This window comes from Phenylobacterium sp. (assembly GCF_036501465.1).
In the GTDB taxonomy this organism is placed as follows: Bacteria; Pseudomonadota; Alphaproteobacteria; order Caulobacterales; family Caulobacteraceae; genus Phenylobacterium.
In genome coordinates this window covers 1-49,081 of the sequence record NZ_DASYAF010000076.1, presented here as the reverse complement: position 1 = coordinate 49,081, position 49,081 = coordinate 1, and the positions used below count along the sequence as shown (strand labels likewise).

Annotated in this window: 53 protein-coding genes, 1 tRNA gene and 3 pseudogenes; 41 read left to right on the top strand and 16 right to left on the bottom strand. The window is 69.6% G+C overall.

The window, feature by feature from the left end:
• The 4 genes and pseudogenes from VGL85_RS08565 to VGL85_RS08550 form a co-directional block, all read right to left on the bottom strand.
• Nucleotides 1-441 (bottom strand): annotated as a pseudogene (locus VGL85_RS08565) (RNA degradosome polyphosphate kinase); the annotation flags it as partial.
• A gap of 63 nt (nt 442-504) precedes the next feature.
• Nucleotides 505-1,119 (bottom strand): AAA family ATPase, encoded by a 615-nt coding sequence (locus tag VGL85_RS08560; protein WP_331588065.1) that lies wholly within the window; start codon nt 1,117-1,119, stop codon nt 505-507.
• An 81-nt stretch (nt 1,120-1,200) separates the two neighbouring features.
• Nucleotides 1,201-1,978: pseudogene (locus VGL85_RS08555) on the bottom strand (arginyltransferase); the annotation flags it as partial.
• A 127-nt stretch (nt 1,979-2,105) separates the two neighbouring features.
• A complete protein-coding gene (locus tag VGL85_RS08550; RefSeq protein WP_331588061.1) occupies nt 2,106-2,993 on the bottom strand; it encodes a flagellar motor protein MotB in 888 nt (295 codons plus the stop codon).
• Nucleotides 2,994-3,084: 91 nt separating this feature from the next.
• On the opposite strand from VGL85_RS08550, the gene VGL85_RS08545 reads away from it, so the two are divergent.
• The 4 genes from VGL85_RS08545 to VGL85_RS08530 all read left to right on the top strand — a co-directional run bounded on the left by VGL85_RS08545 (nt 3,085) and on the right by VGL85_RS08530 (nt 8,527).
• On the top strand, nt 3,085-3,942 hold the full coding sequence (locus VGL85_RS08545; RefSeq protein ID WP_331588059.1) for an NAD(P)-dependent oxidoreductase: 858 nt from the start codon (nt 3,085-3,087) through the stop codon (nt 3,940-3,942).
• Nucleotides 3,943-4,446 carry a GNAT family N-acetyltransferase gene (locus VGL85_RS08540; RefSeq protein WP_331588057.1) on the top strand — a complete coding sequence of 168 codons (504 nt, stop codon included), beginning with the start codon at nt 3,943-3,945 and terminating at the stop codon, nt 4,444-4,446. It begins immediately after the preceding gene.
• 92 nt (nt 4,447-4,538) lie between these two features.
• Nucleotides 4,539-7,661 carry an efflux RND transporter permease subunit gene (locus tag VGL85_RS08535; RefSeq protein ID WP_331588054.1) on the top strand — a complete coding sequence of 1,041 codons (3,123 nt, stop codon included), beginning with the start codon at nt 4,539-4,541 and terminating at the stop codon, nt 7,659-7,661.
• On the top strand, nt 7,658-8,527 hold the full coding sequence (locus VGL85_RS08530; protein WP_331588051.1) for an alpha/beta hydrolase: 870 nt from the start codon (nt 7,658-7,660) through the stop codon (nt 8,525-8,527). Before VGL85_RS08535 ends, VGL85_RS08530 begins: the two co-directional genes overlap by 4 nt.
• On the opposite strand, the gene VGL85_RS08525 is transcribed toward VGL85_RS08530, so the two are convergent.
• Both VGL85_RS08525 and hemB read right to left on the bottom strand, forming a co-directional pair.
• Nucleotides 8,511-8,744: an NUDIX domain-containing protein gene (locus tag VGL85_RS08525; protein WP_331588048.1), complete on the bottom strand. Its 234-nt coding sequence runs from the start codon at nt 8,742-8,744 to the stop codon at nt 8,511-8,513. The two genes, VGL85_RS08530 and VGL85_RS08525, sit on opposite strands and share 17 nt — an antisense overlap.
• Entirely contained in the window at nt 8,741-9,757 is a 1,017-nt protein-coding gene (gene hemB / locus VGL85_RS08520) for a porphobilinogen synthase (protein WP_331588046.1), read from the bottom strand. Before hemB ends, VGL85_RS08525 begins: the two co-directional genes overlap by 4 nt.
• A 185-nt stretch (nt 9,758-9,942) precedes the next feature.
• Between hemB and VGL85_RS08515 the strand changes: the two genes are divergently transcribed.
• From VGL85_RS08515 to hemA, 5 genes and pseudogenes are all read left to right on the top strand, one after another.
• Nucleotides 9,943-11,082 carry an isobutyryl-CoA dehydrogenase gene (locus VGL85_RS08515; RefSeq protein ID WP_331588044.1) on the top strand — a complete coding sequence of 380 codons (1,140 nt, stop codon included), beginning with the start codon at nt 9,943-9,945 and terminating at the stop codon, nt 11,080-11,082.
• Entirely contained in the window at nt 11,079-12,131 is a 1,053-nt protein-coding gene (locus VGL85_RS08510; protein ID WP_331588042.1) for an enoyl-CoA hydratase/isomerase family protein, read from the top strand. Before VGL85_RS08515 ends, VGL85_RS08510 begins: the two co-directional genes overlap by 4 nt.
• 44 nt (nt 12,132-12,175) lie before the next feature.
• Nucleotides 12,176-12,937 (top strand): methyltransferase, encoded by a 762-nt coding sequence (locus VGL85_RS08505; RefSeq protein ID WP_331588040.1) that lies wholly within the window; start codon nt 12,176-12,178, stop codon nt 12,935-12,937.
• A 22-nt stretch (nt 12,938-12,959) separates the two neighbouring features.
• Nucleotides 12,960-13,853 (top strand): annotated as a pseudogene (gene mmsB / locus VGL85_RS08500) (3-hydroxyisobutyrate dehydrogenase); the annotation flags it as partial.
• A 212-nt stretch (nt 13,854-14,065) separates the two neighbouring features.
• On the top strand, nt 14,066-15,292 hold the full coding sequence (hemA, locus tag VGL85_RS08495; RefSeq protein WP_331588038.1) for a 5-aminolevulinate synthase: 1,227 nt from the start codon (nt 14,066-14,068) through the stop codon (nt 15,290-15,292).
• A gap of 136 nt (nt 15,293-15,428) precedes the next feature.
• Here the strand turns inward: hemA and VGL85_RS08490 are convergent, their stop codons facing one another.
• Nucleotides 15,429-16,262 carry a hypothetical protein gene (locus VGL85_RS08490; RefSeq protein WP_331588036.1) on the bottom strand — a complete coding sequence of 278 codons (834 nt, stop codon included), beginning with the start codon at nt 16,260-16,262 and terminating at the stop codon, nt 15,429-15,431.
• A gap of 62 nt (nt 16,263-16,324) precedes the next feature.
• Nucleotides 16,325-16,711, bottom strand: a complete 387-nt coding sequence (locus tag VGL85_RS08485; RefSeq protein WP_331588034.1) for a MucR family transcriptional regulator — start codon at nt 16,709-16,711, stop codon at nt 16,325-16,327.
• A 281-nt stretch (nt 16,712-16,992) separates the two neighbouring features.
• Here VGL85_RS08485 and glyA point away from each other — a divergent pair, with 281 nt between their 5' ends.
• From glyA to VGL85_RS08430, 11 genes are all read left to right on the top strand, one after another.
• Nucleotides 16,993-18,276, top strand: a complete 1,284-nt coding sequence (glyA, locus tag VGL85_RS08480; RefSeq protein ID WP_331588032.1) for a serine hydroxymethyltransferase — start codon at nt 16,993-16,995, stop codon at nt 18,274-18,276.
• Between the two features lie 28 nt (nt 18,277-18,304).
• Nucleotides 18,305-18,775 (top strand): transcriptional regulator NrdR, encoded by a 471-nt coding sequence (gene nrdR / locus VGL85_RS08475; RefSeq protein ID WP_331588030.1) that lies wholly within the window; start codon nt 18,305-18,307, stop codon nt 18,773-18,775.
• A 7-nt stretch (nt 18,776-18,782) separates the two neighbouring features.
• Nucleotides 18,783-19,427 (top strand): RibD family protein, encoded by a 645-nt coding sequence (locus VGL85_RS08470; protein WP_331588028.1) that lies wholly within the window; start codon nt 18,783-18,785, stop codon nt 19,425-19,427.
• Nucleotides 19,427-20,017, top strand: a complete 591-nt coding sequence (locus VGL85_RS08465; protein WP_331588026.1) for a riboflavin synthase — start codon at nt 19,427-19,429, stop codon at nt 20,015-20,017. Before VGL85_RS08470 ends, VGL85_RS08465 begins: the two co-directional genes overlap by 1 nt.
• Before the next feature lie 32 nt (nt 20,018-20,049).
• Nucleotides 20,050-20,514 (top strand): 6,7-dimethyl-8-ribityllumazine synthase, encoded by a 465-nt coding sequence (gene ribH / locus VGL85_RS08460; protein ID WP_331588024.1) that lies wholly within the window; start codon nt 20,050-20,052, stop codon nt 20,512-20,514.
• Nucleotides 20,511-20,981: a transcription antitermination factor NusB gene (gene nusB / locus VGL85_RS08455; RefSeq protein WP_414695205.1), complete on the top strand. Its 471-nt coding sequence runs from the start codon at nt 20,511-20,513 to the stop codon at nt 20,979-20,981. The genes ribH and nusB overlap by 4 nt, the downstream gene beginning before the upstream one ends.
• Nucleotides 20,968-21,906: a thiamine-phosphate kinase gene (gene thiL, locus VGL85_RS08450; RefSeq protein ID WP_331588020.1), complete on the top strand. Its 939-nt coding sequence runs from the start codon at nt 20,968-20,970 to the stop codon at nt 21,904-21,906. Before nusB ends, thiL begins: the two co-directional genes overlap by 14 nt.
• Before the next feature lie 99 nt (nt 21,907-22,005).
• Nucleotides 22,006-23,061, top strand: a complete 1,056-nt coding sequence (locus VGL85_RS08445) for a type III polyketide synthase (RefSeq protein ID WP_331588018.1) — start codon at nt 22,006-22,008, stop codon at nt 23,059-23,061.
• Nucleotides 23,058-23,564 (top strand): isoprenylcysteine carboxyl methyltransferase family protein, encoded by a 507-nt coding sequence (locus VGL85_RS08440; RefSeq protein WP_331588016.1) that lies wholly within the window; start codon nt 23,058-23,060, stop codon nt 23,562-23,564. The genes VGL85_RS08445 and VGL85_RS08440 overlap by 4 nt, the downstream gene beginning before the upstream one ends.
• Before the next feature lie 10 nt (nt 23,565-23,574).
• The gene (locus tag VGL85_RS08435; protein ID WP_331588014.1) at nt 23,575-24,027 is read left to right on the top strand and encodes a hypothetical protein; all 453 of its coding nucleotides are present in this window, start codon (nt 23,575-23,577) and stop codon (nt 24,025-24,027) included.
• Nucleotides 24,028-24,419: 392 nt separating this feature from the next.
• Nucleotides 24,420-26,546 (top strand): sodium-translocating pyrophosphatase, encoded by a 2,127-nt coding sequence (locus VGL85_RS08430; protein ID WP_331588012.1) that lies wholly within the window; start codon nt 24,420-24,422, stop codon nt 26,544-26,546.
• A 144-nt stretch (nt 26,547-26,690) separates the two neighbouring features.
• Here the strand turns inward: VGL85_RS08430 and VGL85_RS08425 are convergent, their stop codons facing one another.
• Nucleotides 26,691-27,200, bottom strand: a complete 510-nt coding sequence (locus VGL85_RS08425) for an outer membrane protein assembly factor BamE (protein ID WP_331588010.1) — start codon at nt 27,198-27,200, stop codon at nt 26,691-26,693.
• 121 nt (nt 27,201-27,321) lie between these two features.
• On the opposite strand from VGL85_RS08425, the gene VGL85_RS08420 reads away from it, so the two are divergent.
• The 6 genes from VGL85_RS08420 (at nt 27,322) to VGL85_RS08395 (ending at nt 31,345) form a co-directional block, all read left to right on the top strand.
• A complete protein-coding gene (locus tag VGL85_RS08420; protein ID WP_331588008.1) occupies nt 27,322-27,864 on the top strand; it encodes a ubiquinol-cytochrome C chaperone family protein in 543 nt (180 codons plus the stop codon).
• A complete protein-coding gene (locus VGL85_RS08415) occupies nt 27,864-28,379 on the top strand; it encodes a DUF177 domain-containing protein (RefSeq protein ID WP_331588006.1) in 516 nt (171 codons plus the stop codon). Before VGL85_RS08420 ends, VGL85_RS08415 begins: the two co-directional genes overlap by 1 nt.
• A 90-nt stretch (nt 28,380-28,469) precedes the next feature.
• Nucleotides 28,470-29,558, top strand: coding sequence for a phosphate acyltransferase PlsX (gene plsX / locus VGL85_RS08410; protein WP_331588004.1), 1,089 nt, complete (start codon nt 28,470-28,472; stop codon nt 29,556-29,558).
• Nucleotides 29,555-30,532: a beta-ketoacyl-ACP synthase III gene (locus VGL85_RS08405; protein WP_331588002.1), complete on the top strand. Its 978-nt coding sequence runs from the start codon at nt 29,555-29,557 to the stop codon at nt 30,530-30,532. The genes plsX and VGL85_RS08405 overlap by 4 nt, the downstream gene beginning before the upstream one ends.
• Nucleotides 30,533-30,627: 95 nt before the next feature.
• Nucleotides 30,628-30,930 (top strand): integration host factor subunit alpha, encoded by a 303-nt coding sequence (locus VGL85_RS08400; protein ID WP_293365954.1) that lies wholly within the window; start codon nt 30,628-30,630, stop codon nt 30,928-30,930.
• Between the two features lie 13 nt (nt 30,931-30,943).
• Nucleotides 30,944-31,345, top strand: coding sequence for a MerR family transcriptional regulator (locus VGL85_RS08395; RefSeq protein ID WP_331587996.1), 402 nt, complete (start codon nt 30,944-30,946; stop codon nt 31,343-31,345).
• A gap of 9 nt (nt 31,346-31,354) precedes the next feature.
• Here the strand turns inward: VGL85_RS08395 and VGL85_RS08390 are convergent, their stop codons facing one another.
• The 3 genes from VGL85_RS08390 to VGL85_RS08380 all read right to left on the bottom strand — a co-directional run bounded on the left by VGL85_RS08390 (nt 31,355) and on the right by VGL85_RS08380 (nt 32,384).
• Nucleotides 31,355-31,819 carry a DUF992 domain-containing protein gene (locus tag VGL85_RS08390; protein ID WP_331587993.1) on the bottom strand — a complete coding sequence of 155 codons (465 nt, stop codon included), beginning with the start codon at nt 31,817-31,819 and terminating at the stop codon, nt 31,355-31,357.
• 214 nt (nt 31,820-32,033) lie between these two features.
• A tRNA-Pro gene (locus tag VGL85_RS08385) sits at nt 32,034-32,110 on the bottom strand.
• 76 nt (nt 32,111-32,186) lie between these two features.
• Complete coding sequence (locus VGL85_RS08380; RefSeq protein WP_331587990.1) at nt 32,187-32,384, bottom strand: DUF2842 domain-containing protein; 198 nt, start codon at nt 32,382-32,384, stop codon at nt 32,187-32,189.
• Between the two features lie 89 nt (nt 32,385-32,473).
• Here VGL85_RS08380 and VGL85_RS08375 point away from each other — a divergent pair, with 89 nt between their 5' ends.
• The 10 genes from VGL85_RS08375 to msrB all read left to right on the top strand — a co-directional run bounded on the left by VGL85_RS08375 (nt 32,474) and on the right by msrB (nt 39,864).
• Nucleotides 32,474-33,505: a COX15/CtaA family protein gene (locus tag VGL85_RS08375; protein WP_331587988.1), complete on the top strand. Its 1,032-nt coding sequence runs from the start codon at nt 32,474-32,476 to the stop codon at nt 33,503-33,505.
• Between the two features lie 56 nt (nt 33,506-33,561).
• On the top strand, nt 33,562-34,542 hold the full coding sequence (locus VGL85_RS08370) for a GlxA family transcriptional regulator (RefSeq protein ID WP_331587986.1): 981 nt from the start codon (nt 33,562-33,564) through the stop codon (nt 34,540-34,542).
• 117 nt (nt 34,543-34,659) lie between these two features.
• Nucleotides 34,660-35,295 carry a cytochrome P460 family protein gene (locus VGL85_RS08365; RefSeq protein ID WP_331587984.1) on the top strand — a complete coding sequence of 212 codons (636 nt, stop codon included), beginning with the start codon at nt 34,660-34,662 and terminating at the stop codon, nt 35,293-35,295.
• A gap of 138 nt (nt 35,296-35,433) precedes the next feature.
• Nucleotides 35,434-36,057 carry a cytochrome P460 family protein gene (locus tag VGL85_RS08360; protein ID WP_331587982.1) on the top strand — a complete coding sequence of 208 codons (624 nt, stop codon included), beginning with the start codon at nt 35,434-35,436 and terminating at the stop codon, nt 36,055-36,057.
• Nucleotides 36,058-36,224: 167 nt separating this feature from the next.
• The gene (gene rplM / locus VGL85_RS08355; RefSeq protein WP_331587980.1) at nt 36,225-36,698 is read left to right on the top strand and encodes a 50S ribosomal protein L13; all 474 of its coding nucleotides are present in this window, start codon (nt 36,225-36,227) and stop codon (nt 36,696-36,698) included.
• 2 nt (nt 36,699-36,700) lie between these two features.
• Nucleotides 36,701-37,213 (top strand): 30S ribosomal protein S9, encoded by a 513-nt coding sequence (gene rpsI, locus VGL85_RS08350; RefSeq protein ID WP_331587978.1) that lies wholly within the window; start codon nt 36,701-36,703, stop codon nt 37,211-37,213.
• 92 nt (nt 37,214-37,305) lie between these two features.
• The gene (gene argC, locus VGL85_RS08345) at nt 37,306-38,286 is read left to right on the top strand and encodes an N-acetyl-gamma-glutamyl-phosphate reductase (protein WP_331587976.1); all 981 of its coding nucleotides are present in this window, start codon (nt 37,306-37,308) and stop codon (nt 38,284-38,286) included.
• 36 nt (nt 38,287-38,322) lie between these two features.
• Nucleotides 38,323-38,835, top strand: a complete 513-nt coding sequence (locus VGL85_RS08340) for a hypothetical protein (protein ID WP_331587974.1) — start codon at nt 38,323-38,325, stop codon at nt 38,833-38,835.
• 1 nt (nt 38,836) lies between these two features.
• On the top strand, nt 38,837-39,280 hold the full coding sequence (locus VGL85_RS08335; protein ID WP_331587972.1) for a GNAT family N-acetyltransferase: 444 nt from the start codon (nt 38,837-38,839) through the stop codon (nt 39,278-39,280).
• Nucleotides 39,281-39,354: 74 nt separating this feature from the next.
• The gene (gene msrB, locus VGL85_RS08330; RefSeq protein ID WP_331587970.1) at nt 39,355-39,864 is read left to right on the top strand and encodes a peptide-methionine (R)-S-oxide reductase MsrB; all 510 of its coding nucleotides are present in this window, start codon (nt 39,355-39,357) and stop codon (nt 39,862-39,864) included.
• Between the two features lie 10 nt (nt 39,865-39,874).
• On the opposite strand, the gene VGL85_RS08325 is transcribed toward msrB, so the two are convergent.
• The 4 genes from VGL85_RS08325 to phaC form a co-directional block, all read right to left on the bottom strand.
• Nucleotides 39,875-40,699: a GIN domain-containing protein gene (locus VGL85_RS08325; RefSeq protein WP_331587968.1), complete on the bottom strand. Its 825-nt coding sequence runs from the start codon at nt 40,697-40,699 to the stop codon at nt 39,875-39,877.
• Between the two features lies 1 nt (nt 40,700).
• A complete protein-coding gene (locus VGL85_RS08320; protein ID WP_331587966.1) occupies nt 40,701-41,279 on the bottom strand; it encodes a DUF1700 domain-containing protein in 579 nt (192 codons plus the stop codon).
• Entirely contained in the window at nt 41,276-41,602 is a 327-nt protein-coding gene (locus VGL85_RS08315; RefSeq protein ID WP_331587964.1) for a PadR family transcriptional regulator, read from the bottom strand. The genes VGL85_RS08320 and VGL85_RS08315 overlap by 4 nt, the downstream gene beginning before the upstream one ends.
• Nucleotides 41,603-41,706: 104 nt before the next feature.
• Nucleotides 41,707-43,752: a class I poly(R)-hydroxyalkanoic acid synthase gene (gene phaC / locus VGL85_RS08310; RefSeq protein ID WP_331587962.1), complete on the bottom strand. Its 2,046-nt coding sequence runs from the start codon at nt 43,750-43,752 to the stop codon at nt 41,707-41,709.
• A 132-nt stretch (nt 43,753-43,884) separates the two neighbouring features.
• On the opposite strand from phaC, the gene VGL85_RS08305 reads away from it, so the two are divergent.
• The 5 genes from VGL85_RS08305 to VGL85_RS08285 all read left to right on the top strand — a co-directional run bounded on the left by VGL85_RS08305 (nt 43,885) and on the right by VGL85_RS08285 (nt 48,831).
• Nucleotides 43,885-44,277, top strand: a complete 393-nt coding sequence (locus VGL85_RS08305; protein WP_331587960.1) for a hypothetical protein — start codon at nt 43,885-43,887, stop codon at nt 44,275-44,277.
• Nucleotides 44,278-44,406: 129 nt separating this feature from the next.
• Nucleotides 44,407-45,627, top strand: a complete 1,221-nt coding sequence (locus VGL85_RS08300; protein ID WP_331587958.1) for an LL-diaminopimelate aminotransferase — start codon at nt 44,407-44,409, stop codon at nt 45,625-45,627.
• A gap of 1 nt (nt 45,628) precedes the next feature.
• Nucleotides 45,629-46,921, top strand: coding sequence for a homoserine dehydrogenase (locus tag VGL85_RS08295; RefSeq protein WP_331587956.1), 1,293 nt, complete (start codon nt 45,629-45,631; stop codon nt 46,919-46,921).
• A 27-nt stretch (nt 46,922-46,948) separates the two neighbouring features.
• Nucleotides 46,949-47,905: a class II fructose-bisphosphatase gene (gene glpX, locus VGL85_RS08290; RefSeq protein WP_331587954.1), complete on the top strand. Its 957-nt coding sequence runs from the start codon at nt 46,949-46,951 to the stop codon at nt 47,903-47,905.
• 47 nt (nt 47,906-47,952) lie between these two features.
• Nucleotides 47,953-48,831: an SGNH/GDSL hydrolase family protein gene (locus VGL85_RS08285; RefSeq protein ID WP_331587952.1), complete on the top strand. Its 879-nt coding sequence runs from the start codon at nt 47,953-47,955 to the stop codon at nt 48,829-48,831.
• Nucleotides 48,832-49,081 lie beyond the last annotated feature (250 nt).

Here is a 49,081-nt window from a genome sequence, read left to right as displayed (position 1 = left end):
GTTGGTGACATCGGCGGCGGCCACCACCTGCAGGCCTTCGTCGGACAGTTCGGCGCGCAGTTCGCCCCATCGCCTCTGCTGGTCGGCCATCAGGTCGGCCGCCTCGGCGTTGACCCGTTCGAGCTGTTCGGTGGGCGTCAGGCCCTCCTGGCTCGGCGTGCGCACGCCCTCACGCTCCTGGGCGCGCAGGCCGGCGACCCGGACCATGTAGAATTCGTCGAGGTTGTTGGCGCTGATCGCCAGGAACCGCAGGCGCTCCAGGAGCGGGTGGCGCGGGTTCACGCTCTCGGCCAGGACGCGCCGGTTGAACGCCAGCCACGACAGTTCACGGTTGAAGAAGCGCGCGGGCGAGTCGGCAAGCTCCTCGTCCCAGGCGAGCTTGCCCGGTTGCGGTTCGACCTGATTGGCGGCTTCGGCGGGGATGGTCTCCGCGTAGCTCATCCGTCTGGCTCCCGGCGGAATATCGGAACGGGGTTTGTCGCCCCCGCGTGTGACGGCTTCAAGTCATCCGTCAAAAAGATCAAGATTTTCGATATCTTCTTCAAGGATTTCGCGGGCCAGAACCCGGGAAACCGGCCGCATCAGCTCATGATCGGTCTCATCCAGGCGGCGCACGATCTCTTCGGCGCCCGGAATCGACCGTTCCATGCGTCGCAGCAGATACGGATAGACGTCGTCGTGCGGACGAATATTCCGCTCACGGAAGAATTTGCGCAGCACGCCGCTCAGCACCTGGTCGTCCGGCGCCTCGATCTCGGCCACGTTCAGCGCCTTGAGGCGCGAGCGCAGGTCGGGCAGGGCCGCATCCCACAGGGCCGGCGGCTTGCGGGCGGTGACCAGCAGGCTCGCGCCCGCGCGCGCCGCCTGGTTGAGCAGGTGGAACAGGGCCTCGTCGTCCATGCCCTGGTCGACGTCCTCCAGCAGCGCCGGGCGGCCGGCGGCGGCGGCGATGTCCGGCGCCAGGCGATCCAGGACCACGGCGTGGGCGCGCCCCGCCCAGTCGCGCGCCAGATGGGTCTTGCCGCAGCCTTCCGGGCCGCAGAGCGCCAGGCCGCCGCCAGGCCACGCCGGCCAGGCGTCGAGCGCCGCCAGCGCCGGGGCGTTGGATGGCCCCGTCACGAAGGCCTCCCGCGTGTGGGTCGCGGGCCTGCGAAGGCTGAGCCGAAGCTGGCTGACCATGCGCCAGATGTCGTCCGGGTTAGGGCGTCTCGGGGATCGCCTTGGTCGCGCCGCCGACGACCGGGGTCCACCCCTCGGCCTTCAGCAACTCGATCGGCGAGAAGCGGACCTTGTAGTCCATCTTCTCCGACCCGCGAACCCAATAGCCCAGGTAGACGTAGGGCAGGCCCGTCAGGCACGCCTGGATCACGTGGTCGAGGATCACGAAGGAGCCCAGGCTGCGGCGGCCCTGGTTGGGGTCGTAGAAGCTGTAGACCAGCGACAGGCCGTCGTTCATCACGTCCACCAGGGCGCAGGCCACCAGCTCGCCCGGGCCGCGCCGGCCGGCCGGACTGTTCGGGCGCAGGCGGAATTCGATGATGTGGGTGCGGACCGCGGTGTCCTCGACCATCGCCACATAGTCGGGCCAGGTCATCTCGGCCATGCCGCCGTCGGCGTGGCGCGCGGTGAGGTAGCGGCGCAGCAGGTCGAACTGCTCCATGGTCGCCTCGGCCTCGACGACCTTGCGCTCCAGGTCCTCGTTGCGGGCGATGGTCTTGCGCTCGGAGCGCGAGAAGATGTAGCCGGCCGCCGGGATGCGGGCGGAGATGCAGGCCGCGCAGGCCTCGCAGGCCGGGCGATAGGCGATGTTCTGCGAGCGGCGGAAGCCGACCTGGGTCAGGCTGTCATTGACGCTGGCGCCGTCGCTGAGCGGCAGGTGGGCGAACACCTTGCGCTCGAACCGGTCCGGCAGATAGGGGCACGGGGACGGCGCGGTCAGGAAGAACCTGAGCTGTCGGGACGGAAAATGTTGCGTCACGGAATTGCGGTCGCCCTCTGCCGATCACCTTGATTAGGCGACATGAGCGCCGCCTGCGCAAGGGCTGTCACAGCGACCTTTGGTCCCTGAGTTTCGTTCCGGAAACCCGGCTCGGGGAACCTTGGCCCTAAGGACCGTGGTCCGGCGGCAGCACTGGCGCTTCACGCAACAACACGATCGCGATGCGTCGGTTGCCAGGCAGGGTCGGATCGTCGGGATAGAGCGGCTCGGAGGAGGCCTTGCCACTGGTCTGGTAGATGCGGTCGGGGTCGACGCCGGCGCTCTGCAGCACCTTGCGTGAGGCGTCGGCTCGGGCGAACGACAGGGGCCAGTCGCCATCGGTCTTGGCGCCGCCGACGCTGGCGCTGGTGTGGCCGTATATGCTGATCCGGTTGGGCAATTGGTTGATGTATTTGGAGACCGCCCGCAGCAGCACCTTGGCCCGGTCGTTGGGCTGGGCGCTGCCCTGGTTGAACATCGCGCGGCCTTCCTGGTCGATCAACTGGATGCGCAGGCCCTCGGGCGTCACGTCGACGATGATGTTCTTCGAAAGCTCCGTCAGTTCCGGCATGTCCTGCAGCGCCTGGCGCAAGGACGCGGCGGCCGATTGAAGGGCGGCCTCTTCCTTCTTGGCGGCATCCAGCTTGGCCGGATCGGCCGCCTTGGCGGCGCTCTTCGCCTTGCCGTCGTTCGGGTCCTGCACGTCGGGCGCGCTGTCCTGGATCACCGACTGCGAGCCGTTCTGCTTGGTGCCGTCGTTGCCCAGCGCGGTGCCGGCCAGGATGCCGCCGGAGCCGGAGGTGGTCTCCGAGACGCTGGCGGGGGCGAAATAGTCGGCGATGCCGCGCTTCTGCTCGGGCGAGGTGGTGTTGATCAGCCACATCAGGAGGAAGAAGGCCATCATCGCGGTCACGAAGTCGGCATAGGCGACCTTCCAGGCGCCGCCGTGATGGCCCGCGCCGCCGCCCTTCTTGATCTTCTTGATGATGATCGGCCGTTCGCCGCTCACCGACATGGTCCGCCCCGGGGTAGCCTGATACGAGGACTCACTTGCGCAGGCCTCCGTTAAAATGGCGTTGCGCACACGGTTAAGGAGCAAGGTTACGATGAAGGTGGCGTTCGCCGGTCTCGGCGTGATGGGCTTCCCCATGGCGGGGCACCTGGCCAAGGCCGGCCACGAGATGGCGGTCTACAACCGCAGTTCCGCCAAGGCGCGCGACTGGGTGGAAAAGTTCGGCGGCCGCCCGGGGGGCACGGCGGCGGAGGCGGCGAAGGACGCCGAGCTGTTCGTCCTCTGCGTCGGCAACGACGACGATGTGCGCCAGGTGGTGGGCGAAGCCCTGCCGGCCATGGCGCCGGGCGGGGTGGTGGTCGACCACACCACGACCTCGGCGGTGGTGGCGCGCGAGATGGCGCAGCTGGCGGCCAAGGGCGGTCGCGGCTTCGTGGACGCGCCGGTCAGCGGCGGCCAGGCCGGGGCGGAGAACGGCCAGCTGACCATCATGTGCGGCGGAACGCCCGAGGCCTTCGCGAAGGCCGAGCCGGTGATCGACGCCTACGCCAAGGCCATCCGGCTGATGGGCGGGCCGGGGTCCGGCCAGCTCACCAAGATGGTCAACCAGATCTGCATCGCCGGCGTCGTCCAGGGGCTCGCCGAAGGGCTGCACTTCGCCAAGCGCGCCGGCCTCGACCCGCAGGCGGTCTATGAGGCGATCTCCAAGGGCGCGGCCCAGTCCTGGCAGATGGACAACCGCTGGAAGACCATGACCGAGAACAAATTCGACTTCGGCTTCGCGGTCGATTGGATGCGCAAGGACCTGGGGCTGGTGCTGGACGAGGCGCTGCGCAACGGCGCGGCCCTGGACATGACCCGCATGGTCGACGGCTTCTACGCCGAGGTGCAGGCGATCGGCGGCCACCGCTGGGACACCTCCAGCCTGGTGGCGCGGCTGGAGAAGGCCTGAGTGCAGGTTCTTGCGACCGAACGCATGGCGCTGAGCGAGCTTACCGCCGACGACGCGCCGTTCATCCTCGAACTCCTGATGAGCCGCGGGTTCCTCGAGAACATCGGCGATCGCGGCGTGCGGGACCTGGAAAGCGCCAAGGGCTATATCGAACGCGCCCGGGCCGGTTATGCGGCCAACGGCTTCGGCCTCTGGCGCTGCGACCTCAAGGCCACCGGCGAGGCGGCCGGCCTCTGCGGCCTGGTCAAGCGCGACGGCCTGGAGCACCCGGACGTGGGCTACGCCTTCCTGGAGCGGTTCTGGGGCGCAGGCCTGGCCACAGAGGCGGCGGCCGCCTGCCTGGCCTATGGGCTGAAGACGCTCGGCCTGCCGGTGATCGTGGCGATCACCACGCCCGCCAACGCCGGCTCCATCGCCGTCCTGAAGAAGATCGGCCTGCGCGACGCCGGCATGATCCAGCTTCCGGGCCACGAGGGCGAAAGCAGCTACTTCTGCACGGTCTGACGCCGGACCGGCTTGACCCCGGCTGAGTATCGACTACCTGCCAGGGACCTCCTGTGGACCGCCCGTCCCAGGCGGGAGCCGGGCCCGTCGAAATGTCACGTTTCTTCATCGACCACCCGATCTTCGCCTGGGTCATCGCCCTGGTGGTGATGCTCGCCGGCGTGTTCGCGGTGCGCGCCCTGCCGATCGCCCAGTATCCGGAGATCGCCCCGCCGGCGATCACCATCACGGCGATCTATCCCGGCGCCTCGGCTCAGATCCTGCAGACCTCGGTGACACAGGTCATCGAGCAGCAACTCAACGGTCTCGACGGGCTGATCTATTTCTCGTCCAACAGCAGTTCCAGCGGCCAGCTCACCATCACCGCCACCTTCAAGCCGGGGACCAATCCGGACATCGCCCAGGTGCAGGTGCAGAACAAGGTGGCCTCGGCGACGCCGCTCCTGCCGCCCCAGGTTCAGCAGCTCGGCGTGACGGTCGCCAAGGCGCGGACCAACTTCCTGCTGATCGTGGCCCTGTCGGACCCCACCGAGCACTTCACCAACTTCGACATCGCCGACTACATGGTCAGCAACTTCCAGGACCCGCTTTCGCGCGTGGACGGCGTGGGTTCGGTGCAGACCTTCGGCGCCCAGCACGCCATGCGGATCTGGCTCGATCCCTACAAGCTCGACGGTTTCAACCTGACGCCGGCCGATGTCGCCGCCGCGGTGCAGGCGCAGAACATCCAGGTTTCCGCCGGCCAGGTGGGCGGGTTGCCGGCGGTGAGAGGCCAGCAACTGAACGCCACGGTCACCGCCCAGTCGCGCCTGACGACCGCCGATCAGTTCCGCCACATCGTTGTCCGCGGCGCCACCAGCGGCGGGCTGGTGACGCTGGCCGACGTCGGCCGGGTCGAGCTGGGCAGCGACAGCTACGATTCCGTCAGCCACCTGAACGGCCATCCGGCCTCGGGTGTCGCTGTCCAGCTCGCCCCGGGCGCGAATGCGCTCAAGACCGCCGACGCGGTGAAAGCGAAGGCCGCGCAACTCGCCCAGAACCTGCCGCCCGGCATGCGGCTTTCCTTCCCGGTCGACAACACGACCTTCGTCAGGATCTCGATCCGCGAGGTCGTCAGGACGCTTCTGGAGGCCATGGCCCTGGTCGTGGTGGTGATCTACGTCTTCCTGCAGAACTGGCGTGCCACCCTGATCCCCGCCATCGCCGTGCCTGTGGTGCTGCTCGGCACTTTCGCGGTGCTGGGGGTGGTGGGCTATTCCATCAACACCCTCACCCTTTTCGCCGTGGTGATCGTGATCGGCCTGCTGGTCGACGACGCCATCGTGGTGGTCGAAAACGTCGAGCGGCTGATGAGCGAGGAGGGGCTGTCGCCGCGCGATGCGGCGCGCAAGTCCATGGACGAGATCACCGGCGCCCTGGTCGGCATCGCCCTGGTGCTGGTCGCGGTGCTGGCGCCCATGGGCTTCTTCGGCGGCTCGACGGGCGCGATCTATCGCCAGTTCTCGGTGACCATGGTTTCGGCGATCGTGCTGTCGGTGGGGGTGGCCCTGATCCTCAGCCCGGCGCTCTGCGCGACCCTGCTCAAGCCGCCAAAGGACGCGCCGCAGCGCGGACCGTTCGGCTGGTTCAATCGCAACTTCGATCGCGCGCGCTCAGGGTATGAACGCACGTTGGGGACGATCGTGGGGCGGCCGATCCCACCGCTGATCCTCTACGGCCTCCTGGTCGCCGTCATGGTCGGCCTGTTCGTCTACATGCCCACCGGTTTCCTGCCGGAGGAGGATCAGGGCTCGATGTTCGCCCAGATCACCCTGCCGGTGGGCGCGGTCCAGACGCGGACGCTCGACGCCATCCGCGCCGTCGAGCATCACTTCCTGGTCGATGAGAAGGCCAACGTCAGCGGGCTGTTCACCGTCGCCGGCTTCAACTTCGCCGGATCGGGCCAGAACTCCGGTATCGGCTTCATCAAGCTCAGGAACTGGGACGAGCGAAAGGGCGCGGCCAACCACGCGCCGGCCATTGTCCAGCGCGCCATGCAGCGCCTTTCCGGGGTGCGCGACGCGCAGATCTTCGTGGTGGTGCCGCCCGCCGTTCAGGAGCTTGGCAACGCCACCGGCTTCGACCTGCAATTGGAGAACCGCGGGGGCTTGAGCCACGACGCCTTCCTCGCCGCCCGCAACCAGCTTCTGGGCATGGCGCGCTCGGAGCCGGACCTCACCGCCGTGCGGCCGAACGGGCTCGACGACACGCCGCAGGTCCACGTCGACGTGGACATCCCGCACGCCGCGGCCCTGGGCGTCGCGCCGGCCGACATCGACACCGCCCTGAGCGCGGTCTGGGGCCAGGTCTATCTCGGCGACTTCGTCGACAACGGCCGCGTCAAGCACGTCTACATGGAAGGCGACGCCCCGTTCCGCACCAATCCCGCCGACGTCTTCGCCTGGAACCTGCGCAACGCGAGTGGCGGGATGACGCCGTTCTCGGCCTTCTCGAAGGCCGGCTGGACCTATGGCCCGGCGCAGCTGCAGCGCTACAACGGCGTGCCGTCCTTCGAGATCCAGGGCCAGGCGGCGCCGGGCAAGAGCTCGGGCGCGGCGATGAAGACCATGGAGAAGCTGGTCGCGCGCCTGCCCAAGGGCGTGGGTTTCGAGTGGACCGGGCTTTCGCTGCAGGAGCAGGCCGCCGGCGCCCAGGCCCCGCTGCTCTATGGGCTCTCGATCCTGGTGGTCTTCCTGTGCCTGGCCGCGCTCTACGAAAGCTGGTCGATCCCGGTCGCGGTCCTGCTGGTCCTGCCGCTGGGCGTGGTCGGCGCCCTCGTCGCAGCGACCCTGCGCGGCCTCTACAACGACATCTACTTCCAGGTGGGGCTGCTGACCACCATGGGCCTGGCGGCGAAGAACGCCATCCTGATCGTGGAGTTCGCCCTGGAGTCCTACGAGGCCGGCGCCGACCCGGTGGATGCGGCGATCCATGCCGCGCGCCAGCGGCTGCGGCCGATCCTGATGACCTCTCTGGCTTTCATGGTCGGCGTCTTCCCGCTGGCGGTCTCCAGCGGCGCCGGGGCCGGCAGCCAGAACGACATCGGCACCGGCGTGATCGGCGGCATGCTGGCGGCGACCGTCTTCGCCATCTTCTTCGTGCCGCTGTTCTTCGTGCTGGTGATGCGGCGATTCCCCGGGAACAGTCGCGCCAAGCCGAAAGCCGCCGCCGAATGACGATCACCACCCGCCGCATCCAGGCCAACGGCTTCGACTTCGCGGTCGACGAGGCGGGTGAGGGCGATCGGCTGGCGCTCTGCCTGCACGGTTTCCCGGAGAGCCGCTTTTCCTGGCGCTATCAGCTGCCGCTGTTGGCTGCGATGGGCTACCGCGCCTGGGCGCCGGACCTGCGCGGCTATGGCGAGACCGAGCCCAAGCCGCGGGCGGTCTCCGCCTATCTGATCGACCGGCTGATGGAGGACGTCGCCGCCCTGATCGACGCCAGCGGCGCCAGGACGGTCACCCTGATCGGCCACGACTGGGGCGCCGGCCTGGCCTGGACCTTCGCCGCCAATCGCATGCGGCCGCTGGAGCGGCTGGTGATCATGAACGTGCCGCATCCGGCGGTGATGGCCGAGCACCTGCGCAGGTCCCGGGCCCAGCTCAAGAAGTCCTGGTACATGTTCTTCTTCCAGCTGCCGGGGATTCCGGAGCGGACGATGACCGCCAATGACGGCCGCGCGATCCGCAACGCCTTCCACGGCATGGCGATCGACAAATCCAACTTCACCCCCGAGGTCCTGGATCGCTACGCCGCCGACGCCCGGCGGCCCGGCGCGATCCGCGGCATGATCAACTGGTATCGCGCCGCCTTCCGCCTGGGCGGCAAGCTGCGCGGGCCCTGGCCGAAGATCGAGACGCCGACCCTGATCGTCTGGGGCGAGGAGGACGCCGCGCTCGGCGTCGAGCTGCTGGACGGCACGGACGCCCACGTCCGTGACCTGACCATCGAGCGGCTGCCGGGCGTCTCGCACTGGGTGCAGCAGGAAGCGCCGCAGAGGGTGAACCCGATCCTGGAGGCGTGGCTCAGTGCGCCGCGATGAGCGCGGGCAGGATCTTGGCGACCAGCAGGGGCGCGATCGGGACCGGCGGCGGCGCGGCCGGGTCGATCCACAGCATCTCCTCGATCTCCGCCAGGTCGTCCTCGCCCGGCTCGCGCTTGCCGCCGGGCAGCATGAAGCGCTGGGTCCCGCGCTTGCGCACGGTTAGAAGCTGGCCCCCGGCGTCGCGGATCACCGCGCCGACGACCTCGACGATCACGCGCCGAGCAGCCGCGCGGCCCGCGGCGCGAAATAGGTGATGACGCCCGCCGCGCCGGCGCGCTTGAAGCCGCCCAGGCTCTCCAGGATGGCGCGTTCCTCATCCAGCCAGCCGTTCTGGGCGGCGGCCATCAGCATGGCGTACTCGCCCGAGACCTGGAACGCGAAGGTCGGCATGGAAAAGGCGTCGACCACCTGGCGCACGATGTCGAGGTAGGGCATCCCCGGCTTGACCATCACCATGTCGGCGCCCTCGGCGATGTCGAGGGCGACCTCGCGCAGGGCCTCGGAATGGTTGGCGGCGTCCATCTGATAGGTCTTCTTGTCGCCGGGGTTGGCCACCGAGCCCGCGCCCAGCTTCCCTGAGCCGATCGCCTCGCGGTAGGGGCCGTAGAAGGCCGAGGCGTACTTCGCCGCATAGGACATGATCATCACGTCCTGCAGGCCTTCGGCCTCGAGCGCCTTGCGCAGGGCTCCACATCTGCCGTCCATCATGTCGCTGGGCGCGAGGATGTCGCAGCCAGCCCGCGCCTGCGCCAGGCCCTGCTGGACCAGGACCTCCACCGTCGGGTCGTTGACGATGCGACCGTCTTCCAGAAGGCCGTCGTGGCCGTGGTCGGTGAACGGGTCCAGCGCCACGTCGCACATGATCCCCACCTCGGGCGCGGCGTCCTTCATGGCCTTGACCGCGCGGCAGACCAGGCCGTCGGGGTCGGCGGCCAGCGAGCCGGCGGCGTCCTTCTTGCCCCCGTCGATGTGCGGGAAGACGGCGATGGCCGGGATGCCGAGCTTCGCGGCCTCCTTCGCCGCGGCGGCGGCGTCCTTCACCGACAGGCGGGAAACGCCCGGCATGGAGCCCACCGGGACCTGGCCCTCGCCCTCATGCACCACCATCGACCAGATCAGGTCGGCTGGCGTCAGCACCGTCTCGCGCACCAGGCGGCGGATCCAGTCGGCCTGGCGCAGGCGGCGCATGCGAAGCGCGGGATAGGCGGCGAGGGGAGCGCGGGTCATGGCGCGGCTTTAGGACTCGCAACGGCAACGGCGCAACCCTCTATCCGCTCGTCCCGGCGAAAGCCGGGATCCATAGGGCGTTTGGTTTCGGGCGCTACGTGGCTGTGGCTCAGCTTGGGTCCCGGCTTTCGCCGGGATGAGCGGGTGGATTGACACCGGCTCCGACGCGCGCTGAGTCCGCGCCCATGGATTTCGCCCTGACCGACGACCAGCGGGCCATCGAGGACGCCGCGCGCGCCTTCGCCGCCGCCGAGCTGGCCCCGCACTCCGCGCGCTGGGACGCCGAGAGCCACTTCCCGGTGAACGTGCTGCGCAAGGCCGCCGAACTGGGCTTCGCCGGCCTCTATGTGGCCGAAGACGTGGGCGGCTCGGCGCTCTCCCGGCTCGACGCCTCCATCGTCTTCGAGCAGTTGGCCTATGGCGACGTGGCGACGGCGGCCTTCATCTCGATCCACAACATGGCCAGCTGGATGATCGACCGGTTCGGCGGCGAGGAGATCCGCCGCCGTTTCCTGCCCAAGCTGACGACCATGGAATATATCGCCTCCTACTGCCTGACCGAGCCGGGCTCGGGCTCCGACGCCGCGGCGCTCTCCACCACCGCGCGGCTGGACGGCGAGCACTATGTGCTGAACGGGTCCAAGGCCTTCATCTCCGGCGCCGGGACCTCGGACCTCTACGTTGTGATGGCCAGGACCGGCGGGCCGGGGCCGAAGGGCGTCTCGGCCATCGTCGTGGAGGCCGGGACGCCGGGCCTGTCCTTCGGGGCGCAGGAGAAGAAGATGGGCTGGAAGTCGCAGCCCACGGCCATGGTCAACTTCGACGACTGCCGCGTGCCGGTCGCCAACCGCATCGGCGCCGAGGGCGACGGCTTCCGCTTCGCCATGGCGGGTCTGGACGGCGGGCGGATCAACATCGCCTCCTGTTCGCTGGGCGGCGCGGGGCTGGCGCTCGACACCGCCAAGGCGCACCTGGAGACCCGCAAGCAGTTCGGCAATCCGCTGAAGGACTTCCAGGGCCTGGCCTGGCGCTTCGCCGACATGGCGACGGAGCTGGACGCGGCCAGGCTGATGGTCCGCCGCGCGGCCCATGCGCTGGATGCCAAGGACCCGCGCGCCACCCAGTACTGCGCCATGGCCAAGCGCTTCGCCACCGACGGCGGGTTCGAGGTGGCCAACCAGGCCCTGCAGCTGCACGGCGGCTACGGCTATCTGGCCGACTTCCCGCTGGAGCGGATCGTGCGCGACCTGCGCGTCCACCAGATCCTGGAAGGCACCAACGAGATCATGCGGGTGATCACGGCCCGGGAGCTGTTCCGGCAATGAGCGACGAACCCGAAGTCATCACCCGCGTCGAAGGCGCGGTCGGGCGGATCACGCTCAACCGGCCGCAGGCGCTGCATGCGCTGACCACCAACATGTGTCGGCTGATGATCGATGCGCTGGTCGCCTGGCGCGCCGATCCGGCGGTGAAGCTGGTGCTGTTCGACCACTCGGGCGAGCGCGGTTTCTGCGCCGGCGGCGACATCCGCATGCTGGCCGAGAGCGGGGCAGGGGACGGCCGACGGGCGCGGGAATTCTTCTTCACCGAGTACCGGCTGAACACCCTGCTGCACGACTACGAGAAGCCGCTGGTGGCGATCATGGATGGGGTGACCATGGGCGGCGGCGTGGGCTTGTCGCGGCCCTGCCGCTTCCGCGTGGCCACCGAGCGGACCACCTTCGCCATGCCGGAGACCGGCATCGGCCTGTTCCCGGACGTCGGCGGCGGCTGGTTCCTGTCGCGGATGAGCGACCACATCGGCCTGTGGCTGGCGCTGACCGGCGCGCGCATCAAGGCCGCCGACTGCCAGCTGGCCGGCATCGCCACCGACTATGTGGACAGCGCCCGGGTCGCCGACCTCAAGGCCGCCATCGTCGCCGATCCCGGCGCCATCGAGACCCTGCTCACCGAATACGACGGCGACGCGGGCCGTCCGCCCCTGGCCGCCCAGGTGGACGACATCGCCCGCTTGTTCGCCGGCGACAGCGTTGAGGCGATCGTCGCAGCCCTGGAGGCCGATGGCTCGGACTGGGCGAAGGCCCAGCTCGCGACCCTTTCCACCAAGTCGCCGCAGACCATGAAGGTCGCCTTCCGCCAGCTGGCGCTCGGGCGGCGGATGAAGCGCTTCGCCGACAACATGGCCATGGAATATCGGATCGGCGCACGCGTCGTGCACCGGCATGATTTCCTGGAGGGCGTGCGCGCGGTGATCGTCGACAAGGACAATGCGCCGAAGTGGAGCCCGCCCAGCCTGGCCGGCGTCACCGAGGCCATCCTGGACGAGATTTTCGCGCCCCTGCCTTCCTCTGAGGAATGGACGCCCTTACCTTGACGGCAGGCGGCGCTGAGCGACCGCTATTGGGAGGATCTGCTGAGATGAAATCCAAGCTGTTGCTGGCCGCCGCCCTGGCCGCCGGCGCCACCGCCCTCGCGGCCTACGCCGCGCCGGCCGCCTACATCACCGCCGCCGTCGCCGACAAGGCGCGTCCCGCCAACGACACCCAGCGCGACGCCGACCGCAAGCCCGCCGAGATGCTGGAGTTCGCCGGCGTGAAGCCCGGCATGACCGTCGTCGACCTGATCCCCGGCGGCGGCTACTTCACCCGCATCTTCTCGAAGGCTGTCGGGTCGAAGGGCACGGTCTATGCCGTCGGCAATCCGCCGCGGGCGTCGCAGGATCCGTCCAAACCCCCGCCGCCGCAGCCGCAGGACACCATCGCGGCCGACCCGAACTACTCGAATGTGAAATCCATCCACATCCCGCTGCTGCAAGGGGTGTCGATCCCGACCCAGGCGGACATCGTCTGGACCGCCCAGAACTATCACGACCTGAAAAACGCTCCGAACATCGACATGGTCGCCTTCGACAAGTCGGTGTTCAATTCGCTGAAGCCGGGCGGCGTGTTCATCGTGCTCGACCACGTGGCCAATCCGGACACGCCCAACGTGACATCGACCCTGCATCGGATCGATCCGGCGGTGGTGCGCAAGGAAGCTGAGGCCGCGGGCTTCAAGTTCGACGGCGAGAGCAAGGCGCTGCACAACCCGGCGGACGATCACACCACGCGCTCGACCGCTGACGGTCCCCTGCGCCACAAGACCGACCAGTTCGTCTACAAGTTCCGTAAGCCGAAGTAAGTCAGCGTATTCAGAGGGAGTTCTCATGACCCGCATCGCCTTCATCGGCCTCGGCAACATGGGCGGCGGCATGGCCGCCAACCAGGCCAAGGCGGGTCATGAGGTCGCCGCTTTCGACTTGTCGAAGGCGGCGCTGGAGAAGGCGGTGGGCGCGGGCTGCGCCGCCGCCGGCTCGGCCGCCGAGGCGGTGAAGGCCGCCGACGCGGTGATCACCATGCTGCCGGCCGGCCAGCATGTGCGCGCCGTCTACGCGGGCGACATCATCCCCAATGCCAAGCCGGGCGCGCTTCTGATCGACTGTTCGACGATCGACGTCGAGAGTGCGCGTGCGGTCGCCAGACAGGTCACCGAGGCGGGCTTCCGCTTCGCCGACGCGCCGGTCAGCGGCGGCCAGGCCGGCGCCGAGGCCGGGACCCTGGCCTTCATGGTGGGCTGCGCCGAGGCCGATTTCCACGACGTCGAGGCGCTGATCGGGCCGATGGCGCGGGCTGTCATCCGCGCCGGCGACCACGGCGCCGGCCAGGCGGCCAAGATCTGCAACAACATGGTCCTCGGCGCGACCATGATCGCCACCTGCGAGGCCTTCGCCCTGGCTGAGAAGCTGGGCCTGGACGCCGAGCGGTTCTTCGAGATCGCGTCCAAGTCCTCCGGCCAGAGCTGGAGCCTGACCAGCTATTGCCCCTGGCCCGGCCCGGTGCCCGCCGCGCCGTCGAATCGCGGCTACGAGGGCGGCTTCGCCACGGCGATGATGCTGAAGGACCTGAAGCTGGCGCAGGACGCCGCCGCCAAGGCCGGGGCGGCCACGCCCCTGGGCGCCCAGGCCGAGGGGCTCTACGCCCTGTTCGAGCGCCTGGGCGGCGGGTCCAAGGATTTCTCGGCGATCCTGGAGCTGTTCCGCGGCCATCCGCCGGCCTGAATCGACGGCCTGAATCGACGGCCTGAATCGCCAGCCTGGATCGGTTGGCGCCCATCAAGGAAATCTCATCGCGTCCGTGATGAAACATCGCAGCGACTTATCATTGCTTAGATAGACATCGGGGCCCCGTGGTGCGAAAACCGCATCGCATCAGAGGGACCCGGCCGCCCGCGCGGCATTTCACGGACGCGGGACCGGAGTTTGAGACATCGATGGATTACAAGGCAGCATTTGAAGGCGCGCTGGAGCGGATCCGGTCCGAGGGCCGCTACCGGGTGTTCGCCGATCTGAAACGTCACCGCGGCGATTTCCCGCGCGCCACCTGGACCAAGGCCGACGGCACGAGCGCCGACGTCACGGTCTGGTGCTCCAACGACTATCTCGGCCAGGGCCAGAACCCGGTCGTGCTCGACGCCATGCACAAGGCGATCGAGGAGGCGGGCGCCGGCTCCGGCGGCACGCGCAACATCTCCGGCACCACCCACTATCACGTGGAGCTGGAGCGCGAGCTGGCCGACCTGCACGGCAAGCAGGCCGCGTTGCTGTTCACCTCCGGCTACGTCTCCAACGAGGCGACGCTGTCGACCCTGCACAAGATCCTGCCGGGCCTGATCATCTTCTCCGACGCGCTGAACCACAATTCGATGATCAGCGGCATCCGCGCCCACAAGGGCGAAAAGCAGATCTTCCGCCACAACGACCTGGCGCACCTGGAGGAACTGCTCGCCGCCGCCGATCCGGCCGCGCCGAAGGTGGTCGCCTTCGAGAGCGTCTATTCCATGGACGGCGACATCTCCGACATTCCCGCCACCGTGGCGCTGGCCAAGAAATTCGGCGCGATGACCTACATCGACGAGGTCCACGCGGTCGGCATGTACGGCCCGCGCGGCGCCGGTGTCGCCGAGCGCGACGGCATGATGGGCGAGATCGACATCATCGAAGGCACCCTGGGCAAGGCGTTCGGCGTCATGGGCGGCTACATCGCCGCTGACGCGGCGATCTGCGACGCCATCCGCAGCTATGCCGACGGTTTCATCTTCACCACCTCGATCCCGCCGGCCCTGGCCGCCGGCGCGGTGGCCTCGATCCGCTATCTCAAGGAACACAACGAGATCCGCGTGGCGCACCAGGAACGCGCCGCGGCGCTGAAGGCGCGGATGACGGCCGCCGGCCTGCCGGTGATGCCGTCGGTCTGCCACATCGTGCCGGTGCTGGTGGGCGACGCCGTCCACTGCAAGATGGTCTCGGATATCCTGCTGGAAGAGCACGGCATCTACGTCCAGCCGATCAACTACCCCACCGTGCCGCGCGGCACCGAGCGCCTGCGCTTCACGCCGTCGCCGGCCCACACCGACGAGATGATGGACACCCTGGTGGCGGCCCTGGAAGAGCTCTGGGTCCACTGCAACATCAAGCGCGTGGGCGGGGTGGCGGCCTAAGAACCGCATCCGAACCAGATCTGCCGTCATGGCCGGGCTTGTCCCGGCCACCCATGAACGCCGATTTCGATCCGCCCTCCGCCGCCTGCGCCTATGGATGGCCGGGACAAGCCCGGCCATGACGATCAGCTGGAAGCTAGGCGGCCCACAACGGCGAAGACGCCTTCATGAAGCGCAGGTAGTAGACCACCCGCGCCACGTCCTGGCCGGCCTTGTCGGCGACCAGCACCTCGTACCAGGCGTTCTCGGTCTTCGGGCTTTCGGTGAGCTTCAGCATCCGGGTGCGCGCGACATAGTCGACGCCGGCCTTCAGCGGACCGGCCAGCGCCTGCGTCTCCAGCGCCCCGAACAGGCCCACCGACGTCCCCGCCTTGCCGACGGTGTGCTTGCGCACCTGGTGGGTCAGGCGGATCAGGTGCGAGGGCGGCAGGACCAGCGCGTCGCGATAGGCGGGCAGGGGCTCGGTGAGCGTCTCCAGCGACTTCAGCAGCTGGTCGGCCTCGACCCGGACCGGGATGTCCTTGTGCTCTTCGCCGACCGCGATCTGGCCCAGGATGCGCAAGCGCCCCGGCGCGGCCGGCTCCTGGGCCGCGATGCGTTTGCTGAGTTCCGACTGCGCGTCGGGACGGGCGCTGCCCGTGCCCTCGCAGATCTGGTCGCCGGGGACGTCGTGCATGGTCAGCCGCGCGCGCTCCGCGCCGGCCTCCACCGTGGCCTTCACCGGCTCGGCGTCGGTGGTCGCCTTGGTGAAGTAGAGCGACAGGCCGCCGGTCTCGAACCAGGCCTCGCCGTAGAGCTTGATGAGCCCCGGCACGAACTGGTCCATGTGGATCGAGCCGGCCACCGTGCCGCCCCGGAAGCCCAGCTTGGAGGCGGTGGCGTCGTCGTGGATCGAGCCCTTCACCTCGGCGGCGGAATTGCGCGGCGAGCGGAATTCGCTGGTCCAGACCAGATCGTCGGCGACCGACATGGCGTTTCTCCACCTTCGTTTCGCCGAAGGCTACGCCCGCCGGCCCGGGTGGAAAAGCGCCGCTATTTCCGACGGCGCACGCCGCGGCCCAGGCCGATCTTCTTGGCGAAGTCGCTGCGCCTGGCCGCATAGGCCGGCGCCACCATCGGGTAGTCGGCCGGCAGGCCCCAGCGCTTGCGGTACTCGTCGGGGCTCATGTCGTAGCGCGAGCGCAGGTAGCGCTTCAGCATCTTCAGCTTCTTGCCGTCCTCGAGGCAGACGATGAAGTCGTGCTGCACCGAGCGGCCCACCGCGACGGCGGGCTTCGGCCGCTCCTCGGGCGCGGCGACGCCGTTGCGCGACAGGCCCTCCAGCGCCTGGTGGACCGTGCGGATCACCTCCGGCAGGGCGTCGGCCGGCACGGAATTGCGACTGACGAAAGCGGCGACGATGCCCGTCCCAAGCCGCATTAGGTCCTCGCCCGAAGGCCCCTCCGGGTGTGGTCCGACACTCATGCTGATGTCCCCTCCGATTTGACGCTCCGACACGCCCCGCGGCGCATAGACTCCGCCCCTTGAGTCCTGCTGCGGGTGCAACTCAAACGCAGCAGGCGGGGGATCGTTCCCAGATTTTCTCGCGGACTTTGTGACTTCCCGGCTGTGGAGGGCGCGGGGGTTTGGCGGTAGATAGCGCTCTCCAGCCCCCGCCAGAATCATCGCCAGCCCGAAAGGCGCCGCCCTTGACGCTTCAGATGCAAGCCCAGACCGGCAACGGTTTCTTCAGCGCCGACGTGGCGCACAGCGACCCGGACCTCGCGAAGATCCTGCAGGGCGAACTGACCCGCCAGCAGAACCAGATCGAGCTCATCGCCTCGGAGAACATCGTCTCCAAGGCGGTGCTGGAGGCGCAGGGCTCGGTGCTCACCAACAAATACGCCGAGGGCTATCCGGGCCGGCGCTACTACGGCGGCTGCGAGGTGGTGGACGAGGCCGAGGTGCTGGCCCAGGAGCGGGCCAAGCGGCTGTTCGGCTGCGAGTTCGTCAACGTCCAGTCGCACTCCGGCAGCCAGGCCAACCAGGCGGTGTTCATGGCCACCATGACGCCGGGCGACACCTTCATGGGCATGGACCTGGCCGCGGGCGGCCACCTGACCCACGGCAAGAACATCAACCAGTCCGGCAAGTGGTTCCGGCCGGTCCACTATGGCGTGCGCGTTCAGGACCACCTGATCGACTACGACCAGGCCGAGGAGATCGCGCTCGCCGAAAAGCCCAAGGTGATCATCGCCGGCGGCTCGGCCTATTCGCGGCAGATCGACTTCGCCCGCTTCCGCGAGATCGCCGACAAGGTGGGCGCGATCGTCATGGCCGACATCGCCCACTATGCGGGCCTGGTGGCCGCAGGCGTCTACCCGAACCCGTTCCCGCACGCCCAGATCGTCACCACCACCACCCACAAGACCCTGCGCGGCCCGCGCGGCGGCATGATCATGACCAACGACAAGAAGCTGGCGAAGAAGATCGACTCGGCCGTGTTCCCGGGCCTGCAGGGCGGCCCCTTGATGCACGTGATCGCCGCCAAGGCCGTGGCCTTCGGCGAAGCCCTGCGGCCGGACTTCAAGCTCTACGCCCAGGCGGTGATCGACAACGCCCGCGCGCTGGCCGACAGCCTGCAGCAGGCCGGCTTCAAGATCGTCTCCAACGGCACCGACAGCCACCTGATGCTGGTGGACCTGACGCCGAAGGGCGTCTCGGGCGCCGACGCCGAGGTGGCGCTGGAGCGGGCCGGCATCACCACCAACAAGAACGGCATCCCCTTCGACCCGCTGCCGCCGATGCAGACCTCGGGCCTGCGGGTCGGCTCGCCGGCCGGCACGACCCGCGGTTTCGGCCCCGCCGAGTTCCGCCAGGTGGGCAAGTGGATCGGCGAGGTGCTGGATGGCGTGGCCGCCGGCGGCGACAATTCCGCCGTCGAGCAGAAGGTCCGCGGCGAAGTTCTTCAGTTGACGCAGCGCTTCCCTATCTACAACGGATAGGGGTCAATCGGCCGGAAGGGGCCAGATCATGCGTTGCCCGTTCTGCGGCCATGCCGAAAGCCAGGTGAAGGACAGCCGTCCGTCGGAGGACGGCGCCGCCATCCGCCGCCGCCGGCTCTGCCCGGAATGCGGCGGCCGCTTCACCACCTTCGAGCGCGTCCAGCTGCGCGAACTGACCATCATCAAGCGCTCCGGCCGCCGCACGCCGTTCGAGCGCGACAAGCTCGCCCGCTCGATCTCGGTGGCGATCCGCAAGCGGCCCATCGATCCGGAACAGGTGGAGCGGATGATCTCCTCCATCGTCCGCCAGCTGGAAAGCATGGGCGAGACCGAGCTGCCGTCCTCGGCGGTGGGCGAGCTGGTGATGAAGCAGCTGAAGGCCCTCGATGACGTGGCCTACGTCCGCTACGCCTCCGTCTACCGCGACTTCAAGGAAACCGAGGACTTCGCCAAGTTCCTGGGCGCCGAGGGCCTGTCCGAGGCGGCGGCGGAAGAGTGAGCCCCGGGTGAGCGTCACCCTCAAGCTCGCCACCTCGCTCGACGGCCGCATCGCCACGGCGTCCGGCGAGAGCCGCTGGATCACCGGCGAGGCGGCGCGCGAGCAGGTCCACAGGCTGCGCGCCGAGCACGACGCCGTGGTGGTGGGCGTCGAGACCGCGCTGGCGGACGATCCGGAGCTCACCGTGCGCCTGCCGGGCTACAACGGCGCCCAGCCGGCCCGTGTGGTGCTGGACAGCCGCCAGCGGCTGGCGGCGCACTGCAAGCTGGTGAAGACCGCGCGCGAGGTCCCGACCTATGTGGTGGCGACCGGCGCGCCGGAAGCACACTTGGTCGAGGCCGGGGTGAAGGTGCTCACCGTCCGCGCGCTGGCCGAAGACCGCCCGGAGCTGAAATCCGTCGTCGCGGCCCTGGCGACCGAGGGCCTCGCCCGCCTGTTCGTCGAAGGCGGCGGCCAGGTGGCGGCGAGCTTCGTCCGCTGCGGCCTGGTGGACGCCATCGAGTGGTTCCGCGCGCCCCTGCTGATCGGCGGCGGAGGGCGGCCGGGCGTCGGCGCGCTGGCGGTTGCGGCCCTGGCCGAGGCGCCCCATTTCCGCAGGGTCGAGGTCCGCGAACTGGGCCGCGACCTCTGGGAACGGTACGAAAGAGCCTGATGTTCACCGGGATCGTCACCGACGTGGGCCGCGTGCGCGCCGTGCGCGACACCAACCGCGACCGCCGCTTCGAGATCGAGACCGGCTTCGACACCGCGACCATCGCCATCGGCGCCTCGATCAGCCACGCCGGCTGCTGCCTGACCGTGGTGGAGACCGGCCCCGGCTGGTTCGCCGTCGAGGTCTCGGGCGAGACGCTGGCGATGAGCACCCTGGATGGCTGGAAGGAAGGCCGCCGCGTCAACCTGGAACGCGCCGCCCGCCTCGGCGACGAGCTGGGCGGCCACATCGTCTCCGGCCACGTGGACGGGGTGGGCGAGGTGCTGAGCGTCGAGAGCGAGGGCGGCTCGCACCGCGTGCGCATCCGGGTCCCGAAGCCGCTGCACCGCTTCATCGCGCCCAAGGGCTCGATCGCCGTCGAGGGCGTGTCGCTCACGGTCAACGCGGTCGAGGACGACGTCTTCGGCGTGAACCTGATTCCGCACACCTGGGACGTGACCTCGCTCGGCGAGCTTGCTGCGGGCAGCCGGGTCAACCTCGAGATCGACATGCTGGCGCGCTATCTCGCGCGTTTCCAGGAAACCGCCTAAAGGGTTCCCTCCGGAACCCCATGAGGCCCTCCTTGAGCCAAGACAAAGTCCGCATCCTCATCGTCGAGGCGCGCTTCTATTCCGATCTGGCGGACGAGCTTCTGAAGGGCGCGGTCGACGCCCTGAGCGCCCACGGCGCGGACTATGAGGTGGTGACGGTGCCCGGCGCGCTGGAGATCCCCGGCGCCATCGCCATCGCCGAGGAGGGCGGCCACCGCACGGCGGGTGCGGCCTACGACGGCTATGTGGCCCTCGGCACGGTGATCCGCGGCGAGACCTACCACTTCGAGATCGTCTCCAATGAGAGCGCGCGGGGGCTCATGGACCTGACGGTCGCCAGGCGGCTCGCCATCGGCAACGGGATCCTGACCTGCGAGGACGAGGACCAGGCCTGGGCCCGGGCGCGGGCCAGCGCGGGCGACAAGGGCGGCGGGGCGGCGCGCGCGGCGCTCACCATGGTGGCGCTTCGCCAGCAGTTCCAGGCCGCCCAGCGATGAGCGACATGCCCAAGCCGCGTTCGGTGGCGCGCCTCGCCGCCGTCCAGGCGCTCTACCAGATGGAGGTCTCCGCCGTGGGCGCCGAGGCGGTGATCCGCGAGTTCGCCGAGCATCGCTTCGACCGCGACGCCGACGAGGGCGAGGCCCCGCTGGCCGCCGCCGACGAGGCCTTCTTCGCCGACCTGGTGCGCGGCGTGGTCGAGCATCAGAAGGCCGTCGACGCCGCCATCGCCCGCAAGCTCGCCGCCGGCTGGCGGCTGGACCGGCTGGACGCCACCGCCCGCGCCATCCTGCGCGCCGGGGCCTTCGAGCTGCTGCACCGTCCCGACGTGCCGATCGAGGTGGCCATCGACGAATATGTCGAGCTGGCGAAATCGTTCTTCGAAGGGCCGGAGCCGGGGTTCGTGAACGGGGCCCTGGACGCGGTGGCCCAAGACGCCCGAAAGCCCGGACATGGGGGGCGATGAGTTCTCCGAGATCGCGCGGCTGTTCCGCCCGCTGACCGGCGGCGCGCCGGGCGCCTTCGACCTTCTGGACGACGCCGCCGTCGTCTCGCCCCGGCCGGGCCACGACCTGGTGGTCACCAAGGACGCCATCGTCGAGGGCGTGCATTTCCCGGTGGGCGAGGCGCCCGCCCTGGTGGCCCGCAAGCTCCTGCGGGTGAACCTCTCGGACCTGGCGGCCAAGGCGGCCGAGCCGTTCGGCTGCTTCCTGGCGGTGGCCTGGCCGCAGGCCTACGGCCCGGCCGAGCGCGCCGCCTTCGCTGAGGGCCTGGGCGACGACCTGAAGGCCTTTGGGCTGGCCCTGCTGGGCGGCGACACGGTGAGCACCCCCGGCCCGTTCACCGCCAGCCTGACCGCGCTGGGCTGGGTTCCCGAAGGCCGCATGGTCCGCCGCGCCGGCGCCAGGGTCGGCGACGTGGTCGCGGTCAGTGGCGCGATCGGCGACGGGACGCTGGGCCTGGCGGCGGTGAAGGGCGAGATCGACGACCCCGACGGCCGGCTGGCCTCCCGCTACCGCCTGCCGACGCCGCGGCTGGAGCTGCGCGCGGCGCTGCGGGCCCAGGCCCACGCCGCGGCCGACGTCTCCGACGGCCTGGTGGCCGACGCGGGCCATATCGGCGAGGCCGGCAGGGTCGCGATCCGCCTCGATCTCGACGCCCTGCCGCTGTCGCCGCCGGCCCGGCGCTGGCTGGACGCGCAGAGCGACCGCGCCGCCGCCCTGATCCGCCTGGCCACCGGCGGCGACGACTACGAGATCGTGGCCGCTTTCGCCGATACGCCGCCGCCGGGCTTCACCGCCATCGGCGCCGTCGAGGCGGGTGAGGGGACGCGGGTGTTCTGCGCCGGTCGCGAGATGAAGATCGCTCAGGGCGGCTGGCGGCATCTCTGACCCAGGCGAAGGCCGCGGATCATAGGCTGACGGCGTAAGGCGGAACCTTGGCCGTGGCCGCGGGTTGGGATGCGAGGGACAGCGACCCAAAGGCCAGCCATGACCGCTCCGCCGCACGCCAACATCCTGTCCCTGGCCACCGCCACGCCGGCCCACAGCCTGACCCAGGAACAGGTGGTGGATGAGGCCAACCGGGTCTTCGCCGCCCGCTTCCCGAAGTTCGCCTACATGGCCCCGGTGTTCCAGAACGCCGGGGTGCTGCGCCGCCAGTTCGCCATGCCGCTCGACTGGTACCTGCGCCCGCAGGGCTGGCCCGAGCGCGCCGCCGCCTACGACGCCGCGGCGCTCGACCTGTTCTGCGAGGCGGCCGGCCGCGCCCTGGCCGATGCGGGCCTGGGGGGCGACGAGGTCGATGTGATCGTCACCGTCTCCACCACCGGCGTCTCGACGCCCAGCCTGGAGGCCAGGGCCATGGCGCGGATGGGCTTCCGGCCCGACGCCGCGCGGGTCCCGCTGTTCGGCGTCGGCTGCGCGGGCGGGGCGACCGGCCTGGCGCTGGCGGCGCGGCTGGCCCGGGCCCAGCCGGGCGCCAAGGTGCTGCTGGTCTGCGTCGAGCTCTGCTCCCTGGCCTTCAACCTGGAGGCGCTCGGCAAGGCCGACATCATCTCCACCGCCATCTTCGGCGACGGCGCCGCCGCGGCGGTGCTGGCCTGCGAGGCGGACGGCTTCGCGGCCGTCACCGGCATGGCCGAGCACACCTGGCCCGACACGCTCGACGTGATGGGCTGGGAGGTCGGCGCCCGGGGCCTGGAGGTGGTGCTCACCCGCGACCTGCCGAGCTTCGTCCGCCGCGAGATCCGTCCGGCGATGGAGGCCATGCTGGCCGCGCAGGCGTTGGGCCTGGACGATGTCGGGCGCTTCGTCTGCCACCCCGGCGGCATGAAGGTGATCGAAGCCATGGAGGCGGCCTTCGACCTGGGCCAGGGCGCGCTGGACCATGAGCGCGCGGTGCTGGCCGACCACGGCAACATGTCCTCGCCCACCGTGCTGTTCATCCTCGACCGCGCGCGGCGCGCGGGCCTGCCCAGGCGCTCGGTGCTGACCGCCATGGGCCCCGGCTTCACGGCGAGCGCGGTGACCCTGGAGGCCGCGTGATCCTCTCGGTGGCCATCCTGGGGCTGGTGAGCGCCCAGCGGCTGGGCGAGCTGGTGGTCGCGCGGCGCAACACACACCGCCTGCTGGCGGCCGGCGGGATCGAGCGCGGGTGCGCCCACTATCCGGTTATGGTCGCCCTGCACGCCGCCTGGCTTCTCGGGCTGTGGTGGCAGGCCTGGGACCGTCCCGCGCGCCTGGGGTGGCTCGCGGCCTATCTGGTGCTGGAGGTGTTGCGCGTCTGGGTGCTGGCCTCGATCGGGCGGCGCTGGACCACGCGGATCATCGTCATGCCCGGCGAGGCGCTGGTGCGCCGCGGCCCCTATCGGCTGATCCCGCACCCCAACTACCTCGTGGTGGCGGGCGAGATCGCGGTGCTGCCGCTGGTCTTCGGCCTGGCGGCCTATGCCGCGGTCTTCTCGCTGCTCAACGCGGCCATGCTGGCCTGGCGCATCCGCGTCGAGGACCGCGCGCTTGCAACCTTCCGGCAACCTGGACGGGCGTAGCCTGCGCGGCATGAGGAAGCCGCTGCTGAGTCTCATCGCCGTCGCCGCCCTTGCCGGCGCCTGGGCCGCGCCCGCGCTCACCCGGGCGGCCGAGGAGAAGAAGACCAAGGAGGTCGGTCAGTACGTCGACCTGCAACCGGTCGCCCTGCCGATCGTCGTCGACGGGCGGCTGGTGAACTACGTCTTCGTCTATGTGCGGGTGAACCTGAAGGCCAGCGCCGACATCATCAAGCTGCGCGACAAGGAGCCGATGTTCCGCGACGCCCTGGTCCGCGACGGCCACAAGACGCCCTTCGTCCTGCCGAACGACTGGCAGAAGCTGGACGACGCCAGGCTGATCGCCGCCATGACCCGCGACGCCAACGCCATCGCGCCTGGCGCGGTCGCCTCGGTGACCATCACCCAGCAGTCGCCGCAGAAGCGCGTCATGCCGCCCCGTCCGGCTCCGCCGGACATGCCCTAGGCGAAGGAGGCCGGCTCCGCCGGACACGCCTTAGGCTGATGACTCAATCATCTTTCAACCGTCATGGCCGGGCTTGTCCCGGCCACCCATAGAGACCGCCATCTGCAGAAGAGATCGCTGCGCCGACGCTGGAATTCATCCGGCGCCGCCGGCGTGTAGGGGTGGCCGGGACAGGCCCGGCCATGACGACCGGGGGTGGGTGGCTGTTCGCGCTCAGCGGCGCAGGTTGCGCGCGCGGGCCAACTTTGGCACTTATCGGCCTCTTGTCCGGGGCTGCGTCGGGAGCGCGCCTCGTTTCTTGGGGAAATCCAGGGGTTGGGAGCGAACCGGAGCCGCAGATTCCAGGCGGCTGTCGTTTCCCCTCCGCGCGATCGCAAAGGGGTGCGCACGATATGAGTTCGATTTTGATGCTGGTGATCGGGGCGGGGCTTCTGGCCGTGCTCTACGGCGCCGTGCAGACCGCGTCGCTGCTGCGGGCTTCGCCCGGCAACGCGAAGATGCAGGAGATCGCCGCCGCCATCCAGGAGGGTGCGCAGGCCTACCTCAACAAGCAGTACACGACGATCGGCATCGTCGGCGTCGTGATCCTGATCATCGTGGGGTTCCTGATCGGGCCGCTGGCCGCCGCGGGCTTCGCCATCGGCGCGATCCTGTCGGGCGCCGCCGGCTTCGTGGGCATGCTGATCTCGGTGCGCGCCAACGTCCGCACCGCCCAGGCCTCTTCTGAGGGCCTCGGCAAGGGCTTGTCGCTGGCGTTCCGCTCGGGCGCCATCACCGGCATGCTGGTGGCGGGCTTCGCCCTGATCGGCGTGGCCGGCTACTTCGCGATCCTCACCGGCCCGCTCGGCCACGAGAACACCAGCCGCGAGGTGGTGGACTCCATGGTGGCCCTCGGCTTCGGCGCCTCGCTGATCTCCATCTTCGCCCGTCTGGGCGGCGGCATCTTCACCAAGGGCGCCGACGTGGGCGGCGACATGGTGGGCAAGGTCGAGGCCGGCATCCCGGAAGACGACCCGCGCAACGCCGCGACCATCGCCGACAACGTGGGCGACAACGTCGGCGACTGCGCCGGCATGGCCGCCGACCTGTTCGAGACCTATGCGGTGACCACCGTGGCCACCATGGTGCTGGCGGCGATCTTCTTCCGCGGGACCGAAGCGGTGACCAACATGATGCTGGTGCCGCTGGCCATCTGCGGGGTCTGCATCGTCACCTCGATCATCGGCACCTTCGCGGTGCGGCTGGGCAAGTCGAACAACATCATGGGCGCCCTCTACCAGGGCCTGATGGTCACCGGCGTGCTGTCGATCGGCGCCATCTGGTGGGTGATGCACGCCCTGGTCACCGCCCCGCTCACCGTGGGTGACAAGACCTTCGATTCCATGAGCCTGTTCTGGTGCGGCATCGCCGGCCTGGTGGTGACCGCGCTGATCGTGGTGATCACCGAGTACTACACCGGCACCGGCTTCCGCCCGGTGAAGTCGGTGGCCAAGGCCAGCGTCTCCGGCCACGGCACCAACGTGATCCAGGGCCTGGCCATGTCGCTGGAGTCCACCGCCGCGCCGGCGCTGGTGATCATCGTCGGCATCATCGTCACCTACAATCTGGCGGGCCTGTTCGGCATCGCCATCGCCACCACCTCGATGCTGTCGCTGGCCGGCTTCATCGTGGCGCTGGACGCCTTCGGCCCGGTCACCGACAACGCCGGCGGCATCGCCGAGATGGCCGGCCTGCCGCCGGAGGTGCGGGTCACCACCGACGCCCTCGACGCGGTCGGCAACACCACCAAGGCGGTGACCAAGGGCTACGCCATCGGCTCGGCCGGCCTGGGCGCCCTGGTGCTGTTCGCGGCCTACACCGAGGACCTGAAGTTCTTCGCGGCCAATGCGCAGCCGGGCAGCTTCTTCGACGGCCTGGGCGCGGTCGCCTTCGACCTTAGCAACCCCTACGTGGTGGTGGGCCTGCTGTTCGGCGGCCTGCTGCCCTTCCTGTTCGGCGGCCTGTCGATGACCGCCGTGGGCCGCGCGGCCGAGTCGGTGGTGGAGGAAGTCCGCCGCCAGTTCCGCGAGAACCCCGGGATCATGACCGGCGAGGTGAAGCCGGAGTACGGCCGCGCCGTGGCCATCCTGACCTCGGCGGCGATCAAGGAGATGATCGTCCCCTCGCTGCTGCCGGTGCTTTCGCCGATCGTGCTGTTCTTCGTGATCCGCGCCATCGCCGGCAAGGTGAACGGCTTCGCCTCGCTCGGCGCCATGCTGATGGGGGTGATCGTCACCGGTCTGTTCGTCGCCATCTCGATGACCTCGGGCGGCGGCGCCTGGGACAACGCCAAGAAGCTGATCGAAGAGGGCCACTACGGCGGCAAGGGTTCTGAGGCCCACAAGGCGGCCGTGACCGGCGACACCGTCGGCGACCCCTACAAGGACACCTCGGGTCCCGCCGTGAACCCGATGATCAAGATCACCAACATCGTGGCCCTGCTGCTGCTGGCGGTGCTGGCCCACGGGGTGGTCCACTAAGCCCCCGCCGCACGGCGGATACGAAGACGCCCCGGAGAGCGATCTCCGGGGCGTTTTTCGTTCGCACCGCATGGATTCCCGCCGGAGTTTATCCTCGGGCCGACCATTCGGTCGGACCGGGGGCGGGGATGCGTCGCTGCGCGCTCAGTTCCGGCGATCGCCCGGCCGGTTGCCGGGCACGCCTTCCTCGTCGCTGTTGGGCAGGAAGCCGCCGCGGCCCACATTGCCCAGGATCTGCTCGAGGATGGTCAGCTCGCGGCCGCGGGTGGGCGTCTCGCGGCCGTTGAAGGCGATGGCCTTGCCGTCCTTCAGGGTGACCGTGTTCACGCTCTCCACCAGTTCGGTGTCCTTGTTGAAGGTGATCCGGGTGATGTTGCGCGAGATCACCTCGGGCCGCTTGAACGCCACCCGCGACTTGAGCTGGTTCATGTAGAACCAGGTGTCGGCGTCGAAGGCGCCCACCGTGGACGGCGAGCCCAGGCGGGTGCGGACCGTGGACTTGGTGTCGGTGCCGACCTTGACGTCCTTCGGGTCCGACTCGATGGCCTGGAAGCCGGAATAGCTGGCGACCGGCGCGCAGGCCGACAGGCCGGCGAGCGCGGCGGGAAGCAGGAGGCCGGCCGCCAGGGCGGCGAAAGCGGCTTTCGAAGACATCGGTGAAGGCAAGGATCTGTTCCCGGCGCGGTGCGGCTCTGACTTGGGGCTTTGACCTATCGTCGCTCGGCCCTTAGTTCAATGCGGCTTTATGGATGGGATCGGGCGAAATCGAGGCGTCATGTTGTTGGAGCGTCTGTTCCGGACCCGTCCGGCCGTCAGCGCGGGCCGCGCCCTTTACGAAAAGGTGGTCGCCCAGTCGCGTGAGCCGGGCCTATACACCGACCTGGCCATCCCCGACACCGTGGAGGGCCGGTTCGAGGCCTACAGCCTGCACGTGGTCCTGCTGCTCGACCGCTTGCGGGCGGCGGACGCCCAGGGCCGCGACGATGCGCGCGAGGTCTCCCAGGCGCTGTTCGACACCTATGTGAAGTCGCTGGACCACGCTTTGCGCGAAATGGGCGTCGGCGATCTGTCGGTCGGCAAGAAGATGCGCAAGCTGGGCGAGGCCTTCTACGGCCGCTGCAAGTCCTATGAGGCCGCCTTCGCCGCCCTGCCGGACGAGTCCGCGCTGACGGCGTTGGCCGGCCGCACGCTCTACGCCGGCGTCGAGGCGCCGCCCACCGCGGCCCTGGCGGCCTATGTCCTGGCCGAGCGCGCCGACCTGGCCCTCCAGCCCCTGGAGGCGCTGGTCGCCGGCGAGGTGTCCTGGAAGCCGCTGTGATGGACGCCTGGACCAAGCCGGTGCGGCTGAGCGAGGTGCGCGCGCCCGCCACCTACGACCTTGCGCCGGACGCGGCGGAACGGGCCAAGGTCGCCAAGCAGCTCGGCCTCCTCGGCCTGCCGTCGCTCCGCGCCCGCCTAAGCGTGCGCCCCTGGCTGGACGGGGTCGAGATCGCCGGCCGTTTCGACGCCGTGGTCGAGCAGGAGAGCGCGGTCTCGCTGGAGGCCTTCGAGCATCCGCTGGCCGGCCCGATCGAGGTCCGCGCCGTGCCCGCCGGCAGCCCCAACGCGGTCGAGCCGGTCGGCGGCGAGGCGGACCTCGACCCCGAGGCGCCCGATCCGCCCGATGTCCTGGACAGCGACGCCATTGACCTGGCGGCCTATGTGGTCGAGCACCTGGCGCTGGAGATCGACCCCTTCGCGCGCAAGCCCGGCGAAGCGTTCGCCTTTGATGCCCCGCCCGAGCCCGACTCGCCCTTCGCTGTACTCAAGAAGTTGAAGGGCGAGGGGCCTTAACGACCTAAGGCCTTGTTTGCATTGCCGAGCCTGTTGGCTATCGTCGCCGGCGAATCCGGCGGGACCCGTCGTTAGGACCAAAGCTTCGTCTTGACCCAACCGCTGGTGATCTCCATCGACGCCATGGGCGGTGACCACGGACCGCCCGTGGTCATTCCGGCCCTCGTGCGCGCCGCCCAGGCGCTGCCCCCTGACGTCCGCTTCCTGCTGCACGGCGACGAGGCCGTCCTGACCCGTGGCTTGTCGCGCCACGCCGAGGCCCGCGCCCGCGTCGAGATCCGCCACACCGACAAGGTGGTGGCGATGGACGAAAAGCCCGCCCAGGCGCTGCGCCGCGGCAAAGGCTCCTCCATGTGGAACGCCGTGGAGGCGGTGCGCGAGGGCGAGGCCGTCGCCGCCGTTTCGGCTGGCAACACCGGCGCCCTGATGGCGATCTCCAGGTTGATCCTGCGGATGATCGGCGAATTGGAACGGCCCGCCCTGGTGGCCAGCATCCCGACGCCGCGCGGTATCACCACCTTCCTCGACGTGGGCGCGAACATCGACTGCGACGCCGCCCGCCTGGTGGAATTCGCGATCATGGGCGAGGCCTACCACCGCGCCGCCTACGGGACCGCCAAGCCCACCGTCGGCCTGTTGAACGTCGGGGCCGAGGAGATGAAGGGCCACGAGGAGGTCCGCGAGGCAGGCCGCATCCTGCGCGAGGGCAAGATCGATCTTGCCTACCATGGCTTCGTCGAGGGCTACGACATCACCGGCGGCGCGGTGGATGTGATCGTCACCGACGGCTTCACCGGCAATGTAGCCATGAAGGCCATGGAGGGCGCGGCGAAATTCATGGGCGCCGAGCTGATCGGCGCGCTTACCGGCGGCCTGATGACCACCCTGGGCGCCGTTTTGGCCCGATCCGCGCTGCGGAAGTTCCGCGATCGGATCAGCCCGCCGCCCGCGGCCCCGTTCCTGGGCCTGAACGGTATCGTGCTGAAGAGCCATGGCGGTGCCAGCGCCCGCGATTTCGCCCAGGCGATCCGTTTGGCCGTCGATCTGGCGCACAGCGGCTTCTCTGCGGAGATCGAAAGGAATATGAGACGGCTCCCCGACGCGCTCGCCGAGCCGGCGTCGGACCCGGCGGGCAGTTCGCCGGAAGCTGCCGCCGCCGCGCAAGGAGCCACTGAGTGACGATGCTGCGTAGCGTGGTGACCGGCGTGGGCGGCTACCTGCCCGAACGCGTGGTGACCAACGACGATCTGTCGAAGTTCGTCGACACTTCCGACGAGTGGATCGTCGAGCGCACCGGCATCCGCCAGCGCCACCAGGTGCGCGACGACCAGCCGGTCTCCGACCTGGCGGTCGAGGCCGCCGCGCGCGCGCTCGCCGCGGCGGGCCGCACGCCCGACGAAGTCGACCTGATCATCGTGGCCACCACCACCGCGGACCTCACCTTCCCGGCGGTCGCGACCATCGTGCAGCGCAAGCTGGGCTGCCCGGTGGGCGTGGCCTTCGATGTCCAGGCGGTGTGCTCGGGCTTCGTCTATGCGCTGTCGGTGGCTGACGGCTTCGTGGCCCGCAACCGCTCCAAGGTCGCCCTGGTGATCGGGGCCGAGACCATGACCCGGCTGATGGACTGGACCGACCGCGGCACCTGCGTGCTGTTCGGCGACGGGGCCGGGGCGGTGGTGCTGGAGCCGCAGGAAGGGCAGGGGACCACCGCCGACCGCGGCCTCCTGGGCTTCGCGCTGCGCGCCGACGGCAACAAGCAGGAGCTGCTCTATGTGGACGGCGGCCCGTCCACCAACGGCCAGGTCGGCAAGCTGCGCATGCAGGGCAACCAGGTGTTCCGCCACGCGGTGGTGAACATTTCCGAGGCGATCACCTCGGCGGCGCGGGACGCCGGGATCGCGGTGGGCAGCGTCGACTGGTTCGTGCCGCACCAGGCGAACCTGCGCATCCTGCAGGGCGTCGCCAAGCGGGTCGGCATCGACGAATCGAAGGTCATCACCACGCTGGACCTGCACGCCAACACCTCGGCGGCCTCGATCCCGCTGGCGCTCGACCAGGGGGTGCGCGACGGGCGCGTGAAGCCGGGCCAGCTGCTGCTGCTGGAGGCCATGGGCGGGGGCCTCACCTGGGGCGCCTGCGTCCTTCGCCTCTAGCTGTTAAGCAAGCTCCGTAATCGGACGCTTGAAGTCTTTGACGGGATAAGACAATCAAGGCACGGTGACGCTGACGTGAGGGGAGCAGGCGATCCATGAAGGGCGCGACTGTGACACGGGCGGACCTGTGCGAGGCGGTCCACGAAGAGGTGGGCCTGACGCGCCAGGACTGCGGTGAATTGGTCGAACGCGTGCTGGAGCTGATGGCCGTCGCCCTGGAGAAGGGCGAGCAGGTCAAGCTCAGCGGCTTCGGCGTCTTCCAGGTGCGCGCCAAGCGCGCGCGCATGGGCCGCAATCCCAAGACCGGCGAGCCTGCCGCGATCGAGCCCCGCCGAGTGATCGGTTTCCGGGCTTCGCAGGTGATGAAGGCGCGGGTGGACCGCGCGCTGGCGCGATGAAGGCGCTCTGAGCGTGGCCAAGGGGCCGGAAGCCTTTCGGACCATCTCCGAAGCGGCGGACGAGCTTCACGTGCCGCAACACGTCCTGCGCTTCTGGGAAACCAAGTTCGCCTTCATCCGGCCGATGAAGCGCGCCGGCGGCCGCCGTTTCTACCGGCCCGCCGACATCGCCGTGCTGCGTGGCGTGCGCCATCTGCTGCACGACGAGGGCTACACCATCAAGGGCGTCCAGCGGCTGCACCGCGAGGAGGGCCTGCGCCGCCTGGTGACCGCCGGCGGCGGCGACGGCGGCGTCCCGGCGCCTTTCCCGGAGCCCGCCGCCAGCGGCGCCATGGCCGATCCGGGCGGCCTGCGCGACGCCCTGGCCGCCGCGGAGGCGGCCAAGGCGCGGCTGGACGCCCTGCTGAAGGGCTAGCGCCCGGCTTTAGGTGTCGTCGTGGCGCAGGGTGAGCTCGCCGATGCCGGCGGCCACGTCGAGACCCCGGTTCCCTTCGACGCTGACGGGTTGCAGGGTGATGCTGCGGTCGAAGCCGCCCACCAGGACGTGGGCGCCGACGCCATAGCCGGCGGTGGCCGAGGCGGTCACGCCGCCGTAGTGGCCGGCGAGCGCGCCTTCACGCGGGCCGGACTCTGGGGCCAGCACCGCCCAGATCACCTTCGCGCCGGACTTGTAGCCCAGGTCGACGCCGATCTTGTTGATCGAGCCCTCGTAGCGCTCGGTGTCGCGGCCGTTGCTGAACACGCACTGCACATGGCGCGACGAGCCCAGCACCAGGCCCCAGCCGTGGGACTCGCTGCAGGTCAGCGTGCCGACCTTCACGGCGGCCATCGACTGGGAGGCGAATCCGAGCGACCCGGCCAGGGCGCCCAGCAGGATGAGACGTTTCATAAGGCAAACTCCATTGGGCGCGGTCGCCACAGCCCCAGGAGTAACCGGCCGCTCGCGGCCACAGCCGCAGGTCCGGGCAGAACGCCCCGAGGCTGACTGGGTTCACCGCTGGCGGTTCGGCGCTCGCCGGGTGTCGCCCATGCGCCACGCACCGCCCAAAGGCCCGTCCAGGCCGATCACCGCCCCGAAATCAGCGAATTGCGTGATTTTGCGATGGTCGGAGCGACAGGATTTGAACCTGCGACCCCTTGACCCCCAGTCAAGTGCGCTACCAGGCTGCGCTACGCTCCGACGCCTCGCGGCGAGCGCGCCTTATGGCGGCTGATCGGCCCCTCTGCAATCCGAAATCCGCAATCCCGGATTTCGCTCAGCCGCCCCGGTTCATCCAGCTGATCAGCGGCAGGATCGGCACGCCCCACAGCACGCCGGCCACCGCGAAGTAGGCGAACTGCCAGGGGCCGTGCTCGGGCACGAAGCGGGCGCCGCGCACCACCAGGCCCACGTAGAAGACCAGGAAGCCCAGGATGCCGAAGAGGCCGATCAGCTTGCGCAGGCGCGGGTGCATCGCCGTTGCATAGCCGCGCGGACCCGCCGCGGGAAGGGTGACTTGGCCCAGCCGTGGACGGGCGCCGCTTTCCGCGCTAGGCCGCGCCGATGACGTCCTTCCTCCGCGCCGACCGGTCCCGCGCCGTGGCCAGCTGGCTCCTGATCGTGGCGGCCCTGGTGCTGGGCATGGTGGTGCTGGGCGGGACCACGCGGCTCACCGGCTCGGGCCTGTCGATCACCCAGTGGAAGCCGCTCAGCGGCGTTCTGCCGCCGCTCTCCCAGGCCGACTGGAAGCAGGCCTTCGAGGGTTATCGCCAGATCCCGCAGTTCCGGCTGGTCAATCCGACCATGACCCTGGAGCAGTTCCGCTTCATCTACTGGTGGGAGTGGGCGCACCGTCTCCTGGCCCGGCTGCTGGGGGTGGTGTTCCTTATCCCCTTCGCCTGGTTCGCCATCCGCCGCCAACTGCCGCGCCGGCTGTGGTGGCAGTTCGCCGTCATCATCGGCCTCTGCGCGCTGGAGCCGATCGTGGGCTGGTGGATGGTGGCCAGCGGCCTGGCCGGGCGGGTCTATGTGGCGCCGGAGCGGCTGATGATCCACTTGGGCATCGCGGTGGCCCTGCTGGGCGCGCTGATCTGGACGGCGCTCGACGCCTGGGCCGGCCAGGCGCGGCAGACCCTGCCCAGCCCCTGGGGCTCGCGCGGCCTCTGGCTCATCGGCCTGATCTATTTCCAGATGCTGCTGGGCGCCCTGGTGGCCGGCAACCAGGCGGGGCTGGTCTACAACGACTGGCCGCTGTTCGCGGGCCATCTGTTCCCCAGCGACTACGCCGGCCCCGGCCTCTGGGCGACGCTGGCGCACAGCCAGGCGGCGGTGCAGCTGCACCACCGGCTGGTGGCCTATCTGCTGACGATCGTGGCCCTCGGCCTGGGGGGCGCGGCCTGGCGCTCGTCCTACCTGCCGCCGGCCTCGAAGGCGCTGGGCCTGGGGCTCGGCCTGCTCGTCCTCTTCCAGGCCGGCCTCGGCGTCGCCACCCTGATGGCCCGCGCGCCGGTCGGGCTCGGCGTCGCCCACCAGCTCACCGCCGCCTTGACCCTCAGCCTGGCCGTGACCTTCGCCTGGCGGGTGCGCCGGCTCTAGGGCGGCCTTACCGCGAATTCACTGGCGCTTGCGCCGGGGCATGGCAGAATTAGGCCATGGCGACGAAAACGGTCGGAATTGTCGGCTACGACGGCGTGAACGCCTTGGACCTCAGCGGTCCCCAGGAGGTCTTCGCCTCGGGCCAGGCGGTGACCGCCGGCGGCGCGCCGGCCTATGAGGTCATCGTGCTCAGCCCGGACGGGCGGCCGTTCCGCAGCCGCTCCGGCTTGCGGATCATGGCCGACGCCGCCCTGGCCGACGCACCGCCGCTGGACACCCTGGTGGTCGCCGGCGGCACCGGCATCCGCGCGCGCGAAGTTCTGGAGCCCATCGGCGCCTGGGTCGGCGAGCGGGCGGCCGGCGCCAGGCGCGTGGTCTCGGTCTGCACGGGCCTCTATGGCCTGGCCGAGAGCGGCCTGATGGACGGGCGGCGCGCCACCACCCATTGGCGCTACGCCGACGAGGTCCGGGCGCGCTACCCCGCCGTCCTGCTCGACCCGGACGCCATCTTCGTCCGCGACGGGATCTTCGCCACCTCGGCGGGCGTCACCGCCGGCATCGACCTGGCCCTGGCCCTGGTGGAGGAGGATCTCGGCCCCTCCGTGGCGCTGGCCATCGCCCGGATGCTGGTGGTCTATGTCCGCCGCTCCGGCGGCCAGCGGCAGTATTCCGAGCCGCTGCGCTTCCAGGCTCGCGCCGCCGGCCGGTTCGCCGACCTGGCCGCCTGGATCCCGGCGAACCTGGCCGGCGACCTGTCGATCGAGGCCCTGGCCGGCCGCGTGAACTGCAGCCCGCGCCACTTCGCGCGCCTGTTCAAGGACAGCTTCGGCGCGGCGCCGGGCGAATATGTCGAGGCCCTGCGCCTGGCCGAGGCGGCCGAGCGGCTCATAACCTCGACCCTGCCGGCCGACCGGATCGCCGCCTCCGTGGGCTATGCCTCCGGCGATGTGTTCCGTCGCGCCTTCGAACGCCGCTTCGGCGTGACGCCCAGCGCCTACCGCGCCCGCTTCACCAGCACCCCGCTCGCCGCCGAATAGTTGGCCGCTCGCTGCGAGGCCAATTTGCGAAAGGGCGAGTCCGGAAACGTCGGGAAGGCGTCATTGCGACGCTGTGCCGGCGCAAGCACAACCGCGCCAATCGGAAGGGGACGAGCCGTGAATTCCAATTCGCCCATCGGTCTAGCCGCACTCGGCGTCGCCATGGCCACCGTCACGATCGGAGCGGCCTCCAGCGCTCAGCCCCGACCACCCAAGTCCGTGAGCCCGATCGTCTACACCGCCGACGGAAGCTTGGTGTTTCCCAAGGACTATCGGACCTGGGTCTATGTCTCGACCGGATTCGACATGTCCTACGACAACAACGGCACGGGTATGGATGTGCCGATCTTCGACTCCGTTTTCGTCGATCCCGCCGCCTATGCCGCCTATCAGAAGACCGGGACCTGGCCCGACAAGACAATTTTCGTCCTGGAGACCCGGCAGGGGTCCCAGAAGGGCTCCATCAACAAGAGCGGCCGCTTCCAGACCGAGCTGCTGGGCCTGGAGGCGCACGTCAAGGATGTCTCGCGCTTCAAGAGCGGGTGGTCGTTCTTCGGCTATAACGCCAAGGGGCCTTCCAAGCCGACGCCGCAGAACTCCAACTGCAACGTCTGCCACGAGCAGCACGGAGCGGTGGACACCACCTTCGTGCAGTTTTACCCGACTCTCCTGCCGACGGCGAAGGCGATGAGGACCTTCAGCGCCGCCTATTTGGCGGAAGAGGCAAAAGACGGCGGCGATAAACGGCAATAGAGCGCGCCGCTCGCCGCGGAATTGGCGGCGTTCGCCGCGGATGGGTTGGTCGCCGACCAAAGTCCGGAAACGTCGGAAGCGGGTCATTGCGGCGCTCGCCGACGCACCGCACAAAGCGGTCAAGAGAAGGGGATAACCATGGATACTCGCGTCCGCGCCGGCGCCGCCGTACTGGCCATCGCCCTGACGTCCGGCCTCGTGGCCGCGGCGGTTTCCCATGCCGCGCCCAAGCCGTCCGCCATCGCCTACACCGCCGACGGCAAGCTGCAGTATCCCAAGGACTACCGCACCTGGGTCTACCTCACGAGCGGCATGGACATGTCCTACACCGACGTCGCCGGCGTCGGCGATCGCCACCTGTTCGACAACGTCTTCGTCAACCGCGAGGCCTACGAGGCCTTCCAGAAGACCGGGACCTGGCCGGACAAGACCATCTTCATGCTGGAAGTCCGGATGGGCGAGGGCCGGGGCTCGATCAACAAGAAGGGCCAGTTCCAGACGGTGGTCGCGGGCCGCGAGGTCCATGTGAAGGACACCGCCCGCTTCAAGAGCGGCTGGGCCTTCTTCCCGTTCGGAAACAAGGAAGAGCCGTCCACCGCCCTGCCGCAGACCTCGGCCTGCAACACCTGCCACGAGCAGCACGGGGCGGTGGATACGACCTTCGTCCAGTTCTACCCCACCCTGATGCCCAAGGCGCAGGAGATGAAGACGCTGGCGGCCGCCTACCTGGCCGAGGAGTCCGCGAAGGCGGGTGACCGGTAATATAATACCGTACTGTAAATCTGCATAGTTTTCAATGATCTGATAGAAAACCCGGCGCGCGAGTTGACAAGCCGCGCTGCGGTCGGCATATGCGCCCGCTCACGTCGGAGCGCCCCGGGACCTTCCGGGAATTCGGGCCGCGCCGCCAGCTATACGGAACCCGAACCATGATGAAGACCACGGCTTCCCTGAAGCCCGCCGAGGTCGAGAAGAAGTGGATCGTGATCGACGCTGAGAACGCCGTGGTCGGCCGTCTCGCCTCGTTCATCGCCAACCGTCTTCGCGGCAAGCACCTGGCGACCTACACCCCGCACGTCGACTGCGGCGACTTCGTCGTGGTGATCAACGCCGACAAGGTGAAGTTCACCGGCAAGAAGCTGACCGACAAGGTCTACTACTGGCACACCGGCCACCCGGGCGGGGTCAAGGAACGCACCGCCGGCGCCGTGCTTGGCGGCCGCTTCCCCGAACGCGTGCTCGAGAAGGCCGTCGAGCGCATGCTGCCCAAGGAAAGCCCGTTGGCGCGCAAGCAGCTGACGCATCTGCGTATCTACAACAGCGCCGAGCATCCGCACGCCGCCCAGAACCCCGAGACCATCGCGTTCGCCGAGCTGAACGCCAAGAACGTGCGGAGCGCCTGAGAATGTCGGAAGCTGTCACGACCGAAGCCCCGGAAGCCGCCGAAGCCCCCAAGGCGACCGGCTTCGACGCCCTGAAGGGCCTGGGCACGCAGGAAGCCCCCGTCGTCCACGAACGCAAGGTGGACGCCCAGGGCCGCGCCTACGCCACCGGCAAGCGCAAGAACGCCATCGCCCGCGTCTGGGTGAAGCCCGGCAAGGGCAAGATCACCATCAACGGCCGCGACCAGGAGGTCTACTTCGCCCGCCCGGTGCTGCGCATGATGATCGCCCAGCCGTTCGAGCTCAGCGACCGCGCGGGCCAGTTCGACGTCGAGGTGTCGGTGCAGGGCTCGGGCCTCTCCGGCCAGGCCGGCGCGATCCGCCACGGCATCTCCAAGGCCCTGACCTACTATGAGCCGGAGCTGCGCGCGGTGCTGAAGCCGCACGGCCTGCTCACCCGCGACAGCCGCGTGGTCGAGCGGAAGAAGTACGGCAAGGCCAAGGCCCGACGCAGCTTCCAGTTCTCGAAGCGCTAAAGCCGCGCGGCGACAATCCGCGTTTGCGAAGGGCGCTTCGGGCAACCGAGGCGCCCTTTCTCTTTTGGACCTGCTCTTTCTGGATTTCGATCATGGCCCACACAGTCTTCATCGACGGCGAATCCGGCACCACCGGCCTGCAGATCCGCGAGCGGCTGGCCTCACGTGGCGACCTGCAAATCCTCTCCATCGACCCCGCCCGGCGCCGCGACGCCGATGCGCGGGCCGAACTGCTGAACGCCGCCGACGCGGTGGTGCTGTGCCTGCCGGACGATGCGGCGCGCGAGGCGGTCTCGCTGATCACCTCCAACAGCGTCAGGGTGGTCGACGCCTCGACCGCCCACCGGGTCGCCCCGGGCTGGGCCTACGGTTTCGCCGAGATGGCCAAGGACCAGCGCGCCGCCATCGCCGGCTCGACCCGGGTCGCCAACCCGGGCTGCTATCCCACCGGCTTCATCGGCCTGGTGCGGCCGCTGGTCGAGGCCGGCCTGATCCCGCCGGACGCCCCGCTCAGCGTCAACGCCATCTCCGGCTATTCCGGCGGCGGCAAGGGGCTGATCGCCGAGTTCGAGACCCAGCCCGCGCCCACCGGCACGCACGACGTTTTCCGCCCCTACGGCCTCAGCCTGGCGCACAAGCACCTGCCGGAGATGGCCGCCCACACCGGCCTCAGCCACGCGCCGGTGTTCGCCCCCTCGGTGGGCCGCTTCGCCCAGGGGATGATCGTCGAGGTGCCTCTCCAACTGTGGGCCCTGCCGGGCAAGCCGTCGCCCGGCGACCTGCATGTGGCGCTGGAGGCCTTCTACATGGGCGAGCGCTTCGTGGAGGTGGCCGGCGGCGCCGAATGCGCCGAGCTGCAGGCGACCCGCGCCGGAGCCGGCGGCTATGTGGCGGCCCTCGACCCGGAGGCCCTGAACGGCACCAACCGCATGCGGCTCTACGTCTTCGGCTCGGCCGACGGCGGCCAGGCGCGGCTGGTCGCCCAGCTCGACAACCTGGGGAAGGGCGCCTCGGGCGCGGCGGTCCAGAACCTCAACCTGATGCTGGGCCTTGAGGAAGACGCGGGGCTCTAGCTTGCGCCTCGGCGCCGAGCCGGCTTAGGTCGCGCCATGAGACCGTTCCTCGGCGCGATCGCCGCCGCCATGCTCGCCGCCTCCGCCTCGGCCCAGACGCCGCCTGTGCCTGTGCCCGCGCCTGGCCCTAGGCCCGCGCCGGCGCCGCCGGCCGAACCCGCCTACGCCTATCCCGTCGAGAGCCACTTCGGCCTCTTCGCGACCGCGGCCGGCAAGTCCGCGTTCAAGGAGACCGACGCCGTCCCCAACACGCCGGGCCAGCAGTATGGCTGGTTCGTCAAGCTCAACACCAACCAGCCCACCGTGCATGTGCGCGAGGAGATCGAGCTCCCGGCGCCGGCGACCACCTGGAACAACAACGGCCCGCTGCCGCCCGGCATGACCGTGGCCGCCGACCGCCGCTCGGCGGTCTTCGAGCGCGATATCCCGGTGAGGAGCGGCCTGATCCTCAACATCTGGACCGTGGCCGCGGGCGATCCGCTGGGCGACTATGTGATCAAGGTCACCTTCGCGGGGCAGCTGCGGCAGTTCAACTTCGCCATCCACTGAGATGCGCCTGCGGCTCGCCACGCCCGCCGACGCCGAAGCGATCGGCGCGCTGCATCGCCACACCATGCGCGTCTCCCTGCCGTTCCTGCCGCAGCTGCACACCCTGGCGGAGGTGATCGACTACGCCGGCCGCGAGATCCTGCCGAACAACACCGTCTGGGTGGCGGAAGCCGACGATCGGATCGCCGGCTACATCGCCTTCGCCCCCGGCTGGATCAACCAGCTCTACGTCCTGCCCGAGCACCAGGGCGCGGGCCTGGGGCCGGCCCTGCTGGCCAAGGCGCTGGCCGACCGGCAGCCGAGGCGCCTGTGGACCTTCCAGAAGAACGCCCGCGCCCGGCGGTTCTATGAGGCCAGGGGTTTCGTGCTCATCGAACTCACCGACGGGTCGGGCAACGAGGAGCGCGAGCCTGACGCCCTCTACGGGTGGCGTCCGCCCGTCTGATATATCCCAGTGTGACATTCCTGAAATTCGAACAGGGCTTGTAACTTTCGCCCGAAGGAGTGCGTAATCCAGTCATGAGCACGCTGTTTCTGTCCCGCCGTGGGGTCCTGATGGCCACGGCTCTCGCCGTCCCAGCCCTTGGGGCGATCGCGCCGGGTCTCGCGCATGGCGCGGCGGATCCCTACGCCAACTCGCCGTTCCGCAAGATCAATGACGCCGAGTGGCGGGTGCGCCTGCTGCCGGCCTCCTATGACGTCCTGCGCCACGAGGGCACCGAGCCGCCCGGCAGCGACCGCGTGATGCTCAACGAGCACCGCAAGGGGACGTTCGCCTGCATCGGCTGCGGCCTGCCGCTGTTCAAGTCGGAGTGGAAGTTCGAGAGCGGCACCGGCTGGCCCAGCTTCTACACGGCCATCCCGGGCGCCTTCATCAAGAAGACCGACCTGGCGATCGGCGTGCCGCGCACCGAATACCACTGCGCCCAGTGCCTGGGTCACCATGGCCACGTCTTCCCCGACGGGCCCAAGCCCACCGGCCTGCGCTACTGCAACAACGGCGTCGCCCTGAAGTTCATCCCCGCCTAGGGCGAGGCCGTCAGGTCGACGTCTTCGCGTGCGGCGGCTTGGGGGCTTTCGGCGGAGCGGGCGGCTCCGGCGGCGTCGGTGGCGTCGGGCCGCCGTCCTGCTGGTGGATCGAGCCGGAGCCCGAGACATTGCTCTCCATCCGCATCGGGCGGGTGAGCAGGTTGACGTCGCCCGATCCCGAAATGTCGATGTTGACCGAGCCGGTGGGCGCGAGGGTCGCCTGGCCGGAACCCTCCATGCTCACGTCGGCGTCGCCGAGCTTCAGGCCCGACAGGTCCGAGGCGCCGGAGCCGGTGACGTCGAGGCCCAGGCTCTTGGCCTCGCCCTTGACGGTCACCTCGGCGTCGCCGGAGATGTCCAGCGCCAGCTTGTCCTGCCGGTAGCCGTCGATGGACAGCCGGCCGGAGCCGTCGATGTTGAAGCGGCTCACCGACGGCGCGGTCATGGCGATCACCAGGTCGCCGTCCGAATAGTGGCGATGGCCGTGGGCGAAGCGCAGGTGGCCGTCCTCGATCACCAGGTCGTTCACGACGCGCTGCGGGCCGTTGATGGTCAGCTTCCCGGTCCCGGGGGCCTGGGTGTAGGTGACCTCGGCCGGGATTTCGATGTCCAGGCTGTCGCCGCCGGTCCAGACCATCTCGCGGGTCGCCTGGGCGCCGTCGCCGTGGCCATGGCTGTCGTAGTCGTCGTCGAAGGTCCAGCCGAAATGGCGGTCGCTGAGGTTCCAGACGCCGTCGGTGAAGAGGTCCGGCCCGCCGATGGCGAGCGCGCTGGACAGGGTGACCACCGAGACCAGGAAGCCGGCCACGGCGATCATGACAAGCACGCGGATCATCTCAGGCGACTCCCACGGATTGCGGTTCGAGGGCCGGCTTCAGCAGCCGGTAGTGAAGGCGGCCGTACCAGGCCAGGGCGTTGACCAGGCCGATGGTGACGATGGCCAGCATCGCGCCGCCCGACGCCGCGCCGGCCATCAGGCCGACGCCGGCCAGGATCGAGGCGGCCGGGCCGCCGGGAAAGTGGTTGAACGGGCCGGTGGCGAACACCACGCCGCCGGCGAAGAAGATCGCCATCACCCCGCAGACCAGGCCGAAGATGGTCGCGCCGACCCCCATCAGGATCGGCAGCAGGATCAGGATGTCCAGCGCGCCCAGGCCCAGGACCGCGAAGATCGCCGAGGCGCCGGCCGAGGGGCTGCGCTCTTCCTCCCAGCGCTTCAGGCCGATCTCGGCGCGCAGCTCGCGCGCCAGCCGGCCGGGGTCGCCCAGGCCCGCGGCTACGTCGGCCTCGCTGCGGCCCGCCGCGGCGCCTTCGTTGAAATGGTTCTCATAGTCCGCGACGATATCGGCCTGGATATGCGGGGGCAGGCCGCGAAGGCCTTCCCTGAGCCGGGTCATGAACGCCAGACGGGTCATTTCACCCCTCCAAGAATGGATTCCACCGCCCCGGAGAACGAGCTCCAGGCGGATTTCTGCGCGGCGAGGCTGGCCTTGCCGGCCGCGGTCAGCCGGTAGTATTTGCGCGGCGGCCCCGACGAGCTCTCGACCAGATAGGTCTCGACCAGGCGGTCGATCTGCAGCCGGCGCATCAGCGGATAGATCGTGCCTTCGCCCATGCCGATGGAATCGGCGAGCTGGCTGGCGATCTCATAGGCGTAGCTGTCGTGCTTCTGGAGGAGGGCGAGCACGCAAAGCTCGAGCGCCCCCTTCTTCAGCTGGATTTCGATGGCTTCGGGCACGGCGGCCTCCCTTGCAGCCCGGAACCTATGGCAAGGTACTGAGCGGTGCAAGGTAGCTTGCATTAAACCTTAGTAACGTAACATCGCGCCTGTGAGCGCCGGCCTTAGCTGCGCACCTTCACATATTCGCCCGGCGCGTCGCCCAGCGGTTTCAGCTTGCCCTTGGCGGGGTCGCGGGCGGGAATCTGCTTGCCGGAACGGGCCTTCAGCCATTCGATCCAGTGCGGCCACCAGGAACCGGGCGTCTCCGTGGCCCCGGCCTGCCATTCCTGCAGCGTGTCGGGTAGGGCCGCGTTGCTCCAGTACTGATACTTCTGGGCGGCCGGGGCGTTGATCACCCCGGCGATGTGGCCCGAGCCCGCCAGGGTATAGGTCACCGGCCCGCCGAACAGCTTGGCGCCGCGATAGACCGAGCGGGCCGGCGCGATGTGGTCTTCCTTCGACGACTGGACGTAGACCGGCGTCTTCACCTTGCCGAGGTCCAGCTTCACCCCGTCCAGCACCAGTTCGCCCTTGGCCATGGCGTTGTCGCCGTAGAAGCGGCGCAGGTAGAACAGGTGGAGCGTCCGGGGCATCCGCGTCTGGTCGGAGTTCCAGAACAGCAGGTCGAAGGGCTTCGGCTCCTTGCCCAGCAGGTAGTTGTTCACGAAGAACGACCAGATCAGGTCGTTGGCGCGCAGCGAGTTGAAGGTGTCGGCCATGGCCTGGCCGCTCAACACCCCGCCGCCCTGGTCCATCTTCTGCTCGAGGTCCTTCAGCCAGTCCTCGTTGGTGAACAGCAACAGGTCGCCGGCCTCGGCGAAGTCCTGCTGGGCGGCGAAGAAGGTGGCCGAGGCGATCCGCTTGTCGCCCTTGGCGGCCATGTGGGCCAGGGTGGCCGACAGCAGGGTGCCGCCGATGCAATAGCCCACGGTGTTGACCTGCGCGGTCCCGCACTGGTCCATCGCCGCCTGCGTCCCGGCATAGATGCCCTCGCGCATATAGTCCTCGAAGGTGCGGCCGGAGAGTTCGGGCGTCGGGTTGACCCACGAGGCCACGAAGACCGTGATCCCCTGGGCGGTCAGCCAGCGGATCATCGAGTTCTCGGGACGCAGGTCGAGGATGTAAAACTTGTTGATCCACGGCGGGAAGATCACCAGCGGGATCTCGCAGACGCTCTCCGTCGTCGGAGAAAACTGCAGCAATTCGATGATTTCGTTTCGGAAGACGACCTTGCCCGGCGCCGTGGCGACGTTCTCGCCGATCCGGAACATCTCATAATCGGTCTGGGCGATCGACAGCTGGCCGCCGCCGCGCTCCAGGTCGGCGGCGAAGTTCTCCATGCCCTTCACCAGGCTCTCGCCGCCGGTGGCCATCACCTCGCGCAGCGCCGCGGGGTTCGAGGCCAGGAAGTTGGAGGGCGAGAAGGCGTCGGTGAGCATCTTCATGAAGAACTCGACCCGGCGCTTGGTCATCGGAGCCACGTCGTCGACCTCGGCCACCAGCCCGTTCATCCAGTTGGCGGTGAGCAGGTAGGACTGCTTCATCACGTCGAACACCGGATTGTCCGACCAGTCGGGGTCGGCGAAGCGCTTGTCGCCCTTGGCCGGCTGGGCCACCGGGTCGGGCGTCTCGCCGCTCATGCGCCGCGCGGTCGCCTGCCACAGGTCGAGGTAGCGGGCGAACAGGTCGGCCTGGGCGCGCATCAGCCGGTCCGGCTGGGCGGCCAGGCGGCCCATCACCTCGGTCAGCGCCGGGGCGACGTGGAACGGGTCGGGCGACAGCGCCGCGGGGCGGTCGGCCTGGCGCAGCGCCATCTCGGCGATCGCGCCCTGGGCGGTCAGCGCCGCGCGCGCCAGGTTCAGGGACAGGGTCTCGACCACCTGGCGCTGTTCGGCGGTGAGGGCGGCGGCCGCGGCGGCGGGACGGGCGAAGCTCGGCGCCTCGCGCGGCGGGGTGGCGGATGTGGCGGCGGATGCAGCGGCGGAAGCAACCTTCGATTCGGCTCGCGATTCCGGCTTCGCGTCCGGCGCGCGCGCGCCGTCGGTCTTGGACTTGCCGTTGGCCTTGCCGCCCTTGGCCGCCTTGCCCTTGGCGCCTTTGGCCGCCTTGCCCGCCTTACCCTTGCCCGTCTTGGCGGCGGTCTTGGACGCGGCGGTGTGCTCGCTCATCGGATCGTCCTCCCGGCGGCGAAAGCGCGCGCGCCCTTTCGCCGATCTCGATCATCGCATAAACCGGACCGGAAAATGCCACGCCGGTCGAGCCCTTTTGTGAATGTCCGTCGCGGCCTTGCGGCTGCGGGCGTGTCGCTGTTTGGCGTCTTAAGCGGCTGCGTCACCGCCCCGTTCCATGACGCCAAGGTCGATCCGCGCTCGCCGATCGCCGCCGAGGTGGCCAAGACCGTCAACCCCGACGCGCCCTATCCGACCTTCGCGACCTTCCCGGCCAAGCCCAAGGACCTGCGGCCCGCCCGCCAGTACGGCCGCGCCGCCGCCGCCGTGGAATCCGAGGCGGCCAAGATCATCAAGGCGACCAGCGAGGAAAGCTGGACGCTGACCGACGCCGAGGGCTTCGCCGCCCAGGCCCGCGCCGAGGCCGGTCCCGCCGCGCCGGCGGCGATTCCCGGGGACGCCGAGGCCTTCGCCAAGCAGCAGAAGGCCCGAGCTAACCCGCCCTCGCCGGTGAAGCGCGACTAGGCGCCGATCCGCGAGGGCCGAACTTTTCATCGAACCATGGCTTGGCTGGCTCCCGCCCGGAGTCTATCCATGCCCGCCTTCACTAAAGAGAGAAGCCGCACGGGCATTTCGCGGCGCAAGACTTTCGCCATGACCCCCGAATTCCACCGCATCCGCCGTCTGCCTCCCTACGTGCTGGAGGAGGTCAACCGCATCAAGGCGCGCCTGCGCGCCCAGGGCGTCGACATCATCGACTTCGGCATGGGCAATCCCGACATGCCGACCCCCAAGCACATCGTCGACAAGCTGGTCGAGACCGCCCGCGACCCCAAGTCCGGGCGCTATTCCGCCTCCAAGGGCATCGTGGGCCTCAGGCGCGCCATGGCCGGCTACTACGACCGGCGCTTCGGCGTGAAGCTGGACCCCGATAGCGAAGTGATCGCCACCCTGGGCTCCAAGGAGGGCTTCGCCAACCTCGCCCAGGCGCTGACCGCGCCCGGCGACGTCATCGTCTGCCCGAACCCGGCCTATCCGATCCACGCCTACGGGTTCATCATGGCCGGCGGGGTGATCCGCCACGTGCCGGCGCTGACGCCCGCCGACTACCTCTCCAGCATCAGCCGGGCGGTGAAGCACTCGGCGCCGCCGCCGACCGTGCTGATTCTTTCCTACCCGTCCAACCCGACCGCCCAGTGCGTCGACCTGGACTTCTACAAGGACGCCATTGCGCTCGCGAAGAAGCACGAGATGCTGGTGATCAGCGACATCGCCTATTCGGAGATCTACTTCGACGGCAATCCGCCGCCCTCGGTGCTGCAGGTCGAAGGCGCCCGCGACATCGCCGTGGAGGTCAATTCGCTGTCCAAGACCTACGCCATGGCCGGCTGGCGGGTGGGCATGGTGGTCGGCAACGCGCGCATCTGCTCGGCGCTGGCGCGGGTGAAGTCCTACCTCGACTACGGCGCCTACACCCCCATCCAGGTGGCCGCCGCGGCGGCGCTGAACGGGCCGCAGGACTGCGTCGAGGAGATCCGCGGCATCTACAAGGCCCGCCGCGACGTGCTGGTGGATTCGATGCGCCGCGCCGGCTGGGAGATCCCGTCGCCCGACGCTTCGATGTTCGCCTGGGCCCCGGTGCCCGAGCGGTTCAGGGAGGCCGGCTCGCTGCTGTTCTCCAAGCTGCTGATCGAGGAGGCCGGCGTCGCCGTCGCCCCCGGCGTCGGCTTCGGCGAATATGGCGAGGGCTATGTGCGCGTGGGCCTGGTCGAGAACGAGCACCGCATCCGCCAGGCCGCCCGCAACGTGAAGAAGTTCCTCAGCCAGGCCGACGACATCCTCGCCCGGGCCCACAACACCCTGGCGGCGCAATAGGATGGCGGATCGGAAAACCTGGCGCATCGGGGTCGCGGGCCTCGGCACCGTGGGCGCGGGGCTTCTCAGCTTCCTCTCGGAGCACCCGGATTTCGCCCCGGCCGGCGGCAAGGCGGTCGTGACCGGCGTCAGCGCCCGCTCGCGCTCGCGCCCGCGGCCGTTCGACATCGCGGGCCTGCCCTGGTTCGACGATCCGGTGGCGCTGGCCCATTCGCCCGAGACCGATGTCTTCGTCGAGCTGATCGGCGGCTCCGACGGCCCGGCCAAGGCCGCGGTCGAGGCGGCGCTTTCCGCCGGCAAGCCGGTGGTCACCGCCAACAAGGCGCTGATCGCCGAGCACGGGGCCGAACTCGCCGCGCTGGCCGAGGCCAAGGGCGCGCCGCTGGTCTTCGAGGCCGCGGTGATGGGCGGCACCCCGGCGGTCAAGATGGTCCGCGAAGCCCTGGTCGGCGACGAGATCGCCTCGGTGGCCGGCATCCTGAACGGCACCTGCAACTATATTCTGACCGAGATGGAGGCCACCGGCCGCGCCTTCGCCGAGGTGCTGGCCGAGGCCCAGCGGCTGGGCTACGCCGAGGCTGACCCCACCATGGACGTCGGCGGCTTCGACGCCGCCCACAAGATCTCCATCCTGGCCGCGCTCGCCTTCGGCTGCGCGCCCAACTACGCCGCCGCCGAGATCGAGGGCATCGCCGGCGTCGAGCTGCTCGATATCTCGCTCGCCCGCGACCTGGGCTACCGGATCAAGCTGGTGGCCTCGGCCGACCGCTCACCGGACGGGGTGCTGGTGCGCGTCCACCCCTCGCTCGCGCCGCTGAACCATCCCCTGGCCCAGGCGGGCGGGGCGCTGAACGCCCTGTTCATCGAGGGCCGCCGTATCGGGCGCATCTTCGTCCAGGGCCCGGGCGCGGGCGCGGGACCCACCGCCGCGGCGGTCGCCGCCGACATCGCCGACGTCATGACCGCCGCCGTCCGCCCGGTCTTCCAGGCGCCGGCCGCGACCCTGAAGCCGTTCACCCCGGTCGACCCGTCCAAATCCATTGGCCGCGCCTACCTGCGCCTGTCGGTGAAGGACGAGCCGGGCGTCATCGCCGCGGTGTCCGAGACCCTGGCCGGGGCTGGCGTCTCCATCGAGAGCTTCCTGCAGAAGCCGGTCGAAAACGCCTCCGGAGTGCCCATCGTGCTGACCACCCACGCGGTGGCCGAATCCGTGCTCACTGCCGCTATCGAGCGCATCGCCGCCCTTCCGGCTGTGCTCGACCGCCCGAGGCTGCTACGCATCGCCAAAATCTAGTCGAGAACAGTTGGGAACGCCCGAAAGATGAGCTCCGAAACCCTGGATCGCAGCCTAGTGCTGGACGCGGTCCGCGTCACCGAAGCCGCCGCCATCGCCGCCTGGAAGATGGTCGGCCGCGGCGACGAGAAGGCCGCCGACCAGGCCGCCGTCGACGCCATGCGCACCGCCCTGAACGAGCTGGAGCTGGACGGCGAGATCGTCATCGGCGAGGGCGAGCGCGACGAGGCGCCGATGCTCTACATCGGCGAAAAGGTCGGCAAACCCTCCGGCAAGCACAAGGTCGACATCGCGCTCGACCCGCTGGAGGGCACCACGCTCACCGCCAAGGCCATGGCCAATGCCCTGGCGGTGATGGCCTGGGCGCCCAAGGGCACCATGCTGAACGCGCCCGACACCTACATGGACAAGATCGCCTGCGGCCCGGGCTATCCCAAGGGCGTCATCGACCTCGACAAGTCGCCCGCCGACAACGTCAAGGCCATCGCCAAGGCCAAGGGCGTGGCACCCGACCAGGTCACCGTCTGCGTGCTGGATCGCCCGCGCCACGCCGACATCATCGCCAGCCTCCGCTCGGTTGGCTGCCGCGTCCACCTGATCACCGACGGCGACGTGGCCGGCGTGATGAACACCGCCGATCCCTCGACCGGCGTCGACCTCTATGTGGGGCAGGGCGGGGCGCCCGAGGGCGTGCTGGCCTGCGCGGCGCTGAAGTGCGTCGGCGGCCAGTTCCAGGGCCGCCTGGTGTTCCGCAACGCCGATGAACGGGCGCGTGCGGCCCGCGTGGGCATCACCGACCTCGACCGCAAGTACGACCTGCACGAGATGGTCCGCGCCGACGCCATCTTCGCCGCCACCGGCGTCACCGACGGCGCGCTGCTGGACGGAGTGAAGCTGGAAGGCGGCTTCGTCCACACCCACACCCTGGTGCTAAACTCCGCCACGCGCACGGCCCGCGAAGTGCGGATGAAGCGGGCGATGTAGGGCGGTCAAATCCTGGGGGAAGCATGACGGGCGCAAGGACGGGACTGATGTTGACGCGGCGGTGGGCGCTGGCGGCGCTGGCGGCCGGCGCCATGGCGATGGGCTCCGGCCTGGCGCGGGCGGCCGAGACGGTGCTGTTCATCGGCAACAGCTTCACCTATGGCGCCAACTCGCCGGTCTGGAAGTACCGCGGCGACAGCGTGACCGACCTGAATGGGGGCGGCGTCGGCGGGGTGCCGGCGCTGTTCAAGTTGTTCGCCAAGGAAGCCGGGCTCGACTACGCGGTCAGCCTCGAAACGGCGCCCGGCAGGGGCCTCGACTATCACCTGAAAGAGAAGATGCCGCTGGTCGACAAGGCCTGGGACCACGTGGTGATGCACGGCCTCAGCACGCTCGACGGCGCGAAGCCCGGCGATCCGGCTCTGCTGGTCGACACCGTGGGCCAGATGGCCAAGGCGCTGCACGCGCGCAATCCGAAGGTCGACATCCTCATCACCGCCACCTGGTCGCGCGCCGACCAAACCTATCCGGACAAGGGCCACTGGCACGGCCAGCCGATCGAGGCGATGGGGCGCGACGTCCGCAAGGCCTATGACGCGGCCGCGGCCGCCTCGCCCTATGTGCGCGGCGTGGCGCCGGTGGGCGATGCCTGGAACCGGGCCTTCGCGGTCGGGTTCGCCGATCCCAACCCCTACGACGGGATCTCGGCGGGCAAGGTCAACCTGTGGGCGTGGGACAGCTATCATGCGAGCGCCTACGGCTATTACCTCGAGGCGCTGGTGGTCTTCGGGCGGCTGACCGGCAAGGATCCCGCCTCGCTGGGCGCGCGCGAGACCGCGGCGCAGGAGCTCGGCATCTCACCGCCGCAGGCCAGCGCCCTGCAGCAGATCGCGCACGACGAAATCGCCGCCTACCACGGCAAATAGGCGACAACTTCCGAAGCAACGACAGCCAGGCGATCGCCCGCCGCTGTCCGGCGTCGGGCCGGGCCCTGGGGTTCCGGAGCCCGTGGGCTGGGCGGCGCGTTCGTTTCAGCTTGACTCCCGCCTCGATCTATGTTCTTGTTTTGTTCATGTCGGATGCAGCGGCGAGACGGGAGCGGCAGGACGCCGTGCTGGCGGAGCTTTCCGAGCTCGGCCTAAGCTTGGCGCGTGAGCTGCATGCCCGGGCCTTGGC

Coding starts and splice junctions, on each gene's coding strand:
- VGL85_RS08510 (WP_331588042.1), top strand. CDS start 11,079: ATGAGCGACGAACCCGAAGTCATCACCCGCGTCGAAGGCGCGGTCGGG.
- VGL85_RS08485 (WP_331588034.1), bottom strand. CDS start 16,711: ATGCGGCTTGGGACGGGCATCGTCGCCGCTTTCGTCAGTCGCAATTCC.
- VGL85_RS08340 (WP_331587974.1), top strand. CDS start 38,323: ATGAGACCGTTCCTCGGCGCGATCGCCGCCGCCATGCTCGCCGCCTCC.
- hemA (WP_331588038.1), top strand. CDS start 14,066: ATGGATTACAAGGCAGCATTTGAAGGCGCGCTGGAGCGGATCCGGTCC.
- VGL85_RS08335 (WP_331587972.1), top strand. CDS start 38,837: ATGCGCCTGCGGCTCGCCACGCCCGCCGACGCCGAAGCGATCGGCGCG.
- VGL85_RS08380 (WP_331587990.1), bottom strand. CDS start 32,384: ATGCACCCGCGCCTGCGCAAGCTGATCGGCCTCTTCGGCATCCTGGGC.
- rpsI (WP_331587978.1), top strand. CDS start 36,701: ATGTCGGAAGCTGTCACGACCGAAGCCCCGGAAGCCGCCGAAGCCCCC.
- VGL85_RS08550 (WP_331588061.1), bottom strand. CDS start 2,993: ATGTCGGTGAGCGGCGAACGGCCGATCATCATCAAGAAGATCAAGAAG.
- glyA (WP_331588032.1), top strand. CDS start 16,993: ATGCAAGCCCAGACCGGCAACGGTTTCTTCAGCGCCGACGTGGCGCAC.
- hemB (WP_331588046.1), bottom strand. CDS start 9,757: ATGACCCGCGCTCCCCTCGCCGCCTATCCCGCGCTTCGCATGCGCCGC.
- thiL (WP_331588020.1), top strand. CDS start 20,968: ATGGGGGGCGATGAGTTCTCCGAGATCGCGCGGCTGTTCCGCCCGCTG.
- VGL85_RS08465 (WP_331588026.1), top strand. CDS start 19,427: ATGTTCACCGGGATCGTCACCGACGTGGGCCGCGTGCGCGCCGTGCGC.
- nusB (WP_414695205.1), top strand. CDS start 20,511: ATGAGCGACATGCCCAAGCCGCGTTCGGTGGCGCGCCTCGCCGCCGTC.
- VGL85_RS08375 (WP_331587988.1), top strand. CDS start 32,474: ATGACGTCCTTCCTCCGCGCCGACCGGTCCCGCGCCGTGGCCAGCTGG.
- VGL85_RS08535 (WP_331588054.1), top strand. CDS start 4,539: ATGTCACGTTTCTTCATCGACCACCCGATCTTCGCCTGGGTCATCGCC.
- VGL85_RS08295 (WP_331587956.1), top strand. CDS start 45,629: ATGGCGGATCGGAAAACCTGGCGCATCGGGGTCGCGGGCCTCGGCACC.
- argC (WP_331587976.1), top strand. CDS start 37,306: ATGGCCCACACAGTCTTCATCGACGGCGAATCCGGCACCACCGGCCTG.
- VGL85_RS08320 (WP_331587966.1), bottom strand. CDS start 41,279: ATGACCCGTCTGGCGTTCATGACCCGGCTCAGGGAAGGCCTTCGCGGC.
- rplM (WP_331587980.1), top strand. CDS start 36,225: ATGATGAAGACCACGGCTTCCCTGAAGCCCGCCGAGGTCGAGAAGAAG.
- VGL85_RS08435 (WP_331588014.1), top strand. CDS start 23,575: ATGAGGAAGCCGCTGCTGAGTCTCATCGCCGTCGCCGCCCTTGCCGGC.
- VGL85_RS08545 (WP_331588059.1), top strand. CDS start 3,085: ATGAAGGTGGCGTTCGCCGGTCTCGGCGTGATGGGCTTCCCCATGGCG.
- VGL85_RS08400 (WP_293365954.1), top strand. CDS start 30,628: ATGAAGGGCGCGACTGTGACACGGGCGGACCTGTGCGAGGCGGTCCAC.
- VGL85_RS08415 (WP_331588006.1), top strand. CDS start 27,864: ATGGACGCCTGGACCAAGCCGGTGCGGCTGAGCGAGGTGCGCGCGCCC.
- VGL85_RS08490 (WP_331588036.1), bottom strand. CDS start 16,262: ATGTCGGTCGCCGACGATCTGGTCTGGACCAGCGAATTCCGCTCGCCG.
- VGL85_RS08390 (WP_331587993.1), bottom strand. CDS start 31,819: ATGAAACGTCTCATCCTGCTGGGCGCCCTGGCCGGGTCGCTCGGATTC.
- VGL85_RS08505 (WP_331588040.1), top strand. CDS start 12,176: ATGAAATCCAAGCTGTTGCTGGCCGCCGCCCTGGCCGCCGGCGCCACC.
- VGL85_RS08360 (WP_331587982.1), top strand. CDS start 35,434: ATGGATACTCGCGTCCGCGCCGGCGCCGCCGTACTGGCCATCGCCCTG.
- VGL85_RS08515 (WP_331588044.1), top strand. CDS start 9,943: ATGGATTTCGCCCTGACCGACGACCAGCGGGCCATCGAGGACGCCGCG.
- VGL85_RS08300 (WP_331587958.1), top strand. CDS start 44,407: ATGACCCCCGAATTCCACCGCATCCGCCGTCTGCCTCCCTACGTGCTG.
- nrdR (WP_331588030.1), top strand. CDS start 18,305: ATGCGTTGCCCGTTCTGCGGCCATGCCGAAAGCCAGGTGAAGGACAGC.
- msrB (WP_331587970.1), top strand. CDS start 39,355: ATGAGCACGCTGTTTCTGTCCCGCCGTGGGGTCCTGATGGCCACGGCT.
- VGL85_RS08425 (WP_331588010.1), bottom strand. CDS start 27,200: ATGTCTTCGAAAGCCGCTTTCGCCGCCCTGGCGGCCGGCCTCCTGCTT.
- VGL85_RS08430 (WP_331588012.1), top strand. CDS start 24,420: ATGAGTTCGATTTTGATGCTGGTGATCGGGGCGGGGCTTCTGGCCGTG.
- glpX (WP_331587954.1), top strand. CDS start 46,949: ATGAGCTCCGAAACCCTGGATCGCAGCCTAGTGCTGGACGCGGTCCGC.
- VGL85_RS08285 (WP_331587952.1), top strand. CDS start 47,953: ATGTTGACGCGGCGGTGGGCGCTGGCGGCGCTGGCGGCCGGCGCCATG.
- VGL85_RS08370 (WP_331587986.1), top strand. CDS start 33,562: ATGGCGACGAAAACGGTCGGAATTGTCGGCTACGACGGCGTGAACGCC.
- VGL85_RS08325 (WP_331587968.1), bottom strand. CDS start 40,699: ATGATCCGCGTGCTTGTCATGATCGCCGTGGCCGGCTTCCTGGTCTCG.
- phaC (WP_331587962.1), bottom strand. CDS start 43,752: ATGAGCGAGCACACCGCCGCGTCCAAGACCGCCGCCAAGACGGGCAAG.
- VGL85_RS08445 (WP_331588018.1), top strand. CDS start 22,006: ATGACCGCTCCGCCGCACGCCAACATCCTGTCCCTGGCCACCGCCACG.
- VGL85_RS08420 (WP_331588008.1), top strand. CDS start 27,322: ATGTTGTTGGAGCGTCTGTTCCGGACCCGTCCGGCCGTCAGCGCGGGC.
- VGL85_RS08530 (WP_331588051.1), top strand. CDS start 7,658: ATGACGATCACCACCCGCCGCATCCAGGCCAACGGCTTCGACTTCGCG.